The organism is Meiothermus cerbereus (assembly GCF_051297115.1).
Lineage (GTDB): Bacteria > Deinococcota > Deinococci > Deinococcales > Thermaceae > Meiothermus > Meiothermus cerbereus_A.
In genome coordinates this window covers 1-49,417 of record NZ_JBEVAL010000015.1, presented here as the reverse complement: position 1 = coordinate 49,417, position 49,417 = coordinate 1, and the positions used below count along the sequence as shown (strand labels likewise).

Here is a 49,417-nt window from a genome sequence, read left to right as displayed (position 1 = left end):
TGCAGAAGGCCACTAGAACAGTCCAGTTCATAGTGGCCTTAGTTTTTGCTTTCTAGCTCGGAATGTCTAGGTGGCAACTTGAGTTAGGGTTATACAAATTCCAAACCAGTGACAAATGCAACCCTTCAGGTTAGCTTGCGCTGGGTTGCCGGGTTCAATCCGCCAAGCGAGGCCACCCGCTTAAGCCGCTCTAAAAAAGTCGCAAAATCTTCTGTATTTTCCAGCAGCAGCACCTCGTCCTCTACTGCCACTGCAAAGCCTTTCTCGCAAGAAGAAAGACATGGGACGAACTCCACTTCGACCCCCTGGCCCACCCCACCAAAATAACCCACCCCCAGGCAGGACTGTAGGTGCTCGAGCCAGCCCGCAAAATGCTTTTCGCCCTCCCGGGCGTGGCAGCCGGTACAGATGGCCAGGCGCATTAGCCTTTCAGGCGCTCGAGCAGGTACTGCGGCAGCTCCTTCACCGCCACCCGCTCCTGCTGCATGGTGTCGCGGTCGCGCACTGTCACGGTGTCTTGCAGGGTGGTGCTGCCGTCCTGGCTTTTGCCGATGGTGTCGTAGTCAACGGTTACACAGAAAGGCGTGCCCACCTCGTCGTGGCGGCGGTAGGCCTTGCCAATGTTGCCGGTGTCCTCGTAGAGCACCCGGCCAAAGCCCAGGGCCTGCAAATCGGCCTTGAGGCGGCGGGCATAGCGGGTGATTTCCTCTTTGTTTTTGGCCAGCGGGATGACCGCCACCTTGATGGGGGATAGGTGCGGCTTTAGCTTGAGCACAATGCGTTCTTCACCATTGTCCAGCTTCTCCCGGGTATAGGCCTCCGACAAAACCGCCAGTACCCCCCGGTCCACCCCCGCCGAAGGCTCGATTACGAAGGGCACGAACCACTCTTTGGTGTCGGGATCCTGCACCGCCAGCTTGGCGGTGGAATCGTGGTTTTCCAGCACCCGGGCCTGGATGTTCAGCTCGGCCTGGCCCTTGGTGTGGCTGCCCAGGTCGTAGTCGGAGCGGTTGGCAATGCCCTCAATTTCCTCGAAGCCCAGGGTGGGGAAGTTGTACATCAGGTCGAAGGTGCGCTTGGAGTAGTGCGAGAGGTCTTCCTTAGGCACGTCCAGCACCTGGATTTGCGCGCGGGGTATGCCCTGGGCCTCCCACCAGGCCAGACGAGCCTCGAGCCAGCGCTGGTGCCATTCTTCGTCGGTGCCGGGCTTGACGAAATACTCGATCTCCATCTGCTCGAACTCGCGCACCCGGAAGATGAAGTTGCGCGGGGTAATCTCGTTGCGGAAAGCCTTGCCAATCTGGGCCACCCCAAAGGGCAGCCGGCGGCTGGTGGCGTCGAGCACGTTCTTGAAATTGATGAAGATGCCCTGGGCCGTCTCGGGGCGCAGGTAGCCGTAGGAATCTTCGTCGGCCACCGGGCCAATCTGGGTCTTGAACATCATGTTGAAGGGCCGGGGGGGTGTCCAGTCGCCCGGCGCACCATCGGCGGGGTCAACCACCCGGGCAGTGTGCATGGCCAGGGCGGCCTTCTCGGGCTCGGCCAGCAGCCGCGCGACCAGGGCCGCCAGGTTGTCGCTATCGTGCAGGCCCATCGCCTGAAACAGGGCTGCCAGTACGCCTGGTTTTTGTTCTTTGAGCAGGTGATCCAGGCGGTAGCGTTTCTTGGAGATGCGGTTATCCACCAGAGGGTCCGAAAAAGTGGCCTCGTGGCCGGAGTAGAACAGCACCAGCCGGTGGGTCAGGATGCTGGCATCCAGGCCTTCCATATCATCGCGCTCGTAGACGTTGGCGCGCCACCAGGCAGCTTTGAGGTTGTTCTTGAGCTCGACCCCCAGGGGGCCATAGTCGTAGGTTCCCTGAAGACCCCCGTAAATATCCGACCCAGGGAAGATAAACCCCCGGCGCTTGCACAGGCTCACCAGTTCTTCCATCGTTTCGGCAGGCATACGTTTCCCTCCATGTGTATTGACCCGTGCCGTACAACAAAAAACCCCCGGCACGCATGCCTGGGGACGAAAGTTGAGGCTTCCGCGGTTCCACCCCAGTTCCTCGAGGTTGCTCGAGGCCCTTTGAGCTGCGTTGAGGCTTGCTCCGCCGCCCTTCACCCGGTTCTTGGCTGCCTGGCTCACACCCTCCCAGGCTCGCTGTAGCGGAACGCCGGGTTACTCCTGCGGTTCAACGCAAGCTATAAGGTAACACAGAGGCCCCTTCCCATCAAGGATTTTGCTATTCTGTAGGGGATGCCCAGGTCGCAGCCCCCCGTCAAAAGCGGGGTTTCGGTAGAGGAGTACCTTGCCATGGAGGCCAGGGCTTCCGAGCGGCACGAGTATGCCCACGGCCAGGTTTTTGCCATGGCCGGTGGCAGCGAACGCCACAATCGGCTGGCCTTTGAACTAGCCATGGCTATTGCGCAAAACAGCAGAGACAGTGGCTGTCGGGTTTTGATCAGCGATGTCAAGGTCCAGACACCCACGAGCGCTTTCTACTATCCCGACATCATGGTGGTCTGTGATGCATCCGACGACCATCCATACATCAAGCGCTCCCCCTGTTTGATTGTAGAAGTCCTGTCCGAGAGTACCCTCGACATCGATCGGGGCGAAAAGTGGCTCAACTACCAGACCATTGCAAGTCTGCAAATGTACGTTTTGCTCGAGCAAGACACCATCCGGGCCGAGGTGTTCCGGCGGGTGGAGGGGGGCTGGTTCTACGAGAGAATCGAGAGCGGTACATTAAAGCTGCCCTGTGTAGACCTGGAGATTGCGCTCGAGGACATCTACACCCGCCTGGGGTAGCCCCCACAGGGGCTTTTCAGCCCCTTCCTGTTCCCAGCAGCGCAAGGCCGCAACAACTCGCCAGCGGGCTTGACGCCCAAAGGTTCAATGCCCCTGACGCATGATTTACCGATGGCCTAATCTTTTCTTTAGACTCAGGCCAAGCCTCGGCAACGCTTAGTAACGTGTGGCGCAAACACCCAGGGCAAGTCCGTCATACTGTAATATTGAGGTAGGAAGAAAGCGGCGCTATGAATACTTGCACGACACACCAGGAGGTTCGCGCTTGAACAGGTACGACGACCGCGCCAGGTTGGTGTTTCACTACGCCAGGGAGGAAGGTAGCCGACTGGGCCACAGCATGATCGGGCCCGAGCACCTGCTACTGGGCCTGATGCGCGAAGGAGGTACAGCCGCGCGCATCCTGATGGAGTACGGGGCCAGTTTGGAGGCCATGCGGCGCATGGTTGAAGAGCTGGTCGGGCGGGGTGAGGGCAGCCGCACGGGTGAGCCACCCGCCATTACGCCCCGCGCCCGACGGGTGATGGAGCTGGCCGGGGCCGAGGCCCGCAACATGTCGAGCCAGGTCATCGGCACCGAGCACATTTTGCTGGGCATCATCCGCGAAGGCGACGGCATCGCCTACCGCATCATGACCCACTACGCCAAGGATGTGGACACCATCCGTTGGCGGGTGTTATCGCAGGCCGGCGAGCAAACCAAGGAGAAAGCGGTCGCTACCCCATTCCTGGATGAGTATGGTCGCGACCTGACCCGCGAAGCCCGGGAAGGCAAGCTCGACCCCGTTATTGGCCGGGCCGAGGAGATTAACCGGGTCATCCAGATTCTGGCCCGCCGCACCAAGAACAACCCCGTGCTGGTGGGCGACCCCGGCGTGGGCAAGACGGCCATTGTGGAGGGGCTGGCCCAGGCCATTGTGGAAGGCCGGGTACCGCCGGTACTGCGGGGAGCCCGCATCGTTTCGGTAGACCTGGCCGGGGTGGTGGCCGGCACCAAGTACCGGGGCGAGTTTGAGGAGCGCCTGCGGCAGATTATCGAGGAGCTCAAAAACGCCAAAGTGGTGGCCTTTATTGACGAGCTGCACACCCTGATTGGGGCGGGCGGAGCCGAGGGCACCCTGGACGCCGCCAACATCCTCAAGCCCCCGCTGAGCCGGGGTGAGGTTCAGGTCATCGGCGCAACCACCACCGGCGAGTACCACCGCTACATCGAAAAAGACGCGGCCCTGGAACGCCGCTTCCAGCCGGTGATTGTGCTCGAGCCCACCCCCGAGGAAACCCTGGAGATCCTGAAGGGCCTGCGTCCGCGCTACGAGGCCCACCACGGGGTGGTCATCCCCGACGAAATCCTGGGCCTGTCGGTCAAGATTGGGATTCGCAGCCTGCCGGGGCGCAACTTCCCCGACAAGGCCATTGACCTGATTGACGAGGCCGCCAGCCGCGTGCGCCTCAACGACTCCCTGGGTCTGCCGGTCGCGGTGGACGAAGACGGCACACCCCTGGTAGCCCGCGAAGACATCGAGAGCGTGGTGGACTCCTGGGGCGGCGTGTATGTAGACGACAAGGACGACAGCAAGCTGTTTGGTCTGGAAGAGGAGCTCAACAAGCGGGTCATCGGCCAGAAAGAAGCTGTCGAGGCGCTTGCTGCCGCCCTCCGGCGCAGCCGGGTGGGCCTGGGTGGGCGCACCCGCGTTGCGGCCAGCTTCCTGTTTGTGGGTTCCTCGGGCGTGGGCAAAACCCACCTGGCCAAGGCCCTGGCCGAGGTGCTCTTCGGCTCGGAGCGGGCCTTGATTCGCTTCGATATGAGCGAGTTCCAGGAGCCCCACTCCATCTCCAAGCTGATTGGGGCCCCGCCGGGTTATGTGGGCTATGAGCAAGGCGGGCGGTTGACCGAAGCAGTTCGCCGCCAGCCCTTCAGTGTGGTGCTCCTGGACGAGATCGAGAAAGCCCACCCCGACATCTACAACACCTTCTTGCAGGTGCTCGACGAGGGCCGCCTCACCGACGGCCTGGGCCGCACCGTGGACTTCCGCCGGGTCATCCTGATCATGACCTCCAACACCGGCTTCAACGTGGGGCCAGCCATTGGCTTCACCAGCCGCGAGGTGGACACCGAAAGCCCCCTCAAGGCCATCTTTACGCCGGAGTTCCTAGACCGTCTGGATGAAGTGATTCGTTTCCGCAACCTGAGCGAACCCGAGCTAGTACAGGTGGCGCAGATTATGCTCGAGGACATCGCCAAAGAGCTCGAGTCCCGCGAAAAAGTGGTTCGCTTCGACCCCTCGGTGGCCGCCTGGCTGGTCGGGCAGGCCCCCAAACAGGGCAGCACCCGCATCCTGCGCAACCTGATACGGGAGAAAGTCGAAGATCCCCTTTCGCTCGAGCTCCTCTCGCGTCCCGGCCGGACCCTCTTCGTCACCCTCAAAGACGGCGCCATCGCCTTCGAGGAAGAGGAGCTGAGCCTGGGCCTGGTGTGAGAAAACCCCCAGCTTCGCGCCTCCCCCACAGCGGGGAGGTTTTTTGAAGTTTCCTGACACTCAATTTCGATACTTAAATCGGCTATGCTGAACACGAAAGAACTTGAAGATCATCTGAGTGCGCCTGAGTTTCTCGTGCTGCTCGATCCAGACATAGAAGCACAAGAGGCCCTGAAGATCGGGCTCAAAGAACTCATCGCCAGGGGCATATTGCGTATTGAGCAAAAACCGTCAAAGAGCAGATTTCAGCCTGCTCAGGTGCGGTTACTGCTCGAGCCAGGCTCACATCTGCTCAACCCGGTTCTGCGTAGATTGTGGGGCGACCTGCACAGTGCATGCAGGCATGGTTCATTGATCAATCAGGTCTTGCAGCGACTGCAAAAAGAATACGGCCCAGATTATGGCTTATTCAAGCACAAAGTCATTCTACCCAGTTTGTTGCAGCGCGGACTGCTGCAAAAACAAACCCACAAGGCGCTGGGACTATTCCCTCAGACCCGCTACCAGCCCACCCCAGACGGGGCAGACATGAAAACCAGGCTCGAGCATCACATGGACGAGGCCCGTCGGCTGCTTCCATCGCTCTCTGCGGATAGTGCTCAGGTGGTTCCGCTGCTGCTAAGCCTGGGTTCTGCTGCTCTGCTGCTTCCGGGAATCGCGTCGCAGTTCCAACAAATAAACGACCTCATGAAGAAATACAGTGATGATGGTGGTTATATACCCCTCCTCTACTCTGCCGGCGATTCTTCAAAAGAAGCTAATACCCTCGAACAGGCCTTCCACCAAATCGATGTGGCCCTCGCCGATGCAGGAGACGGGGGGTCGGATGGCGGTGGGGGCGGGGAGTAGCTCACCCTAGGGCGCGCTCGAGGTCCACAAAGCTGAAGGCAAAAAGGTGGCGTTCGTCGGCGGGGTGGAACTCCCGATGGGTTTCGCGCCACTCGGCCGGGTTCCACTCTGGAAAAAAAGTATCGGCATCGGGGATGGCGGTGTCCACCAGGGTCAGGTGCAGGTGGGTGGCCAGGGGCAGGAATAGGGCGTAGACCTCTCCCCCACCAATCACCATCAGTTCGTTGGCTAGCCCTAGGGCCTCCTCGAGCGTGTGCACCACCTCGAGGCCCTCGGCAGCAAAGGTGGCCTCGCGGGTAAGCACCACGTTGCGCCGCTTGGGCAGGGGCCGCCCGATGCTCTGGTAGGTCTTGCGCCCCATCAGCACGGTTTTGCCCAGGGTAAGCGCACGAAAACGCTTGAGGTCGTCGGGCAGATGCCAGGGCAACGCACCGGCCCGGCCAATGGCCCGGTTTTTGTCCATGGCAACCACCAGAGCAATTTTCTGGGCCATACTAAACCGCCACCGGGGCGGGAATGCGCGGGTGCGGGTTGTAACCCACAAGCTCGATGTCGTTGTAGGTAAAGGCGAATAATTCCTGCACGGCGGGGTTGAGCCGTACCGTGGGCAGGGGCCTAGGCTCACGGGAAAGCTGCAAACGGGCCTGTTCGAAGTGGTTCCGGTACAGGTGGGCGTCGCCCAGGGTGTGGATGAACTCGCCCGGCTGCAACCCCGTGACCTGGGCCACCATCAGGGTCAGCAGGGCATAGGAGGCGATGTTGAAGGGCACCCCCAGAAAAATGTCGGCGCTGCGCTGATAAAGCTGACAGGAAAGCCGCCCCTGGGCCACATAAAACTGAAACAAGATGTGGCAGGGGGCCAGGGCCATTTTGGGCAGGTCGGCCACGTTCCAGGCACTCACCACCAGGCGGCGGGAATCGGGGTTGCGCTTAATCTCCTCTACCACCCAGGACAACTGGTCTATGGTCTGGCCGTCTGCACCTTCCCAGCTCCGCCACTGCTTGCCGTAAACCGGCCCCAGCTCGCCTTCCGGGTCGGCCCACTCGTCCCAGATGGTCACCCCGTTCTCACGCAAAAAACGGATGTTGGTCTCGCCCCGCAAGAACCACAGAAGCTCGTAGACCACGCTTTTCCAGTGCACCTTTTTGGTGGTAACCAGCGGAAAACCCTCGCCCAAGTTAAAGCGCATCTGGTAGCCGAAAACCGAGCGGGTTCCCACGCCGGTGCGGTCGGATTTGTCTACCCCGTGCTCGAGCACATGGCGCATCAGGTCGTGGTACTGCTGCATGGCGGATAGTTTATCAGGATTTGCCGTTAAGACGTTTGAGGAGGCGCCGGGCATATAGGGGTGCATAAAAATACGCCGCCGAGCCAAAGCCAGTCAGGGCAAAGCCGCCGGGAATTTCCTTGAGATAGTCTCGGTCCAGCCGGTAGCGCACCCCTGCCCAGGTGGACGTAAAGGCAGGCCGGTAGCCCAGCAGCTTTTGCGCCTCCCCAAGCAGCCAGTCAATTTCATGGGGTAGGGTCTGGTGGGGCGAATACCGGTCTTGATGCGGCAGGTAGCTGCCCCCCAGGCTGTGCCCGGCCACATACACGCCATACGAGCGGGCCTGCTTGAAGTGTTCCTGGGTCACCAGCACCGACCCCGGCGTGAAGCGCCCGCCCAGCCCGACCAGGTGCGCCCCGCTCGCACCACCGGCGTAGACCAGCACCTTACTGGCTAGCCTGCGTCCATCCTCGAGCCACACCACGCCCGCCTCGAGCCGCTCTACCTCGGCATAAACGATGTTGAGCCCCTCGGCCAAGCGGTGCAGCAAGGGGGTGGTCTCGAGCCAGCCCGCCGTTTCCAGGTAAAGCCCCTCCTCCAGCCACTGGTGGGGAACCCGGCGGCCCTGTAACTTCTCCTGCCAAACCGGTCTATCGCTTTCGGGCACAGGCCGCAAAATGCCCTGGCGCACCGGTACAAAAGACGGATAAAAGTCCCAGAGGGCGGCCAGGGCCTCCTCCGCCTCCGGGGCCACCGTCCCGCGCTTGCCCCGCACCGGGTTCAACAGCGCATCCGGCACTTGGCTGGCCTCGCCCAGCGTGCGGGTCACCACCAGCACCTCTTTTCCCGATTCGCACAGCATCCGGGCGGTACACAGACCGGCGATGCCGGCCCCGACGATGACAATCTGGGCTCCCCTCACACCCTCAATTTTGACGCATGGAGCACCGCCTAGTCATCCAGGATGCCCTTGCCGTGGAACTTGATGAGCTCTAGAATGTAGTGGAAGCTATTGTCTTACTACTCATGTAAACCATCCACTCGGTTTGTGAACTTTTTTATACAGGTAGACGGTTGTATTGAATACCTTTGCAGTTTAATCGGTAGCTGGGCAGGTTGGCTTCCTCCCCACCTCACCAGGGAGGTGAGCTGATGCGGAAAGGAGGCATCTGTGCAAACGATCACCTCCAGAGACGGTACCCTGATCGCGTTCTGGCGAGGTGGCAACGGGCCGCCACTCCTGCGGATCCACGGCGCAGCCGCGGATCATACGACTACTTGGAGATTCGTTCTACTAGAGCTCGAGCGGCGCTTCACAGTTTACGTTATGGATCGGCGTGGCCGCGGGGGCAGTGGGGATATACCCCCATATGAGCTTCAGCGTGAAGCCGAAGACATAGCCACAGTCGTTGATTCCATTGCCGAGCCCGTCAATGTAATCGGACACTCCTACGGCGGCCTCTGCGCGATTGAAGCCGCCTTGCTTACAGCAAATCTCCGCCGGCTGGTTCTCTACGAGGGGGTACCTCTCCGCGGAGCGGAGCTTTACACACCTGGCATCGTCGAGCGGCTCGAAGAATTGCTCAAGGCCGGAGACGTGGAGGGTATGTTGGTGGCCATGTATCACGATGTGGTCAAGATGCCGCCCGAGGAAATCGAGCTCTTGCGTTCCCAGCGAGACGCATGGGCTGTACGGCTAGGGAATGCGCCCACCATACCTCGTGAGATTAGGACGGAGCAGGGCTATACCTTCGAGCCCGAACGATTCAGGAGTATGCGGACGCCAACTCTTCTGATGGTAGGCAGCAACAGCCCGCACCGCGAGCTTGAGCACGCTAATGGTATAGCCGACACACTGCCGAACGCACAGGTGGTAATTCTGCCCGGGCAGCAGCATGTCGCCATGCACACGGCACCGGAGGTCTTTGTGAGTCAGGTTGTGCAATTTTTAGAAAAATGATTCGGCGGATTTTCTCAAACTTGTTTGTTGCAGCCCCGAGGCTTTCAAAGTAAGTTTGTTGAGTAGCGGGATTTACTGTGGAGCGGCTTGTTTATCGCACTCTTCACAGACGTGGCCTCCCCTCCGGGAGGCCACTGTGCTGTGCAGGACACAGCCATCAAGTTGGTAAAGAGCTCAATGATTATGAAGAGTGCTTTAGAAGTCTCACGTGTGCACCGATTTCTTGATTGCAGATCGCTACCAACACGCCGAACGCTTAAGCCATCAAGAGCGGGATGGTAGCGGGCGCCTGGGCCCCCACCACCTCACCCAAGAGCATGTGCGGGGTAACCTGCTGCACCCGAACCTGGTACAGGCCCGGTCGGGGCGCCTGGGCCGCGGGCACCAGGGTGGGGTGGTTGCCGCGGGTGTGGCCTTCGGCGAAGCTATCGTCCTTGGCGACCCCGCGCACCAGCACCTCAACGGTCTGGCCCACCCAGCGCTGGTTCTGCCGGTAGCTCCAGTCCTTTTGCTTCTCAATCAGGCGCTGAAGCCGCTCGACCTTGACCTCGCGGGGCAGATCCTGGAAGTGTTTGTAGCTGGGGGTGCCGGGGCGGGGGGAGTAGATGAACATGTAGGCGCTGTCGTAGCGCACCTCGTCGTAGAGTGAAAGGGTCTCCTGGAAGTCTTCCTCGGTCTCGCCGGGAAAGCCCACGATAATGTCGGTGGAGAGCACAACATCCGGCATGGCCTCGCGGATGGCCCGGATGCGGTCGAGGTACCACTCCCGCCGGTACTCCCGCCCCATGCGGCGCAGCACCCGATTCGAGCCGGACTGCACCGGCAGGTGGATGTAGCGGCATACTTCGGGGGTTTCGGCCATGGCGGCGATCACGTCGTCGGTGAAGTTGACCGGGTGGCTGGTGGTGAACTTGATGCGGGGAATGCCTACCTGGGCCACCAAGCGCAACAGCTCGGCGAAGCTGGGGAAGCCCGGCTGGTCTTTGCCGTAGGAGTTGACGTTCTGGCCCAGCAGGGTGACCTCGAGCACCCCGCTGGCCTTGAGCTGCTCCACCTCGCGCAGAATCAGGTCGGGGTGGCGGCTCACCTCGGGGCCGCGGGTGGTGGGCACGATGCAGTAGGTGCAGTGGTGGTTGCAGCCCCTGATGATGCTCACAAAGGCCGATAGGGCCCCTTGGGGGGCAGGGGGCAGGTGATGGGTCAGCTCTTCGCGGAAGCTAAGGTCCCAGAAGCGGCTTTTGGCTTCCAGGGCTTTGCCGATCTCGGTCAGGGCGCCAGGGCCCAAGAGCACGTCCACCTCGAACTTGCGGGCCATCTGCTGGCCCTCCTCGAGCTGGGCCAGGCAGCCCATCATGCCCACCATCAGGGGACGCTTTTCTTTCTCTTTGCGCAGTTCGCCCAAGAGCGAGCGCACCTTTTCGACGGGCTTGCCCCGCACCGCACAGGTGTTAATCAGCACAAAATCGGCTTCCCGCCAGGTATCCACAAACTCCGCACCCAGCGACACTAGCTCGCTTCGCACGAGATGGGTGTCGTATTCGTTCATCTGGCAGCCATAGGTGATGATGTTTGTCTTCATGTAAACCTCTGGGCCGACCGGAGGGATTCCGGGGCTCCGCAAGGTATCAGTGTAGCAAATGGCAGGGGCTATGCCTGCAAACCTTCCTGAATTAGCCGCATCAGCCGGGGCTCCTCGTGGGGGATGTTCTCCCGCAGGCGCGCGGCGGCCACAATCGGCATCCAGGCGCGAAGCTGGGCCATATCGAGCCCGGAAAAGTTTTGGTAGTGCTCGAGGTAGGTCTGATAAAACAGCTCTCGCTGCCGCAGGATATCTTCTCGTCCCGGCAGATCGGGCGGAAGCTCGCTGTGTAGCATCAGCAGGGTGGTTCGGGCGATGTCGGCCATAGGGTTGCCCCGCGTCGCATTGGGCCAGTCCACCACAAACACGCCCTTCTCCCCCACCAGTACGTTTTCGGGGTGAAAGTCGCCATGGCAGAGCGCGCTTCCGTCGGGCAACTGCTGCAGGTGTTGCAGCAAAGCCTCCCGCTGGGCCTCTGGCAGCCGACAGGCCTGGATTCGTTGAATAAGGTGCAGCCGCTGGGAAGGCAGGTGTCCGGCAGCCTTGCTGTGCAGCTGGCGGTGCAAGGTCCCCAGCATCTGGGCAGCAAAGCGCAGTCGGTCGGGGTTGGCCTGGATGTATTCGGTCAGGGGAACCCCCCGAATCCACTCGAGCACCAGCCCCCACCGCCCCTCAAACTCGAGCACATCCTCTACCCTGGGCAATGGGGCACCCAGAAGCCAGACCTGCTGGGTAAGGCGGGCTTCTAGCTCGGCATCCTCTTGCGAAAACTCTGGCCAGAACAGTTTGAGCACATAGCCGTCGGCCCAGGCAAACACCTCAGCCTCGCGCCCCTGTCCCAGCCGCATCAGCAACATCAATTCACAGCATACCCATTTGCCCGCGCGCCTCCAAACAGCAAAACCAGGCAGTGGCCATATTTTGGTAGCTGGCATCTAAACCCAGGCCCAATCGCTTGACGTTTGGTATACCAAACTTTATACTTTGGGCGATGCCGACTCGGGTAAAGCAGCCCCTACTAAGCCCCGCTTCAGGGGTCTAGTTGCTGTACCGCACGACCCCAGGGCTAAAGCCGCTGGGGGTTTTTTTGAGGCGCACAAAAAAGGAGAGAGCTTCCATGGGCAAAAGTCTGTACGAGAAAGTTTGGGAGAGCCACGCCATTCGCACCCTGCCCAACGGGCAGACCCAGCTTTTCATTGACACCCACCTGATCCACGAGGTCACCAGCCCCCAGGCCTTCGGTATGCTGCGCGACCTGGGCCTCAAGGTGCGCTTCCCCGACCGCACCTTTGCCACCGTAGACCACATCGTGCCCACCCACTCCCTGCTCGAGCCCTTCGAAGACCCCCAAGCCGACGAGATGATCCGGCAGCTTCGCAAAAACGTGCAGGACTTTGGCATTACCTTCTTCGACGTGAACTCGGGGCAGCAAGGCATCGTGCACGTGATTGGCCCCGAAAACGGCATCACCCAGCCCGGCATGACCATCGCCTGCGGCGACTCCCACACCTCGACCCACGGGGCTTTTGGGGCGATTGCCTTCGGCATTGGCACCACCCAGGTGCGCGATGTGCTGGCCACCCAGACCATGGCCGTCAGCAAGCTCAAGGTGCGGCGCATCAACGTAAACGGCCAGCTTCGCCCAGGGGTCTACGCCAAGGACGTGATTCTGCACATCATCAAAGCGCTGGGCGTAAACGGGGGCATCGGCTATGCCTACGAGTACGGCGGTAGCGTATTCGATAACTTCAGCATGGAAGAGCGCATGACGGTCTGCAACATGAGCATCGAGGGCGGGGCCCGCATCGGCTATGTGAACCCCGACCAGACCACCTTCGACTACCTCAAAGGCCGCCCCTATGCCCCTAAGGGTGCGGCCTGGGACGAAGCGGTACAGCGCTGGAGGGCCCTGGCCTCCGACCCCGACGCCCACTACGACGACGTGGTCAACATCCGGGCCGAGGACATCGCCCCCACCGTAACCTGGGGCATCAACCCCGGCCAGGGCTGCGCCATCACCGAGCGGGTGCCCGACCCGGCCCTTTACCCCGAAGCCGAACGCTCCGCATTGGAAGAGGCCCTCAAACACATGAAACTGAAGCCCGGCCAGCCCATCAAGGGGGTAAAGGTGGATGTGGCCTTTTTGGGAAGCTGCACCAACGGGCGCATCTCCGACTTCCGCGAGGCCGCCAAGTACCTCAAAGGCCGCAAAGTGGCCCCAGGGGTGCGGGCCATTGCAGTTCCGGGCTCGCAACAGGTGGCCCGGCAGTGCGAGGAGGAGGGCATTGCCGAAATCTTCCGCCAGGCCGGGTTTGAATGGCGGGGTGCGGGCTGTTCGATGTGCCTGGCTATGAACCCCGACAAGCTGGTGGGGGATGAGCTGTGCGCCTCGAGCTCCAACCGCAACTTTAAAGGCCGTCAGGGTAGCGCCACTGGCCGCACTGTGTTGATGTCGCCGGTGATGGTGGTGGCGGCAGCGGTTACGGGCCAGGTAAGCGACGCCCGGGAAGTGTTCGGCGTGGGCGAGCGGGTGGGGGCGTAGGCCTAAAGGGGAGGTTTGTTTGTCCACGATGGAGTTAATTCGCGGGGTGGCACTGGTGGCAGCCTCGGTGCTGCTGTCCATCGCTACGCTGGGGCTCTGGCTCGGCAACCTGCAAACCAACCCGCTCATAAGTTGGGTGGTTTTTGTGCTGGGGTTTGCCCTGTGCGCTGCGGCGGCCATCATCGGGGTCTGGAGCATCCTGGGCTTTTTCAGAGACAAGGAGGGCAAGTAAATGGCTTTAGAACCAATCAAACAGGTACAGGGAAGGGCCGTGTATATCCCCGGCAACGACATCGATACCGATCGCATCACCCCGGCGCGCTACCTGAAGGTGGTGACCTTTGACGGGCTGGGCGAGGCTTTGTTCTACGACGAGCGCTTCAACCCCGACGGCTCGGAGAAGCCCCACCCCTTGAACGACCCCCGCTTCAAAGGGGCTACCATCATGCTGGTGGGGGCCAACTTTGGCTGTGGCAGCAGCCGCGAGCACTCGCCCCAGGCCATTTACCGGGCGGGCTTCCGCGCTCTGGTTGGGGAGAGCTTCGCGGAGATTTTCTTCGGCAACGCCACCGCCCTCTCGATGCCTTGTGTTACTGCCCCAAGGGGCGATATCGAGAGGCTGGCAGAGGCCATCGAGCAAGACCCCAGCCTCGAGGTCACGGTGGATGTGGAGCGGCTCGAGGTGCGCTACGGCAACGCCTCTTTCAAGGTAAACCTGCCCGCCACCGCACAAAAAGCCCTGGTGGAAGGCCGCTGGGACCCCATCGCCGACCTGCTGGAAGCCGGGGAGCTGCTCGAGCAAGCCTCGGCCCGGCTGCCCAAGGCCACCCGCCAATAGGTTCCCTCTCCCCCAAGAGGAGAAGGAGCTAATAAGGAGAACCATGCCCAAAATTGCACTACTTCCCGGTGACGGTATCGGCCCCGAAGTAACCTATGCCGCCGTAGATGTTTTGAAGGCCGCCGACCAGGTCTATGGTTTGAACCTCGAGTTCGAGGCTTTTGCCTTTGGCGGCAACGCCATTGACGCCTATGGCGAGCCTTTTCCCGAGGTAACCCAGCAGGGCTGCCTGGCTGCCGACGCCATCCTGCTGGGGGCCATCGGCGGGCCTAAGTGGGACAATGTGGCCCGCCACCTGCGGGCCGAGACCGGCCTGCTGGCCCTGCGTAAAGCCCACGGCCTGTTTGCCAACCTGCGGCCCGCCAAGGTGCTGCCTGGCCTCGAGCATCTTTCCCCCCTCAAGCCCGAGATTGCCCGGGGGGTGGATGTGCTGGTGATCCGCGAGCTGACCGGCGGGATTTACTTTGGCGAGCCGCGCGGCATGAGCGAGGCCGAGGGCTGGAACACCGAGCGCTACAGCAAGCTCGAGGTCGAGCGCATCGCCCGGGTGGCCTTCGAGGCCGCCCGCAAGCGGCGGGGCCAGGTGTGCAGCGTGGACAAAGCCAACGTGCTCGAGGTCGGCGAGTTCTGGCGCAAGACCGTAGACGAGGTGCACCGGCACTACCCCGAGGTGGCCCTGGAGCACCAGTACGTGGACGCCATGGCCATGCACCTGGTCACCCGGCCCAGCCGGTTTGATGTGGTGGTAACGGGCAACATCTTTGGCGACATCCTCTCCGACCTGGCCAGCGTGCTGCCCGGCTCGCTGGGCCTCTTGCCCTCGGCCAGCCTGGGCGAAAAAACCCCCCTGTTCGAACCTGTCCACGGCTCCGCCCCCGATATCGCCGGCAAGGGCATCGCCAACCCCACCGCGGCCATTCTGTCGGCGGCCATGTTGCTGACCCATGCGCTGGGCCGCCCCGAGGTGGCCCGGCAGGTCGAGGAAGCCGTTACGCTGGCCCTCTCCGCCAACCCCACGCCCGACCTGGGCGGTACGGCCAGCACCCAGGCCTTCACCCAGCAGGTCGTCGAGGCTTTGCAAAGGGTCGCGGCCTGAAAGTCTGTGGGGAAAGCCGCCCTGTCTCAGTCCGCATGGCCCTGGCGATTTGAAGCAATAAAGCGTATACAAGGAATATGAAGCTAAAAGGACAGACCTTCATCATTACCGGAGCCAGCCGGGGCATTGGCGAAGCCCTGGCCCTCGAGCTTGCCAAAGCCGGGGCCAACCTGGTTATTGGGGCCCGCAACCCGAAGGCCCTCGAGTTCGTGCGCGACGAGGTGCGCGGCCTGGGTGTGCGCTGCGAGTCGGTGGCGGGAAGCGCCGCCGATAGCGTCGTGGCCGAGGCCCTGGTGCAGGAGGCCCTGCGGCTGGGCAACTTTGTGGGCTTTATCCACAACGCCGGCGTGCTGAATGCAGGCCCACTGGCCTACGAGCTCATCGAGGCCCAGTACGACGAAATCATGGAGTCCAACGTCAAGGTCGGCTACCAACTGGCCCGCTTTGCCTACCCCCACCTGATAAAGCAGCCGGGCAGCGTTGCGGTCTTTCTGGGTTCCGGTGTGGCCGAGCACAACATACCCGGCATGGGCATCTATGCCATCGCCAAAGCTGCCGAGGAACACCTGGCCCGGCAACTGGCAATAGAAGCCCCCGAGGTCACCTGTTTCACCTTCCGGCCCGGCATCGTCGAGACCGAGATGCAGCGGCAGCTTCGCGAGGCCCAGGGTAGCGCCAGCGAGACCCTGCGGCCCCTGTTCCGCGGATACCAGAGCCAGGGGCGCGTCCTCACCCCCGAGCAGTCGGCCAGGGCCCTGGTGCGCCTCCTCGAGGGCGACCCCCGGCGCTACCACGGTAAGATAGCTTCGGTACACGATTCTTAGACACAAACCCCAAGTTCCTAAACCCACAGAGGCACCTATGCGTTCGGACATCATCAAAAAAGGCCCTCAACAAGCCCCCGCCCGGGCCATGCTGCGTGCGGTGGGCATCGGCGACGAAGAGTTCAAGATTCCCTGGGTGGGCATCGTAAACACCTGGACCGAAGGGATGCCCTGCAACTTTCACCTGCGCGACCTGGCCGCTGACCTCAAGATTGGGGCCAAAGAGGCCGGCTTCCAGACCTTCGAGTTTGGCGCCCCGGCCATCTCCGACGGCATCAGCATGGGTACGGTGGGCATGCGGGCCTCGCTGGTAAGCCGCGAAGTGATCGCCGATTCGATTGAGCTGATCGCCCAGGGCTACCTCTACGACGGCATGATAGCGCTGGTGGCCTGCGACAAGACCAACCCGGGGGCCATGATGGGGGTCATCCGGGCCGACGTGCCCAGCCTGGTGCTGTATGGCGGCTCCATCGCGCCGGGAATTCTGCACGGCAAAAAGCAGACCGTGGTCTCGGTCTTCGAGGCGGTGGGGCAGTATGCTGCCGGCCAGATCAGTGAAGAAGAGCTGGCCGAGGTCGAGCGCACCGCCATCCCCGGCCCCGGGGCCTGCGGAGGGCAGTACACCGCCAACACCATGGCCATGATCCTGGAGGTGATGGGCTTCTCGCCCGTCGGCTACAACGCCATACCGGCCATCGTGCCGGAGAAGAAGGAGGCCGGGCGGCGGGCCATGCACATCCTGGCCGAGGCCATCAAAGCTGGCCGCACCCCCAAGAGCTTCCTGACCAAAAAGAGCTTCACCAACGCCATCGCCGCGGTGGCGGCCACCGGCGGCTCCACCAATGCGGTGCTGCACCTGCTGGCCATCGCCCGCGAGGCGGGCATTAAGCTCACCCTGGAGGAGTTCGACAAAATCTCGCGCAAAACCCCAGTAATTGCCGATATGCGCCCCTGGGGGCAGTACACCGCCTGGGAGCTGTGGGAGGCCGGGGGCATTCCACTGGTGATCCGCCGCCTGATTGAGGGCGGGCTGATTGACGGCGACCAGATGACCATTACCGGCAAGACCCTGTGGCAGGAAACCAAAAACGCCAGAGAAACCAAAGGCCAGAAGGTGGTGGTGAAGGTCGAAAAAGCCTTCAAACCAGAGGGTGGCCTGCGGGTGCTGAAGGGCTCACTGGCCCCAGACGGGGCAGTGCTCAAGCTGGCCGGAACCGAGACCAAAGTACACCGGGGGCCGGCCCGGGTCTTCGATGGGGAGCAGGGGGCCATGAAGGCCGTGCTCAAGAAGCAGATCAAACCCGGCGACGTGGTGGTGATCCGCTACGAAGGCCCCAAAGGCGCACCTGGCATGCCGGAGATGCTCTCGGTCACCTCGGCGTTGGTGGGCGAGGGGCTGGGGCCTTATGTGGCCCTGGTCACCGATGGGCGCTTTAGCGGCGGCACCAAGGGCCTGATGATCGGCCACGTGGCCCCCGAGGCCCAGGTGGGCGGCCCTATTGCGCTGGTTAAGGAAGGCGACATCATCTCGATTGACTGCGACCGGGGGATTTTGAACCTGGAGGTCTCGGAAAAGGAGCTCGCCAAACGGGCCAAAGCCTGGAAACCCCCCAAGCCCCACTACAAGAGCGGCCTGTTTGCCCGCTACGCCGCACTGGTGAGCAGTGCGCGGGAAGGGGCGGTGCTCGAGCTGCCGTAGTGCGAGGGGCGATAACAAAAAGACCCGCATCAAACTCGAGGGCTGGCTCGAGCATATTGCCATCCATGAACGCAAAATCACCGAAGAGCTGGCCAAGCCAGAGCCCAACATGGGGCTTGTAGTACACTGGGAGTCGGAGATAAGAGCCGCCATGAAAATGGTTGTTCGATTGCAGAAGCGCCTTCCAGGAGGCAAGAAATGACCATTGTCCACAGCCTCGAGCAAATCAGGGCCAGCAATATAACCTTGCTCGAAGAACTCGGCGAGCATGCTGAGGCGTATTTGCAGATTTTGCGGGAGTGGAAAGCAAATCCTACGGTCGAACTCCGCGCCAAGCTCGAGGTGGCAGCTTCCATTCTCAAGAGCCATGCTGAAATTCTCGAGTCGAGCCTCGAGCTCGAGGATGAGCTAAGCGATGAAGAGTAGGCTCGAGGTCTTTACCGCCTAATGTAGAAGCCACCGGCGCTGCGCGATAAATCCGCGCAGCGTCCGTGTGCACTGCCCAGTTGGGTTTTTAGTTTTTATTGTAGCCAAAAGCATTTGTTTGCAGCACTCTCTCCCAGTATTGCTCTCGGTTTTGAATTACTTGGTCGTCTGTCCTCATTGACCTTGAGCCCTTCTAAAGCCCTCAACGCCTCTGTCCGGCTTTCCGCCCGGTACACCCGCTCGAGGCCATCTGCAAAGCGTCCGTCAACCCAGTCCACCGCGCCATGCAAGCGAACCCGCGCATGCAGGTACACCACCACTTTGTTTCCATTCAACCGTGGCTCACCATGACCACCACGCTTCCCCGTTTGCGCCCGGTCTCCACGTAGCGGTGGGCTTCGGCGATCTGCTCGAGCGTGTAGCGGCGGTCTATCACCGGCTTCAAGCTGCCTTCCTGGGCCAGTTTTGCCAGAAAACGCAGGTCCTCAACCCGCTCAGAAGCTGGGCCGGCGACCACCTTTTTGCCGCTTACTGCCGATTCCCAGGGGGCCAGGAGCATCTGCCACAACGTAGCCAGCACCAAGAGCAACCGTCCGCCCCTGCCCAGCGAGCCCCGGCTACGCTTGAAAGGCGCCGTGCCCACGGTGTCCACGATTACGTCGTAGGTATGGCCGCTGGCGCTAAAGTCTTCTTTGGTGTAGTCAATCACCCGCACCGCGCCCAGCGAGCGCACCAACTCGGCGTTCGCCCGCTGCACACGGCGCTCACTTCGGCCCCCATGTGTCGCGCGAGCTGCATGGCGGCCACCCCCACCGCCCCCGAGGCGCCATTGACCAGCACCTTGTCCCCGGCCTTAAGGCCACCCCGCCGCAAGAAGTCCAGCGCGGTGGTACCGCCAAACGGAAGGGCAGCGGCCTCCTCGTAGCTCAGGTTGGGTGGAATCAGGGCCAGCGCCCCGTTCTCCGGAAGACACTTGTACTCTGCGTGTGCGCCCATTCCGAAGCCATCCATCCCGAATACCCGGTCGCCCACCCTGAACTGCGTGACGTTTTTGCCCACCGCCTCAACCTCGCCGGCAAACTCGCTGCCCAGCACGGTCTGCCTCGGACGTACCACCCCCATGGCCAGGCGGATCATCAGGCCGAAACCCGCCGGCACCTTCAGGCTGCGTACCCGGCAGTCGCCAGAAGTGACGGTGGTGGCATGAATCTTGACCCTTACTTCATGATCCTTGGGGGTCGGCTTGGGCAGTTCGGTTAGTTTCAGAACCTCGGGCGGGCCGTATATCTCGCGCACGACGGCCTTCATGGTGCTTTGTTGTGCCGAGCGGTCCACTTTGATGGGGGTTTGTTGGGCGGCTGTTTTCATTTTTGGGCTCCCACCTTACGTTGTAAGGTAATGGAACAAGATTAGCCTTACATTGTAAGATTGTCAATAGAGGAGCTGCCCGATGTCCAAAAAAAGCCCCAAAGTGCAAAGCGCTAAGCCCCCGCCCAGGGCCAGGTTGAGCCGTGAGGCGGTGCTGCAGAAAGCCCTCGAGGTCGCCGACCAGGAAGGTATCGAGGCCCTTACCATGCGCCGCCTGGCCCGGGAGCTGGGCGTGGAAGCGATGTCGCTTTATTACCATTTCGCCAGCAAAGATAGGCTCTTGGACGGGATGATTGACCGGGTATTCGCCGAGATCGAGCTGCCCCCCCAGGGCAGTTGGAAAAGCCGGCTGCGGGCTCGAGCCGCCTCTGCCAGGGCTGCCCTGCTGCGCCACCGCTGGGCGCTGGGGCTGATGGAGTCGCGCACCTCGCCCGGCCCCGCCACCCTGCACCACCACAACGCGGTGCTGGGGTGCTTGCGCACCAATGGCTTTTCGGTCGCAGCAGCCGCCCACGCCTATTCGCTCTTGGATAGCTACGTGTATGGTTTTGTCTTGCAGCAGCTCAATCTGCCCTTCAACCGCTTCGAGGAGGCCGGTTCCGCCGCGGACAGCATCATGGCAGAGGTGGCGGCGGGCGATTACCCCTACCTGGTCGAGATGGCCACCGAACATGTGCTGAGGCCGGGCTACGACTACGGTGAGGAGTTTGAAATCGGCCTCGAGCTGGTGCTGGATGGGCTCGAGCGCCTGCGCAACGAAGCGTGAGCCAGTGGCCGGGTCATGGAGTCGCCTATACGCAATCGGCAAAAGCCCTTAGGCTAGAGCCGATGGATTGGCTCGACAACGTTCGCATTGTGCTGGTAGGCAGTCAGGAACCTATGAACGTGGGGGCGGCGGCCCGTGCGATGCAAAACTTTGGCATATCGGACCTGTGGCTGGTAGCGCCAGAGCCGCGGGTGCGTGAGGATCTGGCCCAACACCCCGAGGGATCGATGGCCTACCGCCTGGCGGTGCATGCCGAGGAAGTGCTGGACAATATGAAGATTGTGGATAGCCTGCCTGAAGCGGTGGCCGATACCTGGCTGGTGGTGGGCACCACGGTGCGCGAAAGGGAGATTTATACCGGGCCGGTGGTAGAACCCAAGCCAATGGCAAAGCGCATAGCCGAGGTTGCGCCACAGGGCAGGGTGGCCGTGGTGTTCGGGCGCGAGGCCTCGGGCCTGACCACCGCCGAGATAGACCTTTCCCAGCTCATCGTGCGTATCCCCACCTCACCCAAGCAACCCAGCCTGAACCTGGCCCAGGCGGTTTTATTGCTGTGCTATGAAATTTTTGGCGCTGCCACCACACCACCCACGCCCAGCCAGACCCCGCTCGCCACGCAAGAAGCCCTGCAACAGCTCTTCGACGATCTGAGCGAGTACATTTTGCGCATCGGATTTACCGATGAAAAGCGCCTACCCTACGCGGTCAGGCGGTTTCGTCGGCTGCTTCACAAAGCCCGTCTGACCCCCGGTGAGGTTCAGCTCCTGCGGGGATTCCTGCATCAAAGCCGCTGGTATGCCCAGCACGGCAAGCGCAAAAAAGACCCCGTGGAGTAGTGCCAGAGCTGACCACCATCGGCCCCAGCAAGAAAGGCGCATAAGGCTTTGATGCAGCCCCTATCGCACTCTTCACAGGACACAGCAGTAAAGTTGGTAAGAGGCTCAAGGACTGTGAAGAGCGCTCTATAATCTTTTGTCATGGAACCCACCCCCAGCTTATATCGTCTGATCAAGCTATACCGGCTAATTCTGCCGCTGGCGATTGCGCTGGTGGTGGTGCTTTTTGAGCTTTCCCTCGAGCCCTACCAGGGCCAGCCGGTGGCTTTCTGGCTACGGATGGGCTTTTATGGCCTGGTGGGGCCGCTGGTTACCTGGATGACCCTGGAATGGATCGCCCAGCAGGTGCAAGACCGCGAGCGGGTTCAGCTTGCGCTGGAGGTAGCCAACCAGCGGTTAAAAGCCATCGGCAGCATCCTCAAGCGGGCCTCGGCTGCCGATAACCTCGAGCAAGCCCTGGCCTCGGTGGTGCAGGAGGTGGCCCAGGCCCTGGGCATGGAGGCCTCGCTGACCCTCGAGGGGGTGCGGGCCACCTCGCCCGGCTTCAAGGCGGGGTCGGGGCCTTTGTACGAGGTGCCGCTACCGGGCCTGGAAGGGAGGCTCGAGGTGATCCTGCCCCGGCCTCTTTCGAGCGAGGAGCAGGGTTTCCTGGAAGTGCTGGTGGCCGAAGTGGCCGGGGCGCTGGACTCGGTACGCGCCCGCAGCCGCGATCTGCTCACCCTCTACGAGGTAGACCAGGCCCTCAGGGCCGAGGCCAATCTGGGCCGACTGCTGGAGCGCCTAATGGACCGTATCCTGGCCTGGGCCGGGGCCAGCGGGGGCGGGGTCTTGTTGCTGGACGAAGAGAACTTTTTGCAGCCGCAGGTGCTGCGCAACCTCGAGCTGCCCCTTTACGCCTTCATGCCCGAACAGCGCTGGAAAGAAGCCCTACAAACGCCGGTTTTTGTACGGGACAACCTGCTGGCAGTGCCCCTGCGCGAGCAGTCGGCCATCGGGCTGCTGTTGGTACAGGGCGAGGCCGAAAACCTGCGCCAGCGGCTGCCCTTTCTGCGCTTTCTGGCCGCCCAGGTCACCCTGGCCGTGCGCAACGCCCAGGCCTACCTGCGGGCCGAGGAGCTGGCCCTCACCGAGGAACGCAACCGCATAGCCCGCGAGATCCACGACGGCATCGCCCAGGCCCTGGCGTTTATGGCCCTCAAACTCGACCTTTCCGAGCGACTCCTGGCAACCGACCCAGAACGGGCCAAAGAAGAGCTGCAGCAGGTCAAAGAGACCCTGCGAAGCCAGATTCGTGAGGTTCGGCGCAGTATCTTTGCCCTAAGGCCCATCGACTTAGAACGCTACGGCTTTCTGGAGTCGGTACGGCGCTATGCCAGCGCTTTTGCCGAGCAAGCCGGCTTCCGGGTGCGCCTGAGTCTGCCAGAAAAAATCGAGCTGTCCCAGGCTTCCGAGCTGGTCTTTTTCAGGGTTTTGCAGGAAGCCCTGACCAACGCCGCCAAGCACGGCAGGCCGGGGCTGGTGCAGGTCAGGCTCACACCGCTGGGCGAACGGGGCGGTGTGCTGGAGATCAGCGATAACGGAAAGGGCTTCAAGGCCAACGCCAGAGCCGGTGGAATGGGCGGGTTTGGCCTGACCCAGATGCGCGAGCGGGTGGAAGCGCGGGGCGGGCGCTTCGAGGTCGAGTCGGCGGAGGATAAAGGCACCACCGTAAGGGCCGAGCTGCCTTTTTGATAGTGGCCCTCAGCAACAGTCGATGGCGCCGCCAAAAGCATCCGTAGGGGCGCACCATACGCCCCTACGACAACGCTGGCCTTTTGTACCTGGAGCGCTACTGCACCTTCAGGGTGATGGTGGTGAGCGGAGGTTCGCTCTCGGGCCGGCCCGTCTCGCGCACCTCGTAGGTGACTTCGCCAGGGCCGGGGTCAGAGAGGTAGCTCCAGCCGCAGGCCGCGCTCAGGGCGATCTCTTTGCGGCCAACAGTCCGCTCGCCTCGCTTTATCACAATGGTGTAGCTGCTGGCCGAACCCACCCCACCAAAGCGGAAGGGCCTCGAGACGGTTCCGCCGGCCTGTAGGTTGGAGAGGGCAAAGTCCAGATTGCAGGCAGTCCCGGCCTGGGCCTCGGGTACCTGCAAGGAGATGCGGGTGCCCGAAGCGGCCCCTTCGGCCCGCACCTCATACACCCGGGTTCCGCTTGGGGGAGGCGGGACATTCAGGCGCCACTGTCCGTTGGCATCGGCAGTGACTCGGCCCAGGCTGGCCCCGTCCTCGAAGATTTCCACCGTCTGGTTGGGCTGGGCCACACCCTGGAGGACAAAACCAGCGGCTGATACCAAGGCTCCGTCGGTAAGCGCAGCAAAAGCAGGTTCCCTCGGAAGTGTGGTGCTCACGCGGATGCTGGCTCCGGTCATCTGCCCGGGGCGGCGGGCCTCGTAGGTATGTGCACCAGCAGTTAGGGCCGAGGCCGGGAGCGGGAAGCTCCAGCGCCCATCGGGGCCTACCGTAACAGTACCGAGGGGGTTGCCGTTGTCGAAGAGCTCGAGGGTCTCCCCAGGTTTACCAGCGCCCTGGAGGGTATAGCTTCCAGCGACCAGGGTCGCGCCAGCCGTAGGTGCCGTGATGGTAACGGCCGCTACCGCTGGGGCCAAACCGGTGCTAAAGGCCCGCAAGCCCAGTCCAGGCAAAACCGATAGCAGGCCAAGCAGGGCCATCGCCCCCACCAGCATCCCCAGCGCAGGCAGGCCTGTCCGCGCTGCCGGGGCCATCAGAGCCTGGGTAATGCCCAATGGGGCCGCCGCCACCGGAATGCCCGGGGCTTCCGAGCTACCAAACTGGGCCAGGGCCGCCTCGGCCTCGCGGTCTTCGGCTTCCTGGGTTGGGGTGGGCTTGCTAAAAACCAGGAAGAAGGTTTTTAGGTAGTAGTAAGCCCCAATGGCCGAGGTGATGAGCGCCAGCACCACCAGCCCATAGAACCCTGCCCTGGCCGCCTCCTGAAAAACCAGGTACTTGGCCCAAAACCCAGCCAGCGGGGGCAGCCCCAGCACCGAGAGGATGCCAAGGCCCATCGCCCCGCCCAGCAGGGGCTTGCGGTACCACAGACCCCGCAGGCGTTCCAGCGGCACCTCCTGGTTGGAAAGCATCGAGAGCACCGCAAAGATGAGGCCCGTGGCCAGCCCGTAGGTCAGCAGGTAGAAGGGAATGGTGGCCTGCCCGGTAGGGCCAAAGAGCCCCAGCCCGATGTAGCCGGCATTGGCAATGGAAGAGTAGGCAAAAAGCCGCTTGGCTTCGGTCTGCGACAAGGCCCCCAGGTTGCCAAAGAGGGTGGTGAGGGCAATCAGCGCGGCCATCCCGATGCCCCAGGCTTCCAGGCCTTCCGGGGTGAAGATGCGTAGCATGGCTGCAAAGACCGCTGCTTTTACCGCCGTAGCCATGAACAGCGTAACCACCGTGGGGCTACCCTGGTACACATCGGGCGACCACCACTGGAAGGGCACCATGGCGGTCTTGAAGGCAAAAGCCGCCATAATCAAGAACAGGCCTGCCAGGTACAGCGGCCCAGAGCCCGTTGCCCCTGCCATAAAGCTGCCGGTAGCGCCAAAGTAAAGCGCAATCCCATAGAGGAACATGGCCGCGCCCAGCGCCCCCAGCAAGAAATATTTCAGGCCCGCCTCGAAGCCTTTCTCGTCGCGCTGCCAGGTCGCCAGGACATACAGGGGCAGCGAAAACACCTCCAGCGCAATTACCAAGACCACCAGGTTGGGGCTGCTGGCCATGATGTGCATCCCGGCTACGGCGTAGAGCACCAGCAGCGGAAACTCAAACTTTTTGGCAGGCCCTAGCAGCAAGGTCCACAAGCCCCCCAGAATAGCCACCAGGGTAAGGCCTCGCGCCAGGGTGTCAGAGCGGTACAGCCCGCCAAAGGCTTCCAGGGTCTCTCCCCATCCCACCACACAGAACAGGCCCGCCAACCCCAGGCCCGCCACCGTAATCCAGCGGTTGGCCTCCCTCGAGATCACAAAGGCCAGCAGCGAGAGCACCGTGGCGAAGCCAGCCAGGATGTATAGGGTTAGCATGCGCCACCTCCTTGCATACGGTCAAAGCTCAGGCCTCGAAGGTAACCGTTCTTGGTGCCCCTCAGCTTTCGGCTTTCGGTTCTCGACCAACCCTCTCGATAGGCAACACACCCGCACCTCATGATGCACCCCCGAACAGCGCGGCAATAGCCCTGCCCAAGGGCTCCAAATACGCCGTGAAGAGTTTTGGATACAGTCCCATCAAAAGCAGCACCCCTACCGTTACAGCAGCAAAACCCCACTCGCGGGTGTCCATATCAGGCACAGCCTGGGCCTGGGGGGTTTCCTGGAAAAGCTTCTGGTACGCCGTGAGGGCATAAGCCGCTGCTGCAATAACCGCCAGGAAGGCCAAAAAGGTAAGCCAGGGTGAAACCTGGTAAGCCCCCAGCAAAACCATCAGCTCGCCAGGGAAGCCCGATAACCCCGGTAGCCCAATCATGGCCATCAGGATGAACATACCCAACACGTAAAGCGCCGGGGTGTGCTTGGCAAGACCGCGTACCGGGGCCACCTCGAGGCTCCCGGTTCGCTTATATACCAGGCCCACAAACAGGAACATAGCCGAGCCATAAACCATCGAAGCACCCAACAAATACAGCGCTCCTACCGTGCCTTCCATGTTTCCACTAAATAAACCCAACGCCCCGATGCCCATGTGCGAGACCCCTGCATAGGCCAGCAGGGTTTTCCAGTCAGGTGCACTGAACGCCACCCAGGCCGCATAGAGCGCACCAAAAGCCGCCAGGAACAACATCAGCCCCTGCCACTGCTCGAAGCCCTCGGGCATCAGCGGGATGGCCCACTTGAAAAAAGCAAAAATGCCCACCTTGTAGAGCGTACCCATGGCGTCGGCCAGGCCCGAGGGGTGGTTTTGCTGGTGGAAGCTAGGCAGCCAGGCATGCAGCGGGAAAAGCGGGGTTTTGACCGCCAGCGCTATCAAAAAGCCCAGAAAAGCCAGCACTGCGGTTTGTCCGCTAAGGGGACGGGCCACCAGGTCGGTGTAGAGGAAGCTATCGGCCCCTCCCAAAAAGCGCACCGCAAAGATTGCGGCCAGCATGGGTAGCGAACCCACCAGGGTAAACAGCGCAAAGGTGTAGATGGCCCGCAGCCGGTCGGGCCCTCCGTAGAACCACAGCATCAGGAGGGCGGGAATCAGGGTGGCCTCGAAGAAGGCGTAGAACAAAACCAGGTCTTGGGCCGCAAAAATGCCCAGCAAACCGGTCTGCATCATCAGGGCCAGGGCCAGAAAGCGCACCGGCACATCGGCCACCCAGACCCCCAGCAAAACCACCAGGCTTACCGCAAGCCAGAGCAACAAGCCTGCCCCGTCCAGTCCTACTGCGTAGTAAACCCCAGCCTCCGGCAGGAAGGGGATCTGGCTGGCATAGGCCAGGCCCTCTCCCCCATAGCCTGCAAACAGCACCACCGCAATAAGCAGGCTCACCGCCGCCGATAGGGTGGCAAAGGTGCGCCCCAGGCCCGGCACAATAAACAGCAGCAAACCCGCCAGGAGGGGCAACCACAGTCCTACATGAATCATCGCAACACCCCCCAGCCCACCAGCAGTACCAGGGCGATTACCAGCCCGGCCATATAGAAGCGCAAAGCGCCTGTCTGGAGTTTGGTTAACACGCTTCCCAGCCCTCCAACCAGACCCCCAAGACCTATAAAGCCTGCCAGGAGGCCCTTATCTCCGCCAAAAAGAAGCTCGGCCAGCCCTCTGGCCGGATTGACCAGCAGGGTGTTGTAGAGCGCATCGGCATAGAAGCCCTGCAGGGCCGCGGCCTCCAAGCGTTCGTACCAGGCCGGCATCTTCTGCTGGAAGAAGCGGAAGCCCCACCATAAAGCCACAATGGCCACCACCGCCGAGGTAATGATGAGCGTCCATTCGGTGAGCACCGGCAGCTTCTCGTGGGGAAAGTCTCCGATGGCTTTGGTCAGGAACGGTTCGATAAAGTTTTTGTAGTCAATTACGTAAGGCAACCCGATGAAGCCCACGCCAATAGCACCACCCATCAGGATGTGGTTGGGCCACAGCATCACCGCGGGGCTTTCGTGGGGGTGTTCCTTGCCCCGGTAATCTCCCCAGAAGACCAGCACATACCAGCGGATCGAGTAGAGCGCCGCCAGCACCGAAGCAAACAGCATCAGGGCCCACAGCCAGGGGCCATACTCAAAGGAGTAGGCCAGAATTGCGTCCTTGGACCAGAACCCCGCCAAGGGCACCAGACCACCCGAGGCAAAAGTAGCCACCAGGCCGTGCAGGTGCGTAGCCGGCAGGTACTTGCGCATCCCACCCATTTTTCGTACGTCCTGCTCGCCGCCCAGGGCGTGAATCACCGAACCGGAGGTCATGAACATCAGGGCCTTAAAGAAGGCGTGGGTCACGATGTGGAAGATGGCTACCCAGTAGGCCCCCACCCCCACCGCCACAAACATGAAGCCGAGCTGCGAGAGGGTGGTGTAGGCCACGATGCGCTTGATGTCCCACTGGCCCAGCGAACTGAGCGCCCCGTAGATGGCGGTAAGAAAGCCAACCGCCACGATCAGGCCCGACAAAAAACCATCGCCGTGCAACATGAAGGCATGCCGTACCAGCAGGTAAACCCCCGCCGTAACCATGGTGGCCGCGTGGATCAGGGCCGATACCGGGGTAGGGCCGGCCATGGCATCGGGCAACCAGACCATCAGCGGCACCTGTGCACTCTTGCCCATAGCCCCAATCAGCAGGAAGAAGCCAGCCAGGGTAAGGGTGGTAAAGCTATAACCGCCAGCCTCTACCTTCTCGACCAGCTCGGAGATCGAGAGGGTGCCGAACATGCTCCACAAAAGGCCCATGGCCAGCAGAAAGCCCAGGTCGCCGATGCGGTTGACGATGAAAGCCTTGCGGGCCGAGTCGGCGTTGAGGCGCTCCTGATACCAGAAGCCGATTAGTAGGTAAGAGGCCAGACCCACCCCCTCCCAGCCGATGAACACCACCGGCAGGCTGTCGCCCAGGATGAGCACCAGCATGGCCGCGATGAAGAGGTTGAAATAGCTAAAGAAGCGGCTATAGCCAGGGTCGCCGTGCATGTAGCCAATGGCCCAGACGTGAATCAGGAAGCCCACCCCAGCCACCACCATCAGCATGACGCCCGAAAGGTTATCGAGGTTGAGGCTAAAGGGGATTCCCGGTAGCCAGTCGGGAAGGGCCCATCGGGCTCCGCCTTGCAGCAGCAAAACGAGGCCCAATAAGAAGCTCCCCAGCACCAGAATTGAGGCCAGCCAACCAGCAGACGGCTCACCGATTCGTTTACCAAACAACCCAAGAATCACAAACCCCAGCAAGGGAAGTGCGATGGTCAGGGGTAGAAGAAGGGTTTCTTGCACGTTTTACCCCCTAAGTTGCCGCAGCTCATCTACGGCGGTGGTCTCGCGACGACGGAAGATGGCCACAATCAGGCCCAGGCCCACCGCCACCTCGGCAGCAGCAATGGCAATGATAAACAGCACCACCACCTGGGCATCCAGGCTTCCAGTCATTTTGGAGAAGCTGATCAGGGAGAGCGCTGCAGCATTCAACATCAGCTCGATAGACAAAAACATCAGAATAGCGGTGCGCCGGGTAAGCGCGCCGTAAGCCCCAATCGAAAACAGCAGGGCGGAAGCTATGAGCCAGGTCATTACTTCACCACCGCCCTCTCATCTTTCTGTTCAACAACCGGGGGATTGGGCTTTGGATCCTGCCGGGGGTGGGCTGGGTGACTGGTTGCCGAAACAATTCGCTCTGGCTCGATCAGCACCACCGCTGCCACGGTAGCCACCAGCAGCAAAAAGCCCACTGCCAGAAGGGCATATAGCCACTTGTCGGGGTCATAGAGCAGGGGCCCCAGGGCCTGGGGCAGACCGCCACCCAGCGCAGGCGCATTTACCGGCGGCTGAAACCGGGTTACGGCAAAAATCAAGACGCTTGCCAGGCCCAGCGCACCAAACCCGGCCACCCAGGGCAACCGGGGCAGCAGGTCCTGGCCCACATTTGCGTTTGCCGCTGAGAGCAACATGATGACGAACAAAAACAGCACCACGATGGCCCCGGCGTAGACGATGATCTGAATCATGGCCACGAAGCGGGCCTCCAGCGCCACGTATACGCCCGCCACTACCAAGAAATTGGCAATTAGCGCCAGGGCTGCATGGACGGCATTTTGTAGCCGCACCACTGCCAGGCCGGTTCCGACCAGGAGCAGCAGCGCAAGGATTTCCCAAAATCCGACACTCATTGATTCCTCCAGGGAGCTTTGGGGTCTGGGCTCGAGCCTTTAGGGTTTCGCATAATCCGAGAGATTCTAACCGCAAAAATCTGGGTTGAGGAACAGCGGCCTCTGCGCACTCGAGCCTCCGGGCAACCCTACCTGCGGGGCGGTTTGGGCAGCTTGACACCCTCGAGCTCGGGCCGCAGGTAAGGCACGGTATAGCCTGACTTGATCGGCTTGCCGGTATAGGCCGCCTCGCGGCGCTGGGGCTTGGTACCCTCCACCTCGACCAGCATGTCCTCCTTGCCATAAACAAAGTCGGAGTAGCGGTAGTCGGCCATCTCGAAGTCGTAGCCCATTACCACTGCACCAGTGGGGCAGGCTTCCTCGCACAGCCCACAGAAGATGCAGCGCAGCATGTTTATCTCGTAAACCCTGGCATAGCGCTCGCCGGCGCTCACCGGGTTATTGGGGTCGTTCTCGGCAGCCTCTACGTAGATGGCATAGGCCGGACAGGCTGCCGCACATAGCGAACAGCCGATGCACTTTTCCAGGCCGTTGGGGTGCCTCGTCAGCACATGGCGTCCGTGGAAGCGTGGCTTGAGGGGCACCGGGGCGTCCGGATACGGAATCGTTACCGGTTTTGAAAACAGCGCCTTCAGGGTTATACCCATGCTCTGCGCAAGTGCAGCAATACTCACAGCTTCGCTCCTTTCTCTAGTCACCCGCGCCCATGCCTGGCATGGTTCTGGGCTTGGGTTTGGCGGTCAGAATCACGTAGGCCGAAAAAAGCACCAGGCTCAGCAAGGAGAGCCAGCCCAGCACGGCCACCGGCCACTGGAAGGCCACCACCATGGCCGACAACAAAAACCAGACCAGCGCCAGGGGGAACAAGCGGCCCCAGCTAAAGACCATCAGCTGGTCGTAGCGCAGGCGGAAGAGGGTACCCCGCACCCAGATGAAGAAGAACAAGAACAGCGCAATTTTGACGAACATCCACAGGTAGGGCAGAGCAAAAAGACCGCCAATGATGGGGATTTGCTCCATAAAGCCGGGCATCCGCCAGCCACCCAAAAAGATGGTGGGAATCAGGGCCGCAGCAGTGATGAGGTGGATGTACTCGGCCATCTGGAACAAGGCCCACTTGATGGAGCTGTACTCGGTGTTGTAGCCCCCCACCAGCTCCTGTTCGGCCTCGGGAAGGTCGAAGGGGGTGCGGGCCGCTTCGGCCATGCTGGTCAGGAGGAAGATGGCAAAAGCGGGGAGCATGTACAGAATCAGCCAGCCGTTTTCGTACTGCCAGTTCACAATCTGCTGGAGGTTCAGCGACCCTACCAGCACCACCGGGGCAACCAGGCTGATGCCCAGGGCCAGCTCGTAGGAGATAAGCGAGGCCGAGGAGCGCAGCGAGCCCAGCAAGGAGTACTTTGAGTTGGAGGCCCAGCCCGCCAGAAAGATGCCGTAGATGGCCATCTCGGAAACCGCAAACACATACAGGATGCCCACATCCAGGTTGATGACCCAGGGGTCGTAACCAAAGAAAGCGTCCTTAGGGCCAAAGGGGATCAGGCCAAAGGTGAGCAGGGCAAAGGTGACCGAGATCATAGGGGCCAGGACAAAAATCACCCTATCCGCTCTGGTTACAATCAGGTCTTCCTTGAAAATGGACTTGATGGCATCGGCCAAGGGCTGGAACAGGCCATCCGGCCCCACCCGGTTGGGCCCCTGGCGAATCTGGATGCGGGCCAGCAGCCGCCGCTCAATCAGGGTCATGTAGGCGAAGGCGGTCAGCAGGCCAAAAATCACCAGGAAGGCCTTGATGCCTACCATCCATAGGGGGTCGGTGGCATCGGCATCGGCAGGGGCCGCTTGGGCCGCCAGGGCAGTACCCATGACAAACGTTGCGCTGCTCAAAATCAGCTTTTGAACCGATAATCTGAGTCGCCCTGGGCCTTCGACTCTGGGCTTGGGGCATTCGTCCTTCATGCTTCACCTCCGACCAATACCCTGGCCTCAACCTTGCGACCCGCCCAGGCTCCCAGTGCAGGCAGGTACATCGCGCCCTCGGGGAGGCCAGGCACCACCTTGACCTCGAGCTTCTCTATACCCATCGGCGTTTCCAGCTCAACCAGGTAACCCTGAGCCAAGCCATTGGCCTTGGCAGTCTCTGGGCTCATCTCCAGCTTGACCTCCACCACCCTGGCCACTGCACCTACGAGCTGCTCCCGCCGCCACATGGTCGGGCGCAGGTACAGCGCCCCCTGGGCCACATCCGCATCGGAGGCAGCCCAGCCGGTTGATTTTTGCGTCCAGCGCTCTAACACAGGCGGGAGTTTGTGTTTCTCGACGAGCAGCTTGGTGGCCTGACGCACCAGCCGCACCGGGGTCCTGACCCCTGCGGCCTCAGCAATCAGGCCCAGCGCCGCCACTGCACCATCGGCCTGGCCATTGTTGATACCCGCGGGCTCGAGCGGCAGCACCCGACCCTCGAGGTTCACGGTATGACCCCGCTTTTCGTAAGCGGTCTGGTTTGGCAACACCACATCGGCATACTTTTCAGCCAGAGGGTGCTTGTGGGTCAGGTGCAGGATGCGGAAGGAGGCCGCTTTGAGCTGCTTTTCGGTGGGCAGGTAGGCGTAGTAAACCACCCTGGGCCCTGTCTCGGCCCAGCCTGCGCCACCCTTGCTGGGAAACAGCCCCAGCGCTTCCAGCCCCCGCGCGTTGGCCGCAGGGGTCATGCACATCACCCTGGCACCCGTGCGCTCGGCAAGCTGCTTGGCTTCTTTGGCCGCCTGGGGCTGGTTAAGCACCCCCGCGCCCAGCACCAGCACCACCCGCGAACTGGCCGCCAGGCGCGCCTTGACCCAGGCCACCTGCTCGCTCAGGCCAGCGGGCGCTTCGGCCTGATCCAGTAGGGCCGCCAGCAGGGCCGCTTCCATCCCCGGGGTGTGTACGGCGCTGGCCCCAGCCCACCTGGCCGTGCTGCTGGGGTAGGCGCTGAAGAGGGCCAGCTTATGGGTCAGGCGGGGCATCCGCTCCTTGATGTTGAGGTCGGCAAAGGGGGTGCCGTGCGCGAGCTTGGCAGCGGGTTTGAGGCCACGGCTGTACTCCGAAAGCCGCAGGTGCAGGGTGGGGGCCTCTTCGGCAGGGTCGCCCAGCACCAGCACAAACTCGGCATCCAGCAGCTCATCGAAGCTGGCCGAGGCAAACACGCCAATGGGGTGGGCGGTACGGCCCTGGAAGTCGCGGTGCGTCGTACCCAGCGCCTGGGTCAGCTCGAGGGCCGCCAGGCCCTCCTCCAGGGTGCTGTTGCCCGCCAGGTAGATGCCAATATCCGCCCCAGCGACACCCTCCACGCCTTTGCGGATGACCTCCAGGGCCTCTTCCCAGGTGGCTTCAACCAGCTTCCCGTCCTTGCGCACCAGAGGCGAGTGAACCCGGTTTTCGTTCACCCATTCGTGACCAAAGCGGGCCGCATCGGAGATCCAGACCTCGTTCACTTCCCGACGCTCGGCCGCCCGGATGCGCTCGAGCAACCCGCTGCGGGTATCCACCACAATCGCCGCCCCGCTGGCGTCGTCCATCGAGGTGGTCTCGGTGGAATCGTACTCCCAGTTGCGGGCCCGGAAGCGTGCGGTCTGGTCGAGCAGGGCCCCCACCGGGCAGATGTCCACGATGTTGCCGCTGAAGTTGGAGGGCAATCCGTCTTCTTCGCTGTTGATGAAGGTATGCACCCCCCGCTCGATGAAGTCGAGCACCTCCTCGCCCGGAATCTCCTCAAAGTAGCGCACACAGCGCTTGCAGTGGATGCAGCGCTCCCGGTCGAGCACGATGAAAGGCGAGAGGGGGTGGTGCTTGTCCACCTGGCGCCGGGTCATCTCGAAGCGGGTATACATGGGCAGCTCCATCGGGTCGGGCTGGTAGAACTTTTCCACCAGGCCGTACTCGTAGCTGCGGTCTTGCAACTCGCAGGCCCCACCCTTATCGCAGGTGGGACAGTCGAGCGGGTGGTTGAACAGGGTGAGTTCGACCATACCCGACTGGGCGTGCTTAACCTCGTCGGAAAGGGTGTCGACCACCATCCCATCGCTCACCACCGTAATGCAGGCTGCCGATAGCTTGGGCATCCAGAAAATCTTGGGCTGCCCATTTTCCATGATGAAGTTGCCGTCCGGCCCCTTACGCGGGCTGCCGGTCTTGACCAGGCACATTCGGCAGGCCCCAATGGGCGATAGGTGCTTTTCGGCACAGAACAGCGGCACATCGTAGCCCGCATGGAAGATGGCATCCATGACCGAGGTGCCGCTGGGCACCTCCACGGTTTTGTCGTTAATGGTTACCTTGGCCATTTCCTAACCTCACCCCCAACGGCTTCCCAGGCGCTCTACGGGCCTGCCCTGCTCCACCGCATCCACAAACTGGTGGCGGAAGTGCTTTAGGCTGCCGCGCACCGGCCAGCAGGCTGCATCGGCCAGGGCGCAGAAGCTGCGGCCTTCAATCTGGTCGAGCATGTCCTCCAACAACTCCACATCACCTTTCTGACCCTGCCCCGTCCCAATCTTTTGGAACAGGCTTACCATCCAGCCCGAGACCCCTTCGCGGCAGGGGGTACATTTGCCGCAGGATTCATGGCCGTAAAAGCGGGTCACGTTCCACATGGCATCCACCATGCTCATGCTGGCCGGGATGCCAATTACCCCTCCCGTACCCAGAAGCGATCCTTTGGCGCTGATGGACTCGTAATCCATGGGGGTATCGAGGACTTCGTCGGTCCAGGGCAAGGGCGGACAGGACGAACCCCCTGGAATGATGGCCTGGATGGGCTCGGTGGGGCCCCCGGCCCAGTCCAGGAGCAGCTCGCGGAAGGTGGTGCCCAAAGGCAGCTCGTATACGCCAGGGCGCTTGAAGGGGCCGCTTACCTGAAACAACTTGTGGCCCTTGGACTTTTCGGTGCCCATGCTGGCGAACCAGTCGGCCCCACGTTCGATGATGTGCACCGCCGAGCAGAGCGACTCGACGTTGTTGATGGTGGTCGGCATACCCCACAGGCCGGCCTGGGCCGGGAAGGGGGGCTTCATACGGGGGTTGGCCCGCAGGCCCTCGAGGGAGTTCATCAGGGCCGTTTCCTCGCCACAGATGTAGGCCCCAGCCCCCCGGTGCACATACAGGTCAAAGCTGAAGCCGGTTCCCATCACGTTCTGGCCCAGGTAGCCGGCTGCATAGGCTTCGCGAATGGCCGCAACCAGCCGGTCGTAGGCCCGCCGGTACTCACCGCGAATGTAGATGTAGCCTTTGCTGGCCTGAATGGCCACCCCTGCAATCATCATGCCCTCGATGAGCTGGTGGGGGTCATCCTCCATCAGGTAGCGGTCTTTGAAGGAGCCCGGCTCCGACTCGTCGGCGTTGCAAACGATGTAGTGCTGCTTGCCGGTGTTTTTGGGCATGAAGCTCCACTTGAGCCCGGTGGGGAAACCCGCCCCTCCCCGCCCGCGCAGGCCGGACTTCTTGACTTCCTCAATGACCCAGTCCTGGCCCTGGGCAATGGCCTTCTTAATGGCCTGATAACCGCCGTGGGAAAGGTAATAGTCCAGCGTCCAGGAGTTGGGCTGACCCACGTGCTTATATAAGGTCTTTTCGAAGCGGGGGTCTTTGCCGCTCACGATGGGGCCGTTCATGCGCCCACCTCCTCCCCGCGCACATGCACCTCGTGCCCCACCTTACCCGGCAGCACAATTTCCTCGAGCCGTTGGCCTTCCCGCAAGCCCTGCAAAAGCGCGTGCAGACGGGCTTTGGTTACGCACTCCACGTAGGGCTCGTCGTTGACCTGCACCACCGGCGCGGTGTGGCAGGAGCCCAGGCATTCCACCTTCTGGATGCTGAAAAGGCCATCGGGGGTTACTTCTCCCCGCAAAATGCCCAGCTCCTGCACCAGTTCGTCCCATAGCTCATCGGCCCCCCCAATGGCACAGGAGAGGGTGGCACAGACCTGGAGGTGGTACTTGCCGGTGGGCAGGGCCTGGTAGTAGCTATAAAAGCTCATCACACCCGCCACCTCGGTAGCCGTGGTACCTAGGATTTGGGCGATCTCTTCCTGACGCTCAGGGGAGATCCAGCCCTCATCCTGCTGTATCCGCCGCAACATAGGCATGATGGCCGCCCGTCGCCCCTGGGGCGTATCGGGGTACTGCGCGAATACCTCACGTAGCCAGTCTTGTTTATCGTCGAAAAATCCCATATGCCTCCGCAAACATTCAAAAGCCTGGGGGTGGGCAGCTTGTCCCTGAACGCCAGGCCTCCGTTGCATAACTCATCGGTCTACGTCCCCCATCACTGGGTCTAAAGAAGCGATCACCGCTACCATATCGGCCATCTGCACACCCTTGCAAGCATAGGGCAGGCTTTGCAGGTTAACAAAGCTGGGCGCGCGCACCTTGACCCGGTAAGGCATCGAACCACCATCGGAAACGATGTAGTAGCCCAACTCACCCCGGGCGCTCTCGGTAGGCACATACACCTCGCCAGGGGCGGGGTGGAAGCCTTCGGTCACCAGCTTGAAGTGATAGATGACCGCCTCCATCGAGGTTTCCAGCAAGTGGCGCGGCGGCAGCGAAATTTGCGGGTTGGGATCGCGGATAGGGCCGGGCCCGATGGCCTCGAGCCGCTCGATGGCCTGGCGGATAATCTTTACCGACTCGCGCATCTCGAGAAGGCGAATCACCATCCGGTCGAAGATGTCGCCCCCCGTAAGCACCGGTACCTCGAAGTTGTAGGTTTCGTAGCCGGCGTAGGGGTAAGCCTTACGCACATCGTAGTTGACCCCTGAAGCCCGCAAACTACCCCCGGTAAGGGAAAGGTTAATGGCCACCTCGGCAGGTATCACCGCGACACCCCGGGCCCGCTCATAAAAGATGGGGCTCTCCCGGAACAAAGCCTCGTACTCGTCGATACGGGCGGGCATCTGGGCAATAAGCTTCTTCACCTCGCCTAAGAACTCCGGCGGGAGGTCTTCCTTAAGGCCCCCAATGCGGATGTAGTTGTGGTGAAAGCGCTGGCCCGAAACCCACTCAAACAGGTCGAGCACCGCCTCCCGCTCGCGGAAGGCGTAGAAGAACGGCGTCAGCGCTCCAAAGTCCAGCAGGCCGGTTCCCAGGAAAACCAGGTGTGAGGCAATGCGGGAAAGCTCATTGAGCAGAATGCGAATGGCCTGGGCCCTGGGGGGCACCTCCGCCCCTACCAGCTTTTCCACGCTCAGGGCATAGGCCAGGTCGTGGCTGAAGCTGTGCAGGTAGTCCATGCGGGGGGTATAGGTAATGCACTGGGTGTAGGTGCGGTACTCCATGTTCTTTTCGAAGCCGGTATGGAGATACCCAATGTGGGGGGTCAGCCGCAGAATCTGCTCCCCCGAAATATCCACCACCACCCGTAACACCCCGTGGGTCGAGGGGTGCTGGGGCCCCACGTTAAGGGTCATCACCTCGGACTTAAGCTCAGGTGCGTCGGCTATGTCGTACGCCTCCGCCGAGGGGCTGTGCAGTTTTTGCGGGTCAAGCACCATCATTTACCTCCTTTGACCACCTTCTGCACCTCGGCAGCGGCATCCTGGTAGCCCTTGCGGGTTCCACCCCGCCAGCCAGTCATGCCCGCCCTGTCTCCAGAAAGGCCAGCCCGGAAAGCATCGGGGTCGATGAAGCGGCCCTCCCTGAACAAGGTCGGCGTCTCGCCCAGGGGAAAATCCTTGCGCAGAGGATGGCCTTCCAGGTCTTCGGGAGTCAGAATTTTGCGCAGGTCGGGGTGGCCTTCGAAGCGGATGCCCAGCAGGTCGAACACCTCGCGCTCGAGGTAGTCGGCGCCCATCCACAGGTCGGTCAGGCTGGGCAGGCTGGGGTTGGCCTCCGGCACGTACACCCGGATAAACACCCGGCTGCCATCGCCGCCCTGGTAACCCGGCAGCGACACCAGTTCGTACACCACACAAAAGCGTTCGGGCTTGGGGCTGGGGTATCTCAGGTAATCGATTCCCACCACATCGGCCAGGTAGTTCCAGCCCTGGTTCTTAAGGTTCGCCAGCAGGGCCTTAAACTCGCCGCGGGGCACCACTACCCAGGTGTTGCCGTGGGCTTCTTCAACCTCCCAGCCGTTGGCGCGGGCTTGGTTTTTTAGCTCGGTCAGCTTTTGCATTTTCACCTCGAGCGGCCTAGCGCTTCCAGGCCTCAATTTTGGGCAACTTACGGCCCTCTTCATCCCGGGCTTTGCCCTGAATTTTCTTCTGAAGCTGCATTACCGCAAAAATAAGGGCCTCGGGCCGGGGCGGGCATCCAGGCACAAACACATCCACCGGCACCACACTGTCCACGTTTTGCACAATGGCGTAGTTGTTGAACATGCCGCCCGAAGAAGCACAGGCCCCCATCGAGATAACCCACTTGGGGTCGGGCATCTGGTCGTAGACCCGGCGCATCACCGGGGCCATTTTTTTGGAGAGCCGCCCGGCCACAATCATCACATCGGCCTGGCGGGGGGAGGCCCGGAAAACCTCTGAACCAAAGCGCGAGAGGTCGTTCCGGGCATCGGTGGAGGCCATCATCTCGATAGCACAGCAGGCCAGACCAAAAGTGGCCGGCCACAGGCTATTGGAGCGCCCCCAGGCGATGAGCTTCTCGAGGGTGGTAAACAGGACGCCCTCGCTCTCGAGCTCCTGTACATCTTTGGTGAACAAATCTGTAAGGGTTGCCATTTATATGACCTCCGTCGGCAGTCCCAGAACCCAGGCCTCGAGTTTTTTCGACTTGAGCCCAGTAACTTGCGACAGCCTGGCTAGTGCCACTTCATTACTCCCTTGTACCACTCGTACAAAAAACCCACGAACAGCAGCAACGTAAACACCAGCAGACCCAGGAAGCCCACCACCCCCAGGGTGCCAGCGCTTACCGCATAGGGCCACAAAAACGCCACTTCTACGTCGAAGATAATAAAGAGCATCGCTACAGCATAGAAGTGCACCGGGAAGCGCTTGACCTCCCCAGCGGGGTCGTTGCCCGATTCATAGGGCATCAGCTTGAATCGTCCACCTTTTTTGGGGCCCAGAACTGCCCCTACCACGGTTGCCAGAACGGCAATGCCGACCGCAACAGCCAGGTACACCAGCAGAGCCTGATACTCACTTATAGGTGACATGCGCCTCCTCTTTATAGGTGGCCGAGCTTGTGCCGGTCTTCACGAGTTTTGGGAAACCCTACCGGCTGCCCGGCCTACTGTCGCCAACATCTTACACTTTTACCTTCTCGCCGCAATATTATTCCAATAAAGATGCTACTTTGGAATGAAATCCAACATTGTAGTTATCCCTACCAGAACAGAAAAAACCAGAATCGGGAGTTTGAACTCACCATAGAAGTGCTGCTCCGGTAGCGGTTTTCGATTGGAGGCAACAGGAAAGCCTCGGTCAGTGCCGCATTTTTCGAAAAACCGTGCCGGACAAGATTCCTCAAACGATGAGCTCTTAGGATGGCCCAGCTCCAAGACAAAGATTGAACTTTACGCAAAACTGAATGCCCACGCTTCGCTCGAGAAAACAATCAACCACAGGTAAATCCGGGCAACGTCTACGTTTTTTTCCTTACCGACCGTACTTTCTAAGCTGTAGGGAATCAAAAAGGGACGTACTGAAGGCCATCAAACTCTTGGTGACACCTCTGGCGAGCGCAGGCTTTCTGGTCTGTAGCTATACAGAGTCCTGTATGGCATCAGACAAATGGCGTTTAGCGATGGAAGTCAGAAACCTTAAAGCGAATCCGGTCGGCCCAGAAAGTAGCCCTGTCCCAGGGAAAAGCCCAGGTCCTGCAAGTAGTTCAGGGCAGCTTCATGTTCGATACCTTCGGCGATCGCAGCCAGATTCAAGGCATGGGCCAGGGCCAAAACCGCGGCCACCAGTCGGGCCGCGGAGCTTGTGGGGTTCGGAGTGGTGCCCAGGGCGTTGGTGAAGGCCTGGCCCAGCTTGAGTCCGTCCACCGGAAGATCGGCCAGGCGTTCCAGGCTGGAGTAGCCACTACCAAAGTCATCGAGGTAAACCCGCACGCCGAGTCTTTTTAGTAAACCTATGGTCTGGCTGGCATCTCTTCCTCGCCCATCCGGGATGAGGGAGCTCTCCGTGATCTCCAGGATGAGGGCTTCCGGAGGGCAGTTGGTCTCTAGCAAGGCCTTAGCCACCAGTTCGGCATAGTTGGGCTGAAGGAGCTCTTGCGGGCTCACATTTACGTGCACCGGCAGGCCGTGACGGTTCCTGTCCATGCAGGCCCGACGCAGCACCCAGTTGCCCAGCCTGGGCATCAGGTGGTGCCGTTCTGCCAGGGGGATGAACTCGGAAGGAGGCGCCTTGGGCCAGCGCAGGAGGGCTTCCAGGGCCTCGGTTTTTCTCGTTTTGAGGTTTACGATGGGCTGGTACAGCAGCACCAGGCCCGTAGCGGTTTCCAGGTCTAATTGAAGGGCTTCCAGGAGCTCCATCTCCCGGCGCAAGGAGTCCTGAAGCTGGGTTTCATAGAAGGCAAGGCGGTTTTTTCCCTCGGCCTTGGCGCGATAAAGGGCCATGTCGGCCCGCTGTAGAAACTCCCCAGGGGACAGTCCAGCTTCTCCCATGGCAATACCAATGGAGGTGGTGATGCGGTACGTTCGCTCCCCTAGAGGTAGAGGAAGGCGGGCCACCTCGAGCAGCCGTTCGCCCACCTGGATAACCTCTTCCACCGTTTCTATTCCAGTCAGCAGGACCAGGAACTCATCACCGCCCTGTCGGGCTACAACATCCCGAGGCCGAAGGGCAGCATGAAGCCGGGTAGCGATTCCTCGGATTACCTCGTCTCCCGCGGCGTGGCCTTCCAGGTCGTTCACCAGCTTGAGCCCATCTAAGTCCAGGTAGAGCACTGTTGGGCGTGCTTCATGCTGTAAAGCTTGCGCCAGCTTCTCCATGAAAAATAAGCGGTTGGGCAGCCCAGTGAGGGCATCGTGGTACGCCAGGTGCTGCAACCTGCCCTCCAGCTCCATTCTCCTAAGAAGAAGACCTAGCTGGCTGGCAAAAGCCTGGGCCAGCTCCAGATCCAGGGGTACAAAAGCGTCGCTTCGTTCGAAGTTATCGAGGTACAGAATGGCCTTGCGTTGCCCAGTCAGGTAGACCGGAACCGAAAGGATGGCCTGAATTTCCCGCACCCGCCCTGCCTCCTCCATCACCTGGCGCTGTTTGGCATCCAGGCGCCGGTTGTAGCGCTGCAGGTCTTCTTGGGTGAAGATGTGGGCCTTCCTGTGCTCGGTGAGGGAAATGGCATCCCCTGGCTGGAGACGGACCTGGCGGAGCGCTGCCAGGTCGTACCCCCTGGCAGCCACAAAGTGGTAGTAGCCGTCTTCCATTAAGACGACAACGCTCCCTGCCTGGGCACTGGGTACGGTGTTCAGCGCCGCATCGAGAATAAGGCTAAAAATAGAGTCGGAAAACCCCTCGGTCATGAGGGTCTCGTAGACCCGCAGGAGATTTTGGCGGAATGTGCTCCAGCGCACCTCCCTTTCCTGGGCCTCGAGGCGATCTCGAATGTCCACACCCAGGGCCAGAATCTCCAGTGCTTCGCTGCCTGGACCAGGCACCGCCATAAAGGTCCATTCTGTCGGGTTTGTATCAAGGGTTGTGGCCGTAATCGGCTGTCCTGGTTTTTCTAGAGCGGCCTCAATGGGAAGAGAAAGGCCTTGGGGAAATGCCCTCTGCAAAGCAGGGTTGGCCCGGAGCAGCGCCCCTGCAACACCCAGGCGGGCTACATAGAAAGGAGATAGGCCCAGAAGGCGCTCTAACCAGCGATGGCGCTCAAAGAGATCCAAGGTTCGGGCCAGCACCTCAGCTACACCTCGCAGGAAGGCGGCTTCCTCAGGGGTAAAGCTTCGCACTTGCTGACAGTCATCTACCCCCAGGAAGCCCCAAAGGCCTTCCTCCACCCAGATGGGCACCACCAGAAGGCTCTGGATATCCTGGGCTTCCAGAAGGGGCCTTTCCTCTTCGGGAAAGGAGTAGACGGGTCCAGCGATGGCCTGATCCTGCAGGAATGCTTCCAGCCAGCGGGCGTACCCGGCTTCCTTCATGGGCAGATTTTGCAGTGCGGGGTTCTGAATCTGGGGAGCGGTACCGGAAGCCGCCCACTCGGCCACTTGCGAGGCATACCAGGTGCCGTCCTGTTCCTTCAGACGAAAGAGATAGGAGCGGTGGGTCTTCAAAGCCTCCGCCAAGGCCTGCAAAGTCTCGGGAAGACCGGAAAGCCCCTGTCGCAGCAGGGGCAAAAAGGTTTGGGGAATGCAATCAAAAGAAGCCTGTTGCATAGAGTATGTCTTTGTATGCTACCTGATCTGGCCCCCAGGATGTGCAAAAAGAGGGCATGTTCCAAGCTTTTATCATATGCAGTATGAAGCAAGCCCCAAGGATACCCAGCCCCATCCCACTGATGCAGGTACCCGATCTGCGGGCCCATAACACCACCTACGACTGGCGCATGCTGTTCATGCTGGCGCTGGGGGATGAGGCGGTAGCCAGATGGCAGTTGATCATGGAGCTAGGGCCTAAACTGGCGGAGCAGGGTACCCTCTGGGTGAACAGGCGCGTGAGCGCTCTGCCCCGAAGGGGATCGTCCCCTGGGTGCTTACCTAAGGGGTCACTGGGCCACAAGAACCGACTGCACCACAAACGGGATGTGGCCCTGGGGGAGGATGCTGGCCGCACCCGCAAAGCTGCCCAAACCCTGGCTGCCTTGGGGCTTTCTGCATCTGCTGGGTGTTCCCGTTCTACGCAGCCTCGGCGCTTTGCGGTCAATCCCATGCCCTTGTATCGCTGGCCAATGGGGTGTATATGGTAAAAGCCTGGCCTTCTCAGCTTGGCGGTATGCTAGAGCCATGAGCCACCCGGTACCCACCTCCCCCCCCACCACCCAGGCCCCCAGCGTCATCCGGCTGGCGGGGGTCGCGGTGGAGTTCGAGGGGCGGGAAGTGCTCTCTGGCGTGGACCTCGAGGTGCACAAGGGCGAGTTCGTGGCCGTCATTGGCCCCTCGGGCGGCGGCAAGAGCACCCTCCTGCGGCTCATTGCAGGGCTGCTCAAAGCCCAGAAGGGCACCGTTGAAGTAGAGGGACAACCCGCCATGGTCTTCCAGGACTACCGCCTACTGCCCTGGCGCACCGTGGAGCAAAACATCCGGCTGCCCATCGAGCTTACTGGGCGGGGCCGCGTCGAGACCCACCTGGGTATGAAGCCCTACCTGAAGCTGTATCCGCACCAGCTTTCGGGGGGCATGAAGGCCAGGGTAGCCATTGCCCGGGCGCTGGCCCAGGACGCCGAGGTGCTGTTGATGGACGAGCCCTTTGCGGCCCTGGACGCGCTGGTGCGGGAGCGTTTCAACCTCGAGCTCAAGCAACTGCACGAGCGCACCGGCAAAACCATCGTGTTCGTAACCCACAGCATCCGCGAGGCAGTGTATCTGGCCGACCGGGTGGTGGTGCTGACCGGCGGCAAAATTGAGGCCGTTCTGGAAACCAAAGGGGAAGGGCGCATCACCGCTTTTACCGATGGGCTCGAGGCCGAGCTGCGCGAACGGCTGGGCGTGGCCGACTCTACCTTCGTCGAGCCTCCACCCAAGCCCCTGCGGCCCCCTTGGGAAATCCTGGGTGCGCTTTTGCTGCTGGCCCTGTTTTTCCTGGCCTGGAGCCTCATGGCGGCAAGGGTGCCGGTGTTTGTGCCCTCACCCCTGGAAGTCTGGCAGGCCATCGTGCAGAATGGCGCGCTGCTCTTCCGCAATGCCCTGACCACCCTCCAGACCGCCGGGCTGGGCATCCTGACCGCGCTGGTCATTGGGCTACCCATAGGCTACGCGATGGGCCAGAAGCGCTCGCTCGAGCGGCTGCTTTCACCCTTTATTGTGGCCTTGCAGGCAGTCCCCACCATTATTGTGGCCCCGCTGCTCATCATCTGGTTCGGCTATGGGCTGGTCTCCAAGGTAACCATCGCCACCCTCATCTCCATCTTTCCGGTGCTGGTCTCGACCATGGTGGGGGTGCGCGAGGTAGACCGCACCTACCGCGAGGTCTTTCAGACCATTGGGGCCTCGGCCTGGGGGGTGTTTAGCAAGCTCGAGTTCCCCGGTGCCCTGCCGGTCATCCTGGGCGGACTGCGCCTGACGGTCTCGCTGGCCCTGATTGGGGCGGTGGTGGCCGAGTTTGTGCTGGGCGGCGGTGGGCTGGGGCACCTGGCCCAGACCGAGCAGCGCAACTTCAACTACGCCAACTCCTTCGCTGCGGTGGCAGTAACCGTCCTGCTGGGCATCTCCTTGTACGGGCTGGTAGCCCTGCTGGAAAGCTACGTGCTGCGCTACCGCAGGCGATAATTCTATTTCCCTGATAGGTGTCATTGACAGTGAGGTGTCCGAGTCGAGGCGCTGCAAGAACGGGTCTTCAGCGACACCTGGGCGAGCCGCAAGCTGCTACAAGAGCAGCGCCTTCGCAACAGAAAAGGCAAAAGGGAGTAGCCTGGGCCGTTGCCCGTAGTTGCGCCCCACCCGGTCGCATAAGGCGGGGTCAGGCCAATCCAAGGACTTTACGGTCTCCTCCGGCCTTCTATCTATAACGCTGCAACAGGTTGTAGGCGAACTCCTGCATCAGCTCGGGACGCGCCTCATCCAGTTGCCACAGCAGGCGCAGCAGTTCGTCGTCGGACAGCTCGAGCAAGGGCTCGAGGTTCAGCGGCCTTGTTTTAGGCAGCTTTTTCCGGGCAAACATTTCGGGGGCTTCCAGGGCCGCCAGGGCTACTGCCACCACGTGCTTGCACACCGGCCCCCAGGTATAGGGGCAGGTACAGTCCCACTCGCCTTTGCTGAGGTTAATCTCGACCCGGTAGGGGAACGGGGCGCTCCCCTGTACCCGTGCTTGTAAGCGGCCCCGGCTGCGGCTGGCCTCGAGCACCGCCCCACGCAAAAAGAGGGCCCGACCCCGCTCCAGCACCCCTGGGTCGGCTAGGTCTAGCAAGCTTTGCAGTTCCAGTTGCACCTGCTTATCAAAATCCAGCCCGCTTCACTTTGCAAGCCCTAAGTTTGTGATTAAACTAACTTTGGGCCACAAGGCCCAATTCCTTCAGGGCGGGGTGCAATTCCCCACCGGCGGTGATGGCGGCCTGGCCGCCCGAGCCCGCGAAGCCTGGAAATCTGCCGCACATCCAGGCCCGATTGCGTGAAAATCGCAAGCCGACGGTCATAGTCCGGATGGGAGAAGGAGTGAAGCCTGGGTGCCCTGTGCCTGGGCGTAGCAGGATGTGTAACACCTCGTAAACCCTCCACACAACCGTTGGGTAAACCAGACTCGGGTCGGGTGCAGTTCGTGCCTGCTTCGACCCTTTTGGGCAGCACGGTGTGTTGAGGTGAGTGATGCGAAAACTTGTGGTAGTGCTGGCAGTGTTGCTGTCGCTGGGTCTGGCCCAGACACAAAAGGTACGGGTGGGGCTGGGCTATTTGCCTGATGTGCAGTTCGCCCCGTTTTACGCGGGTGTGGTCGAGGGTATCTACGCAAGGCGCGGACTGGACGTAGAGTTTCAACATGGCTTCTCCTCGGAGCTGTACCCTTTGCTGGCTCAGGGAAGGCTCGATTTTGTCGTAGCCGACGCCGAAGACGTGATGGCCCTGCGCGCCCAGGGAACCCCGCTCAAGTACGTGCTGGCCCTCTACCAGAGCGTGCCCAACGCCCTCTTCTCGCGGGCCGAGAAAAACATCACCTCGGTGCGCGACCTCAAGGGCAAGACCATTGGGATACCGGGGCTTTTTGGCACCTCGTACACCTCGCTGCAGGCCATGCTGCGGGCGGCTGGCTTGCGCGAGTCGGACGTGAAAATCGAACAGATTGGCTTTACCCAGGCCGAGGCCATCGTTACCGGACGGGTAGATGTGGCCATGGGCTTTATCAACAACGAGCCCATCGTGCTCGAGGCCCGTGGCATCAAGCTCAATGTGATTCCGGCAGGCCCCTACAACCGCTCGCCCGGGGTGGGGGTCATCTCCACCGACCGGGTGCTGGAAAACGCCGACCTGGCCCGACGTTTTGTGCAGGCCACCCAGGAGGCCATGGCCCTGACCCTGCGGGAACCACGCAAGGCTTTTGAAGCCTCCAAAAAGTACGTGCAAACCCTGGGAGAAGACCGTTTCCGGGTGCTCGAGGTCTCGCTAAGGCTCTACCAGTCGCCCTACACCCGCCAAAACGGGCTGGGCTTCTCCAACCCCCAGGGCTGGCAGAGCGGGCTTAGCCTGCTCAAACAGACCGGGCGGGTCAAAACCGACCTGCCCTTTACGGCCTTCTTCACCAACGAGTTTTTGCAGCCTGGCTTGCAGGTCAATACCAGCGCGGCAAAATAAAGGCATCCCCGCACCAGTTCCCGGCCCTCTTGACCCCCGCCCTGTGCGGGGGTTTTTCAACATGGCCGCATTCGGCCAAACCCCCGCACACAGAGCAGGAACAAGGCACCCAGCAGCCGCGCCGTTGGGAAAGGTCGGCACTTGCTTAGCCTAGAGCGCTCTTCACAAATATCGAGCTGCTCACAACTTGATTGCTTTGTCCTGCACAAGACAGCGGCCTCTCGGATGGGAGGCCACGCCTGCGAAGAGGGCGGTAGGGCTGGGGGGCTGCGGCAAAAAAGCTGCGCAATAGCAAAAAAACGGCCTCGAGGCCCGGTCTGCGTGTTACTATGTTTGTATGTTTGGGTTGATGCAACTAACGCTACCCTAGGGGAGGCCGATCTTTACCAGGCTCCCCCTTCGATCGTGAAGGGGGTTTTTTACGAGTGCTTGCTGTCTTCCCCACTGGCCGACCCACATTTCCTTTTCGGGCTTTCTACCAATAGAATGTCCCGTTGAGAACTGGAGAAATGAAGATGCTGACAACCGACAAATACAACCCCCACGAGCTCGAGCCCAAATGGCAAAAATACTGGGATGAAATCGGGCTTTTAAAGGCCACCGAGGGCAGGGGAAGTAAAAAAGCCTACATCCTGGTGATGTTCCCCTACCCCTCCGGCGACCTGCACATGGGCCATCTTAAGAACTACACCATGGGCGATGCGCTGGCCCGTTTCCGGGAGCAACAGGGCTATAGCGTGCTGCATCCGTTTGGCTGGGATGCCTTTGGGCTGCCTGCGGAAAACGCCGCCCTGAAATTTGGCGTAAGCCCTGCCGACTGGACCTTTGGCAACATTCAGCAGTCCAAGGAATCCCTGGCCCTAATGGGCATCCGCTACGACTGGAGCCGCGAGGTAACCACCTGCCTGCCCGATTACTATAAGTGGAACCAGTGGATTTTCCTCAAAATGTACGAGCGGGGCCTGGTCTACCGCAAAAAGAGCCTGGTCAACTGGGACCCTGTCGAGCAAAGCGTGCTGGCCAACGAGCAGGTCATCGATGGGCGCGGCTGGCGCTCGGGGGCGCTGGTGGAGAAGCGGGAGCTCGAGCAGTGGTACCTCAAAATCACCGACTACGCCGAGCGGCTTTTGAACGACCTGGACAAGCTGCCCCGCTGGCCCGAAAAGGTCAAGGCCATGCAGCGGGCCTGGATTGGCAAGAGTGTCGGCGCCGAGTTCGACTTCCGGGTAAAGGGCCACCAGGCCAAAATCCGGGTCTTCTCTACCCGCCCCGATACCATTTTTGGCGCAACCTTCATGGTGCTGGCCCCCGAACACGAGCTGGTCGCCCAGATCACCACGCCCGAGCAAAAGGCCGCCGTGGAAGCCTACGTGGCCGCTACCCGCATGAAGAGCGAGGTCGAGCGGCAGATGGAAGACCGCGAGAAGACCGGGGTCTGGACAGGCGCTTACGCCATTAACCCCGCCAACGGCAAGGAAATCCCCATCTGGATTGCCGATTACGTGCTCTCTGGCTACGGCACCGGGGCCATTATGGCCGTACCGGGCCAGGACGAGCGCGACTGGGAGTTCGCCGAGAAGTTCGGTCTGGAAATCATCCGCACCGTCGAGCCACCCCAGGGATGGCAGGGCAAGGCCTATACCGAAGACGGCCCGGCCATCAACTCCGACTTCCTGAACGGGCTTTATGTGGAAGAAGCCAAGCAAAAAATCATTGCCTGGATGGAAGAAAAAGGCATTGGCGAGGGCAAGGTCAACTACCGCCTGCGCGACTGGCTCATTAGCCGCCAGCGCTACTGGGGCACCCCCATCCCCATGATCCACTGCGATAGCTGTGGCATCGTGCCGGTGCCCTACCAGCAGTTGCCGGTCGAGCTGCCCACCCTGCGCGATGTGGAGGACATCCGCCCCAAGGGCAAAAGCCCCCTGGCCGCGCACCCCGAGTTTTACGAGTGCGACTGCCCCAAGTGTGGCGGTAAGGCTCGGCGCGACACCGATACCATGGACACTTTTATTGATTCGTCGTGGTACTTCCTGCGCTACACCGATGCCCAAAACCCCGACCTGCCCTTCGACCCCCAAAAAGCCAACTACTGGATGCCGGTAGACCAGTACATTGGCGGTATCGAACACGCCATTCTGCACCTGCTGTATGCCCGCTTTTTCACCAAGTTTTTGCATGACCTGGGCATGGTAGAGGCCGATGAGCCCTTCGAGGGCCTCTTTACCCAGGGTATGGTGATGGGCTGGACCAATGTGGGTGAGGTGGAAATACGCGAGGGACGCATCTACTTCAAAGATGACGCCCGGCGCAGCAAGCTCGAGCTCGAGCAAGGTATCACCCTCGAGGACGCCAGAAAAAGCGGGGCTGAGCTGCGCCAGGAAGAGGGCAAAACCTACTTCTGGAAGCCCGCCGTGATGAGCAAGAGCCTGGGCAACGGGGTGATGGTGGGGCCATTTGTAAAAGAGCAGGGGGCCGACATTGCCCGCATTACCATTCTGTTCGCCGCCCCGCCCGAAAACGAGATGATCTGGACCGAAGAGGGTGTGCAGGGTGCCTGGCGCTACCTCAACCGGGTTTACCGCCTGGTTGCAGAGCACATGGCCGAGCTGAAGACCCAGGCCGACCTGCAAGGGCCTGCCGGGCTGGAAGGCCCACACAAGGCTCTTTATCAAAAGCTGCATCAGACCATCAAAAAGGTAACTGAAGACCTCGAGGCCCTGCGCTTCAACACCGCCATTGCCGCCCTGATGGAGCTGCTCAACACTCTGGGCGACTACCGCAAGGAGCACGGCGTGACCCCGGTCTTCCGCGAGGCGGTGCTGCGCTACATCCAGATGCTGGCCCCCTTCGCCCCCCACCTGGCCGAAGAACTGTGGCACGAGTTCCACACCCACTCGGTATTCAGCGCCCCCTGGCCTACCCTGGACCAAGCCGCCCTGGTGGCCGACAGCTTCGAGCTGGTGGTGCAGGTCAACGGCAAGTTGCGCGGTAAAGCCAGCATCAGCACCCAGGCCAGCGAAGAGGAAATTAAGCGCATTGCAAAAGAAATTCCCAACGTACAGCAGTACATCGTGGGGAAAGAAGTGCTCAAGGAAATCTACGTACCCGGCAAGCTGCTGAACATCGTGGTTAAGGGATAAGAAATACCCTTGATTCGTTGTGCTTATTGGGCCCCACCCGAAGCGCTCAACTTTGCATCTGAAACGTGCTTCGGGCAGGAGGCTGGTACGTTTTCTGATGGCGCAACCGCTGCTGTACATGTAGCCGCGCACGGGCCCTTAAGCTTTACACTGGACAAATGGCACTGGGGGTGCATCTCAGCAATTCCGTACAGGGAAAGCCTTCCACCTTAGGGCCTCGAAGGCCACCAGCGGACGGGACC

Annotated in this window: 42 protein-coding genes and 1 riboswitch; of the genes, 17 read left to right on the top strand and 25 right to left on the bottom strand. The window is 61.3% G+C overall.

Annotated elements, in window-relative coordinates; translation table 11 throughout:
* Nucleotides 1-125: 125 nt before the first annotated feature.
* Together ABWU19_RS05130 and ABWU19_RS05125 are read right to left on the bottom strand one after the other, a co-directional pair.
* Nucleotides 126-422: a hypothetical protein gene (locus tag ABWU19_RS05130; protein ID WP_435900686.1), complete on the bottom strand. Its 297-nt coding sequence runs from the start codon at nucleotides 420-422 to the stop codon at nucleotides 126-128.
* Complete coding sequence (locus tag ABWU19_RS05125; protein ID WP_435900685.1) at nucleotides 422-1,948, bottom strand: glycine--tRNA ligase; 1,527 nt, start codon at nucleotides 1,946-1,948, stop codon at nucleotides 422-424. The genes ABWU19_RS05130 and ABWU19_RS05125 overlap by 1 nt, the downstream gene beginning before the upstream one ends.
* Before the next feature lie 294 nt (nucleotides 1,949-2,242).
* Between ABWU19_RS05125 and ABWU19_RS05120 the strand changes: the two genes are divergently transcribed.
* From ABWU19_RS05120 to ABWU19_RS05110, 3 genes are all read left to right on the top strand, one after another.
* On the top strand, nucleotides 2,243-2,797 hold the full coding sequence (locus ABWU19_RS05120; RefSeq protein WP_435900684.1) for a Uma2 family endonuclease: 555 nt from the start codon (nucleotides 2,243-2,245) through the stop codon (nucleotides 2,795-2,797).
* A 265-nt stretch (nucleotides 2,798-3,062) separates the two neighbouring features.
* Nucleotides 3,063-5,273 (top strand): ATP-dependent Clp protease ATP-binding subunit, encoded by a 2,211-nt coding sequence (locus tag ABWU19_RS05115; RefSeq protein ID WP_435900683.1) that lies wholly within the window; start codon nucleotides 3,063-3,065, stop codon nucleotides 5,271-5,273.
* A gap of 84 nt (nucleotides 5,274-5,357) precedes the next feature.
* Nucleotides 5,358-6,122 carry a GPP34 family phosphoprotein gene (locus ABWU19_RS05110; RefSeq protein WP_435900682.1) on the top strand — a complete coding sequence of 255 codons (765 nt, stop codon included), beginning with the start codon at nucleotides 5,358-5,360 and terminating at the stop codon, nucleotides 6,120-6,122.
* A gap of 1 nt (nucleotide 6,123) precedes the next feature.
* Here the strand turns inward: ABWU19_RS05110 and ABWU19_RS05105 are convergent, their stop codons facing one another.
* From ABWU19_RS05105 to ABWU19_RS05095, 3 genes are read right to left on the bottom strand one after another with little or no spacing between them, the layout of a single operon-like run.
* Complete coding sequence (locus ABWU19_RS05105) at nucleotides 6,124-6,615, bottom strand: dihydrofolate reductase (protein ID WP_435900681.1); 492 nt, start codon at nucleotides 6,613-6,615, stop codon at nucleotides 6,124-6,126.
* Nucleotide 6,616: 1 nt separating this feature from the next.
* Nucleotides 6,617-7,411, bottom strand: coding sequence for a thymidylate synthase (locus ABWU19_RS05100; protein WP_435900680.1), 795 nt, complete (start codon nucleotides 7,409-7,411; stop codon nucleotides 6,617-6,619).
* 13 nt (nucleotides 7,412-7,424) lie between these two features.
* Nucleotides 7,425-8,312, bottom strand: a complete 888-nt coding sequence (locus tag ABWU19_RS05095) for an FAD-dependent oxidoreductase (protein ID WP_435900679.1) — start codon at nucleotides 8,310-8,312, stop codon at nucleotides 7,425-7,427.
* Between the two features lie 249 nt (nucleotides 8,313-8,561).
* On the opposite strand from ABWU19_RS05095, the gene ABWU19_RS05090 reads away from it, so the two are divergent.
* Nucleotides 8,562-9,350: an alpha/beta fold hydrolase gene (locus ABWU19_RS05090; protein WP_435900678.1), complete on the top strand. Its 789-nt coding sequence runs from the start codon at nucleotides 8,562-8,564 to the stop codon at nucleotides 9,348-9,350.
* A gap of 256 nt (nucleotides 9,351-9,606) precedes the next feature.
* Here ABWU19_RS05090 and miaB read toward each other — a convergent pair whose 3' ends face one another.
* Together miaB and ABWU19_RS05080 are read right to left on the bottom strand one after the other, a co-directional pair.
* Complete coding sequence (miaB, locus tag ABWU19_RS05085; protein ID WP_435900677.1) at nucleotides 9,607-10,929, bottom strand: tRNA (N6-isopentenyl adenosine(37)-C2)-methylthiotransferase MiaB; 1,323 nt, start codon at nucleotides 10,927-10,929, stop codon at nucleotides 9,607-9,609.
* Nucleotides 10,930-10,997: 68 nt separating this feature from the next.
* Nucleotides 10,998-11,786 (bottom strand): phosphotransferase enzyme family protein, encoded by a 789-nt coding sequence (locus tag ABWU19_RS05080; RefSeq protein WP_435900676.1) that lies wholly within the window; start codon nucleotides 11,784-11,786, stop codon nucleotides 10,998-11,000.
* 260 nt (nucleotides 11,787-12,046) lie between these two features.
* On the opposite strand from ABWU19_RS05080, the gene leuC reads away from it, so the two are divergent.
* From leuC to ABWU19_RS05045, 7 genes are all read left to right on the top strand, one after another.
* Nucleotides 12,047-13,471 (top strand): 3-isopropylmalate dehydratase large subunit, encoded by a 1,425-nt coding sequence (leuC, locus tag ABWU19_RS05075; RefSeq protein WP_435900675.1) that lies wholly within the window; start codon nucleotides 12,047-12,049, stop codon nucleotides 13,469-13,471.
* A gap of 28 nt (nucleotides 13,472-13,499) precedes the next feature.
* Nucleotides 13,500-13,703: a hypothetical protein gene (locus ABWU19_RS05070; RefSeq protein WP_435900674.1), complete on the top strand. Its 204-nt coding sequence runs from the start codon at nucleotides 13,500-13,502 to the stop codon at nucleotides 13,701-13,703.
* Complete coding sequence (gene leuD / locus ABWU19_RS05065; RefSeq protein ID WP_435900673.1) at nucleotides 13,704-14,309, top strand: 3-isopropylmalate dehydratase small subunit; 606 nt, start codon at nucleotides 13,704-13,706, stop codon at nucleotides 14,307-14,309.
* A gap of 43 nt (nucleotides 14,310-14,352) precedes the next feature.
* On the top strand, nucleotides 14,353-15,405 hold the full coding sequence (gene leuB / locus ABWU19_RS05060) for a 3-isopropylmalate dehydrogenase (RefSeq protein ID WP_435900672.1): 1,053 nt from the start codon (nucleotides 14,353-14,355) through the stop codon (nucleotides 15,403-15,405).
* 77 nt (nucleotides 15,406-15,482) lie between these two features.
* Nucleotides 15,483-16,229, top strand: a complete 747-nt coding sequence (locus ABWU19_RS05055) for an SDR family NAD(P)-dependent oxidoreductase (protein ID WP_435900671.1) — start codon at nucleotides 15,483-15,485, stop codon at nucleotides 16,227-16,229.
* Nucleotides 16,230-16,266: 37 nt separating this feature from the next.
* Nucleotides 16,267-17,928, top strand: coding sequence for a dihydroxy-acid dehydratase (ilvD, locus tag ABWU19_RS05050; protein WP_435900670.1), 1,662 nt, complete (start codon nucleotides 16,267-16,269; stop codon nucleotides 17,926-17,928).
* A gap of 198 nt (nucleotides 17,929-18,126) precedes the next feature.
* A complete protein-coding gene (locus tag ABWU19_RS05045; protein ID WP_333659749.1) occupies nucleotides 18,127-18,354 on the top strand; it encodes a hypothetical protein in 228 nt (75 codons plus the stop codon).
* A gap of 331 nt (nucleotides 18,355-18,685) precedes the next feature.
* On the opposite strand, the gene ABWU19_RS05040 is transcribed toward ABWU19_RS05045, so the two are convergent.
* Both ABWU19_RS05040 and ABWU19_RS05035 read right to left on the bottom strand, forming a co-directional pair.
* Complete coding sequence (locus ABWU19_RS05040; protein WP_435900669.1) at nucleotides 18,686-19,111, bottom strand: zinc-binding dehydrogenase; 426 nt, start codon at nucleotides 19,109-19,111, stop codon at nucleotides 18,686-18,688.
* Nucleotides 19,060-19,722 carry an NAD(P)-dependent alcohol dehydrogenase gene (locus ABWU19_RS05035; RefSeq protein ID WP_435900668.1) on the bottom strand — a complete coding sequence of 221 codons (663 nt, stop codon included), beginning with the start codon at nucleotides 19,720-19,722 and terminating at the stop codon, nucleotides 19,060-19,062. The genes ABWU19_RS05040 and ABWU19_RS05035 overlap by 52 nt, the downstream gene beginning before the upstream one ends.
* Nucleotides 19,723-19,804: 82 nt before the next feature.
* Here ABWU19_RS05035 and ABWU19_RS05030 point away from each other — a divergent pair, with 82 nt between their 5' ends.
* From ABWU19_RS05030 to ABWU19_RS05020, 3 genes are all read left to right on the top strand, one after another.
* Nucleotides 19,805-20,488, top strand: coding sequence for a TetR/AcrR family transcriptional regulator (locus tag ABWU19_RS05030; RefSeq protein WP_435900667.1), 684 nt, complete (start codon nucleotides 19,805-19,807; stop codon nucleotides 20,486-20,488).
* A gap of 62 nt (nucleotides 20,489-20,550) precedes the next feature.
* The gene (locus tag ABWU19_RS05025; RefSeq protein WP_435900666.1) at nucleotides 20,551-21,324 is read left to right on the top strand and encodes an RNA methyltransferase; all 774 of its coding nucleotides are present in this window, start codon (nucleotides 20,551-20,553) and stop codon (nucleotides 21,322-21,324) included.
* 141 nt (nucleotides 21,325-21,465) lie between these two features.
* Nucleotides 21,466-23,055 (top strand): histidine kinase, encoded by a 1,590-nt coding sequence (locus ABWU19_RS05020; RefSeq protein WP_435900665.1) that lies wholly within the window; start codon nucleotides 21,466-21,468, stop codon nucleotides 23,053-23,055.
* Between the two features lie 97 nt (nucleotides 23,056-23,152).
* On the opposite strand, the gene ABWU19_RS05015 is transcribed toward ABWU19_RS05020, so the two are convergent.
* The 15 genes from ABWU19_RS05015 to ABWU19_RS04945 form a co-directional block, all read right to left on the bottom strand.
* Nucleotides 23,153-25,396 (bottom strand): proton-conducting transporter transmembrane domain-containing protein, encoded by a 2,244-nt coding sequence (locus ABWU19_RS05015; RefSeq protein ID WP_435900664.1) that lies wholly within the window; start codon nucleotides 25,394-25,396, stop codon nucleotides 23,153-23,155.
* Nucleotides 25,397-25,514: 118 nt separating this feature from the next.
* A complete protein-coding gene (locus tag ABWU19_RS05010; RefSeq protein ID WP_435900663.1) occupies nucleotides 25,515-26,936 on the bottom strand; it encodes a complex I subunit 4 family protein in 1,422 nt (473 codons plus the stop codon).
* Complete coding sequence (nuoL, locus tag ABWU19_RS05005) at nucleotides 26,933-28,765, bottom strand: NADH-quinone oxidoreductase subunit L (protein ID WP_435900662.1); 1,833 nt, start codon at nucleotides 28,763-28,765, stop codon at nucleotides 26,933-26,935. The genes ABWU19_RS05010 and nuoL overlap by 4 nt, the downstream gene beginning before the upstream one ends.
* Nucleotides 28,766-28,768: 3 nt before the next feature.
* Entirely contained in the window at nucleotides 28,769-29,059 is a 291-nt protein-coding gene (nuoK, locus tag ABWU19_RS05000; RefSeq protein WP_435900661.1) for an NADH-quinone oxidoreductase subunit NuoK, read from the bottom strand.
* Nucleotides 29,059-29,655 carry an NADH-quinone oxidoreductase subunit J family protein gene (locus ABWU19_RS04995; protein WP_435900660.1) on the bottom strand — a complete coding sequence of 199 codons (597 nt, stop codon included), beginning with the start codon at nucleotides 29,653-29,655 and terminating at the stop codon, nucleotides 29,059-29,061. The genes nuoK and ABWU19_RS04995 overlap by 1 nt, the downstream gene beginning before the upstream one ends.
* 128 nt (nucleotides 29,656-29,783) lie before the next feature.
* Entirely contained in the window at nucleotides 29,784-30,329 is a 546-nt protein-coding gene (nuoI, locus tag ABWU19_RS04990; protein WP_435900659.1) for an NADH-quinone oxidoreductase subunit NuoI, read from the bottom strand.
* Between the two features lie 16 nt (nucleotides 30,330-30,345).
* Nucleotides 30,346-31,521, bottom strand: coding sequence for a complex I subunit 1/NuoH family protein (locus ABWU19_RS04985; protein ID WP_435900689.1), 1,176 nt, complete (start codon nucleotides 31,519-31,521; stop codon nucleotides 30,346-30,348).
* 89 nt (nucleotides 31,522-31,610) lie between these two features.
* Entirely contained in the window at nucleotides 31,611-33,977 is a 2,367-nt protein-coding gene (locus tag ABWU19_RS04980) for a molybdopterin-dependent oxidoreductase (RefSeq protein ID WP_435900658.1), read from the bottom strand.
* Nucleotides 33,978-33,986: 9 nt separating this feature from the next.
* Nucleotides 33,987-35,303 (bottom strand): NADH-quinone oxidoreductase subunit NuoF, encoded by a 1,317-nt coding sequence (nuoF, locus tag ABWU19_RS04975; protein WP_435900657.1) that lies wholly within the window; start codon nucleotides 35,301-35,303, stop codon nucleotides 33,987-33,989.
* A complete protein-coding gene (nuoE, locus tag ABWU19_RS04970; RefSeq protein ID WP_435900656.1) occupies nucleotides 35,300-35,863 on the bottom strand; it encodes an NADH-quinone oxidoreductase subunit NuoE in 564 nt (187 codons plus the stop codon). The genes nuoF and nuoE overlap by 4 nt, the downstream gene beginning before the upstream one ends.
* Before the next feature lie 72 nt (nucleotides 35,864-35,935).
* Nucleotides 35,936-37,183 (bottom strand): NADH dehydrogenase (quinone) subunit D, encoded by a 1,248-nt coding sequence (nuoD, locus tag ABWU19_RS04965; RefSeq protein WP_435900688.1) that lies wholly within the window; start codon nucleotides 37,181-37,183, stop codon nucleotides 35,936-35,938.
* Nucleotides 37,183-37,806 (bottom strand): NADH-quinone oxidoreductase subunit C, encoded by a 624-nt coding sequence (locus tag ABWU19_RS04960; protein ID WP_435900655.1) that lies wholly within the window; start codon nucleotides 37,804-37,806, stop codon nucleotides 37,183-37,185. Before ABWU19_RS04960 ends, nuoD begins: the two co-directional genes overlap by 1 nt.
* 16 nt (nucleotides 37,807-37,822) lie before the next feature.
* Nucleotides 37,823-38,362, bottom strand: a complete 540-nt coding sequence (locus ABWU19_RS04955) for a NuoB/complex I 20 kDa subunit family protein (protein ID WP_435900654.1) — start codon at nucleotides 38,360-38,362, stop codon at nucleotides 37,823-37,825.
* A gap of 80 nt (nucleotides 38,363-38,442) precedes the next feature.
* Entirely contained in the window at nucleotides 38,443-38,802 is a 360-nt protein-coding gene (locus tag ABWU19_RS04950; RefSeq protein WP_314134697.1) for an NADH-quinone oxidoreductase subunit A, read from the bottom strand.
* 606 nt (nucleotides 38,803-39,408) lie between these two features.
* Nucleotides 39,409-41,973, bottom strand: coding sequence for a bifunctional diguanylate cyclase/phosphodiesterase (locus ABWU19_RS04945; RefSeq protein ID WP_435900653.1), 2,565 nt, complete (start codon nucleotides 41,971-41,973; stop codon nucleotides 39,409-39,411).
* A gap of 567 nt (nucleotides 41,974-42,540) precedes the next feature.
* Here ABWU19_RS04945 and ABWU19_RS04940 point away from each other — a divergent pair.
* Nucleotides 42,541-44,022, top strand: a complete 1,482-nt coding sequence (locus ABWU19_RS04940; protein ID WP_435900652.1) for an ABC transporter permease subunit — start codon at nucleotides 42,541-42,543, stop codon at nucleotides 44,020-44,022.
* A gap of 229 nt (nucleotides 44,023-44,251) precedes the next feature.
* On the opposite strand, the gene ABWU19_RS04935 is transcribed toward ABWU19_RS04940, so the two are convergent.
* Nucleotides 44,252-44,680, bottom strand: a complete 429-nt coding sequence (locus tag ABWU19_RS04935; protein ID WP_435900651.1) for an SWIM zinc finger family protein — start codon at nucleotides 44,678-44,680, stop codon at nucleotides 44,252-44,254.
* Nucleotides 44,681-44,756: 76 nt separating this feature from the next.
* A riboswitch (FMN riboswitch) is annotated at nucleotides 44,757-44,908 on the top strand.
* 146 nt (nucleotides 44,909-45,054) lie between these two features.
* Here ABWU19_RS04935 and ABWU19_RS04930 point away from each other — a divergent pair.
* Both ABWU19_RS04930 and leuS read left to right on the top strand, forming a co-directional pair.
* Nucleotides 45,055-46,032 (top strand): ABC transporter substrate-binding protein, encoded by a 978-nt coding sequence (locus ABWU19_RS04930; RefSeq protein WP_435900650.1) that lies wholly within the window; start codon nucleotides 45,055-45,057, stop codon nucleotides 46,030-46,032.
* 515 nt (nucleotides 46,033-46,547) lie between these two features.
* Nucleotides 46,548-49,175, top strand: a complete 2,628-nt coding sequence (gene leuS, locus ABWU19_RS04925) for a leucine--tRNA ligase (RefSeq protein ID WP_435900687.1) — start codon at nucleotides 46,548-46,550, stop codon at nucleotides 49,173-49,175.
* The last annotated feature ends 242 nt before the right edge of the window (nucleotides 49,176-49,417 follow it).

Excerpts from the sequence above, each read along its gene's own strand:
- ilvD (WP_435900670.1), top strand. The coding sequence starts at position 16,267 with ATGCGTTCGGACATCATCAAAAAAGGCCCTCAACAAGCCCCCGCCCGG.
- nuoE (WP_435900656.1), bottom strand. The coding sequence starts at position 35,863 with ATGGGATTTTTCGACGATAAACAAGACTGGCTACGTGAGGTATTCGCG.
- leuS (WP_435900687.1), top strand. The coding sequence starts at position 46,548 with ATGCTGACAACCGACAAATACAACCCCCACGAGCTCGAGCCCAAATGG.
- ABWU19_RS05105 (WP_435900681.1), bottom strand. The coding sequence starts at position 6,615 with ATGGCCCAGAAAATTGCTCTGGTGGTTGCCATGGACAAAAACCGGGCC.
- leuD (WP_435900673.1), top strand. The coding sequence starts at position 13,704 with ATGGCTTTAGAACCAATCAAACAGGTACAGGGAAGGGCCGTGTATATC.
- ABWU19_RS05045 (WP_333659749.1), top strand. The coding sequence starts at position 18,127 with ATGACCATTGTCCACAGCCTCGAGCAAATCAGGGCCAGCAATATAACC.
- ABWU19_RS04930 (WP_435900650.1), top strand. The coding sequence starts at position 45,055 with ATGCGAAAACTTGTGGTAGTGCTGGCAGTGTTGCTGTCGCTGGGTCTG.
- ABWU19_RS05035 (WP_435900668.1), bottom strand. The coding sequence starts at position 19,722 with ATGAAAACAGCCGCCCAACAAACCCCCATCAAAGTGGACCGCTCGGCA.
- ABWU19_RS04950 (WP_314134697.1), bottom strand. The coding sequence starts at position 38,802 with ATGTCACCTATAAGTGAGTATCAGGCTCTGCTGGTGTACCTGGCTGTT.
- ABWU19_RS04955 (WP_435900654.1), bottom strand. The coding sequence starts at position 38,362 with ATGGCAACCCTTACAGATTTGTTCACCAAAGATGTACAGGAGCTCGAG.
- miaB (WP_435900677.1), bottom strand. The coding sequence starts at position 10,929 with ATGAAGACAAACATCATCACCTATGGCTGCCAGATGAACGAATACGAC.
- ABWU19_RS05015 (WP_435900664.1), bottom strand. The coding sequence starts at position 25,396 with ATGCTAACCCTATACATCCTGGCTGGCTTCGCCACGGTGCTCTCGCTG.
- leuB (WP_435900672.1), top strand. The coding sequence starts at position 14,353 with ATGCCCAAAATTGCACTACTTCCCGGTGACGGTATCGGCCCCGAAGTA.
- ABWU19_RS05070 (WP_435900674.1), top strand. The coding sequence starts at position 13,500 with ATGGAGTTAATTCGCGGGGTGGCACTGGTGGCAGCCTCGGTGCTGCTG.
- ABWU19_RS05100 (WP_435900680.1), bottom strand. The coding sequence starts at position 7,411 with ATGCAGCAGTACCACGACCTGATGCGCCATGTGCTCGAGCACGGGGTA.
- nuoF (WP_435900657.1), bottom strand. The coding sequence starts at position 35,303 with ATGAACGGCCCCATCGTGAGCGGCAAAGACCCCCGCTTCGAAAAGACC.
- ABWU19_RS05025 (WP_435900666.1), top strand. The coding sequence starts at position 20,551 with ATGGATTGGCTCGACAACGTTCGCATTGTGCTGGTAGGCAGTCAGGAA.
- nuoD (WP_435900688.1), bottom strand. The coding sequence starts at position 37,183 with ATGGTGCTTGACCCGCAAAAACTGCACAGCCCCTCGGCGGAGGCGTAC.
- ABWU19_RS04960 (WP_435900655.1), bottom strand. The coding sequence starts at position 37,806 with ATGCAAAAGCTGACCGAGCTAAAAAACCAAGCCCGCGCCAACGGCTGG.
- ABWU19_RS05030 (WP_435900667.1), top strand. The coding sequence starts at position 19,805 with ATGTCCAAAAAAAGCCCCAAAGTGCAAAGCGCTAAGCCCCCGCCCAGG.
- ABWU19_RS05010 (WP_435900663.1), bottom strand. The coding sequence starts at position 26,936 with ATGATTCATGTAGGACTGTGGTTGCCCCTCCTGGCGGGTTTGCTGCTG.
- ABWU19_RS04940 (WP_435900652.1), top strand. The coding sequence starts at position 42,541 with ATGAGCCACCCGGTACCCACCTCCCCCCCCACCACCCAGGCCCCCAGC.
- ABWU19_RS05080 (WP_435900676.1), bottom strand. The coding sequence starts at position 11,786 with ATGTTGCTGATGCGGCTGGGACAGGGGCGCGAGGCTGAGGTGTTTGCC.
- ABWU19_RS04985 (WP_435900689.1), bottom strand. The coding sequence starts at position 31,521 with ATGGGTACTGCCCTGGCGGCCCAAGCGGCCCCTGCCGATGCCGATGCC.
- ABWU19_RS05130 (WP_435900686.1), bottom strand. The coding sequence starts at position 422 with ATGCGCCTGGCCATCTGTACCGGCTGCCACGCCCGGGAGGGCGAAAAG.
- ABWU19_RS05055 (WP_435900671.1), top strand. The coding sequence starts at position 15,483 with ATGAAGCTAAAAGGACAGACCTTCATCATTACCGGAGCCAGCCGGGGC.
- leuC (WP_435900675.1), top strand. The coding sequence starts at position 12,047 with ATGGGCAAAAGTCTGTACGAGAAAGTTTGGGAGAGCCACGCCATTCGC.
- ABWU19_RS05125 (WP_435900685.1), bottom strand. The coding sequence starts at position 1,948 with ATGCCTGCCGAAACGATGGAAGAACTGGTGAGCCTGTGCAAGCGCCGG.
- ABWU19_RS05120 (WP_435900684.1), top strand. The coding sequence starts at position 2,243 with ATGCCCAGGTCGCAGCCCCCCGTCAAAAGCGGGGTTTCGGTAGAGGAG.
- nuoK (WP_435900661.1), bottom strand. The coding sequence starts at position 29,059 with ATGACCTGGCTCATAGCTTCCGCCCTGCTGTTTTCGATTGGGGCTTAC.
- ABWU19_RS04980 (WP_435900658.1), bottom strand. The coding sequence starts at position 33,977 with ATGGCCAAGGTAACCATTAACGACAAAACCGTGGAGGTGCCCAGCGGC.
- ABWU19_RS05020 (WP_435900665.1), top strand. The coding sequence starts at position 21,466 with ATGGAACCCACCCCCAGCTTATATCGTCTGATCAAGCTATACCGGCTA.
- ABWU19_RS04945 (WP_435900653.1), bottom strand. The coding sequence starts at position 41,973 with ATGCAACAGGCTTCTTTTGATTGCATTCCCCAAACCTTTTTGCCCCTG.
- ABWU19_RS04995 (WP_435900660.1), bottom strand. The coding sequence starts at position 29,655 with ATGAGTGTCGGATTTTGGGAAATCCTTGCGCTGCTGCTCCTGGTCGGA.
- ABWU19_RS05110 (WP_435900682.1), top strand. The coding sequence starts at position 5,358 with ATGCTGAACACGAAAGAACTTGAAGATCATCTGAGTGCGCCTGAGTTT.